The organism is Bradyrhizobium sp. AUGA SZCCT0176 (assembly GCF_018130145.1).
Classification (GTDB): Bacteria; Pseudomonadota; Alphaproteobacteria; order Rhizobiales; family Xanthobacteraceae; genus Bradyrhizobium.
On the sequence record NZ_JAFCMB010000009.1, the window covers coordinates 1 to 57,306 of the forward strand.

The 57,306-nt window shown below is 63.3% G+C and carries 54 protein-coding genes and 1 pseudogene (1 of these 55 only partly in view); 28 read left to right on the plus strand and 27 right to left on the minus strand.

Annotated features, from left to right (window positions below):
* Positions 1-354: 354 nt before the first annotated feature.
* Positions 355-1,719, minus strand: a complete 1,365-nt coding sequence (locus tag JQ600_RS21310; RefSeq protein WP_212385982.1) for a hypothetical protein — start codon at positions 1,717-1,719, stop codon at positions 355-357.
* Between the two features lie 253 nt (positions 1,720-1,972).
* Entirely contained in the window at positions 1,973-3,244 is a 1,272-nt protein-coding gene (locus JQ600_RS21315; RefSeq protein WP_212385981.1) for an allantoate amidohydrolase, read from the minus strand.
* Between the two features lie 419 nt (positions 3,245-3,663).
* On the opposite strand from JQ600_RS21315, the gene JQ600_RS21320 reads away from it, so the two are divergent.
* The 10 genes from JQ600_RS21320 (at position 3,664) to JQ600_RS21365 (ending at position 14,349) form a co-directional block, all read left to right on the plus strand.
* Positions 3,664-4,773 carry a BMP family ABC transporter substrate-binding protein gene (locus JQ600_RS21320; protein ID WP_212385980.1) on the plus strand — a complete coding sequence of 370 codons (1,110 nt, stop codon included), beginning with the start codon at positions 3,664-3,666 and terminating at the stop codon, positions 4,771-4,773.
* A complete protein-coding gene (locus JQ600_RS21325) occupies positions 4,770-5,879 on the plus strand; it encodes an ABC transporter permease (protein WP_212268062.1) in 1,110 nt (369 codons plus the stop codon). The genes JQ600_RS21320 and JQ600_RS21325 overlap by 4 nt, the downstream gene beginning before the upstream one ends.
* On the plus strand, positions 5,879-6,805 hold the full coding sequence (locus JQ600_RS21330) for an ABC transporter permease (RefSeq protein ID WP_212385979.1): 927 nt from the start codon (positions 5,879-5,881) through the stop codon (positions 6,803-6,805). The genes JQ600_RS21325 and JQ600_RS21330 overlap by 1 nt, the downstream gene beginning before the upstream one ends.
* Positions 6,806-6,818: 13 nt before the next feature.
* On the plus strand, positions 6,819-7,502 hold the full coding sequence (locus JQ600_RS21335) for a cysteine hydrolase family protein (RefSeq protein WP_212385978.1): 684 nt from the start codon (positions 6,819-6,821) through the stop codon (positions 7,500-7,502).
* Positions 7,499-9,031, plus strand: a complete 1,533-nt coding sequence (locus JQ600_RS21340) for an ABC transporter ATP-binding protein (protein ID WP_212490085.1) — start codon at positions 7,499-7,501, stop codon at positions 9,029-9,031. Before JQ600_RS21335 ends, JQ600_RS21340 begins: the two co-directional genes overlap by 4 nt.
* Positions 9,032-9,040: 9 nt before the next feature.
* A complete protein-coding gene (locus JQ600_RS21345) occupies positions 9,041-9,541 on the plus strand; it encodes a nucleoside deaminase (RefSeq protein WP_212385976.1) in 501 nt (166 codons plus the stop codon).
* Positions 9,542-9,642: 101 nt separating this feature from the next.
* A complete protein-coding gene (locus JQ600_RS21350) occupies positions 9,643-11,214 on the plus strand; it encodes an ABC transporter ATP-binding protein (RefSeq protein ID WP_212385975.1) in 1,572 nt (523 codons plus the stop codon).
* Complete coding sequence (locus tag JQ600_RS21355) at positions 11,198-12,289, plus strand: ABC transporter permease (protein WP_212385974.1); 1,092 nt, start codon at positions 11,198-11,200, stop codon at positions 12,287-12,289. The genes JQ600_RS21350 and JQ600_RS21355 overlap by 17 nt, the downstream gene beginning before the upstream one ends.
* A complete protein-coding gene (locus tag JQ600_RS21360; RefSeq protein WP_212385973.1) occupies positions 12,276-13,193 on the plus strand; it encodes an ABC transporter permease in 918 nt (305 codons plus the stop codon). Before JQ600_RS21355 ends, JQ600_RS21360 begins: the two co-directional genes overlap by 14 nt.
* A gap of 76 nt (positions 13,194-13,269) precedes the next feature.
* Positions 13,270-14,349 carry a BMP family ABC transporter substrate-binding protein gene (locus JQ600_RS21365; RefSeq protein ID WP_212385972.1) on the plus strand — a complete coding sequence of 360 codons (1,080 nt, stop codon included), beginning with the start codon at positions 13,270-13,272 and terminating at the stop codon, positions 14,347-14,349.
* A 247-nt stretch (positions 14,350-14,596) separates the two neighbouring features.
* Here JQ600_RS21365 and JQ600_RS21370 read toward each other — a convergent pair whose 3' ends face one another.
* Positions 14,597-15,946: an 8-oxoguanine deaminase gene (locus tag JQ600_RS21370; RefSeq protein ID WP_212385971.1), complete on the minus strand. Its 1,350-nt coding sequence runs from the start codon at positions 15,944-15,946 to the stop codon at positions 14,597-14,599.
* Positions 15,947-16,090: 144 nt separating this feature from the next.
* On the opposite strand from JQ600_RS21370, the gene JQ600_RS21375 reads away from it, so the two are divergent.
* From JQ600_RS21375 to JQ600_RS21385, 3 genes are all read left to right on the plus strand, one after another.
* Positions 16,091-16,924, plus strand: a complete 834-nt coding sequence (locus JQ600_RS21375; RefSeq protein WP_212385970.1) for an FAD binding domain-containing protein — start codon at positions 16,091-16,093, stop codon at positions 16,922-16,924.
* Positions 16,921-19,647, plus strand: a complete 2,727-nt coding sequence (locus JQ600_RS21380) for a molybdopterin-dependent oxidoreductase (RefSeq protein ID WP_212385969.1) — start codon at positions 16,921-16,923, stop codon at positions 19,645-19,647. Before JQ600_RS21375 ends, JQ600_RS21380 begins: the two co-directional genes overlap by 4 nt.
* A 222-nt stretch (positions 19,648-19,869) precedes the next feature.
* Positions 19,870-20,142, plus strand: coding sequence for a hypothetical protein (locus JQ600_RS21385; RefSeq protein WP_212385968.1), 273 nt, complete (start codon positions 19,870-19,872; stop codon positions 20,140-20,142).
* A gap of 17 nt (positions 20,143-20,159) precedes the next feature.
* Here the strand turns inward: JQ600_RS21385 and JQ600_RS21390 are convergent, their stop codons facing one another.
* The 3 genes from JQ600_RS21390 to pucL form a co-directional block, all read right to left on the minus strand.
* Positions 20,160-20,426: a DUF3551 domain-containing protein gene (locus JQ600_RS21390; protein ID WP_212268088.1), complete on the minus strand. Its 267-nt coding sequence runs from the start codon at positions 20,424-20,426 to the stop codon at positions 20,160-20,162.
* Positions 20,427-20,619: 193 nt separating this feature from the next.
* Entirely contained in the window at positions 20,620-20,949 is a 330-nt protein-coding gene (locus tag JQ600_RS21395; RefSeq protein WP_249133014.1) for a cupin domain-containing protein, read from the minus strand.
* A 217-nt stretch (positions 20,950-21,166) separates the two neighbouring features.
* Positions 21,167-22,009: a factor-independent urate hydroxylase gene (gene pucL / locus JQ600_RS21400; RefSeq protein ID WP_212385967.1), complete on the minus strand. Its 843-nt coding sequence runs from the start codon at positions 22,007-22,009 to the stop codon at positions 21,167-21,169.
* A gap of 179 nt (positions 22,010-22,188) precedes the next feature.
* On the opposite strand from pucL, the gene JQ600_RS21405 reads away from it, so the two are divergent.
* The gene (locus JQ600_RS21405) at positions 22,189-23,592 is read left to right on the plus strand and encodes a nucleobase:cation symporter-2 family protein (protein ID WP_212385966.1); all 1,404 of its coding nucleotides are present in this window, start codon (positions 22,189-22,191) and stop codon (positions 23,590-23,592) included.
* A gap of 3 nt (positions 23,593-23,595) precedes the next feature.
* Here JQ600_RS21405 and uraD read toward each other — a convergent pair whose 3' ends face one another.
* The 4 genes from uraD to JQ600_RS21425 form a co-directional block, all read right to left on the minus strand.
* The gene (gene uraD / locus JQ600_RS21410) at positions 23,596-24,480 is read right to left on the minus strand and encodes a 2-oxo-4-hydroxy-4-carboxy-5-ureidoimidazoline decarboxylase (protein WP_212385965.1); all 885 of its coding nucleotides are present in this window, start codon (positions 24,478-24,480) and stop codon (positions 23,596-23,598) included.
* 8 nt (positions 24,481-24,488) lie between these two features.
* Positions 24,489-25,427, minus strand: a complete 939-nt coding sequence (puuE, locus tag JQ600_RS21415; protein WP_212385964.1) for an allantoinase PuuE — start codon at positions 25,425-25,427, stop codon at positions 24,489-24,491.
* Positions 25,428-25,841 carry a DUF3830 family protein gene (locus JQ600_RS21420; protein WP_212385963.1) on the minus strand — a complete coding sequence of 138 codons (414 nt, stop codon included), beginning with the start codon at positions 25,839-25,841 and terminating at the stop codon, positions 25,428-25,430.
* A gap of 152 nt (positions 25,842-25,993) precedes the next feature.
* Positions 25,994-26,863 carry an aldose 1-epimerase family protein gene (locus JQ600_RS21425; protein WP_212385962.1) on the minus strand — a complete coding sequence of 290 codons (870 nt, stop codon included), beginning with the start codon at positions 26,861-26,863 and terminating at the stop codon, positions 25,994-25,996.
* 195 nt (positions 26,864-27,058) lie between these two features.
* On the opposite strand from JQ600_RS21425, the gene JQ600_RS21430 reads away from it, so the two are divergent.
* From JQ600_RS21430 to JQ600_RS21445, 4 genes are all read left to right on the plus strand, one after another.
* The gene (locus JQ600_RS21430; protein WP_212385961.1) at positions 27,059-28,132 is read left to right on the plus strand and encodes an LLM class flavin-dependent oxidoreductase; all 1,074 of its coding nucleotides are present in this window, start codon (positions 27,059-27,061) and stop codon (positions 28,130-28,132) included.
* Between the two features lie 79 nt (positions 28,133-28,211).
* Positions 28,212-29,189, plus strand: coding sequence for an NADPH:quinone oxidoreductase family protein (locus tag JQ600_RS21435; protein ID WP_212385960.1), 978 nt, complete (start codon positions 28,212-28,214; stop codon positions 29,187-29,189).
* A 10-nt stretch (positions 29,190-29,199) separates the two neighbouring features.
* Complete coding sequence (locus tag JQ600_RS21440) at positions 29,200-29,787, plus strand: DUF2889 domain-containing protein (protein WP_212385959.1); 588 nt, start codon at positions 29,200-29,202, stop codon at positions 29,785-29,787.
* 161 nt (positions 29,788-29,948) lie between these two features.
* Positions 29,949-32,324: a hypothetical protein gene (locus tag JQ600_RS21445; protein ID WP_212385958.1), complete on the plus strand. Its 2,376-nt coding sequence runs from the start codon at positions 29,949-29,951 to the stop codon at positions 32,322-32,324.
* On the opposite strand, the gene JQ600_RS21450 is transcribed toward JQ600_RS21445, so the two are convergent.
* From JQ600_RS21450 to JQ600_RS21470, 5 genes and pseudogenes are all read right to left on the minus strand, one after another.
* Positions 32,325-32,951 carry a pyridoxamine 5'-phosphate oxidase family protein gene (locus tag JQ600_RS21450; protein ID WP_212385957.1) on the minus strand — a complete coding sequence of 209 codons (627 nt, stop codon included), beginning with the start codon at positions 32,949-32,951 and terminating at the stop codon, positions 32,325-32,327.
* Between the two features lie 111 nt (positions 32,952-33,062).
* Positions 33,063-34,304: pseudogene (locus tag JQ600_RS21455) on the minus strand (SulP family inorganic anion transporter); the annotation flags it as partial.
* 111 nt (positions 34,305-34,415) lie between these two features.
* Positions 34,416-35,318 (minus strand): CHAD domain-containing protein, encoded by a 903-nt coding sequence (locus JQ600_RS21460; protein ID WP_212385955.1) that lies wholly within the window; start codon positions 35,316-35,318, stop codon positions 34,416-34,418.
* 245 nt (positions 35,319-35,563) lie between these two features.
* Positions 35,564-36,739 (minus strand): NnrS family protein, encoded by a 1,176-nt coding sequence (locus JQ600_RS21465; protein ID WP_249136010.1) that lies wholly within the window; start codon positions 36,737-36,739, stop codon positions 35,564-35,566.
* A 382-nt stretch (positions 36,740-37,121) separates the two neighbouring features.
* The gene (locus tag JQ600_RS21470) at positions 37,122-37,577 is read right to left on the minus strand and encodes a pseudoazurin (protein ID WP_212490086.1); all 456 of its coding nucleotides are present in this window, start codon (positions 37,575-37,577) and stop codon (positions 37,122-37,124) included.
* Positions 37,578-37,785: 208 nt separating this feature from the next.
* On the opposite strand from JQ600_RS21470, the gene JQ600_RS21475 reads away from it, so the two are divergent.
* The gene (locus tag JQ600_RS21475; RefSeq protein WP_212385953.1) at positions 37,786-38,484 is read left to right on the plus strand and encodes a Crp/Fnr family transcriptional regulator; all 699 of its coding nucleotides are present in this window, start codon (positions 37,786-37,788) and stop codon (positions 38,482-38,484) included.
* Positions 38,485-38,517: 33 nt separating this feature from the next.
* Here JQ600_RS21475 and JQ600_RS21480 read toward each other — a convergent pair whose 3' ends face one another.
* Positions 38,518-38,712 (minus strand): DUF1858 domain-containing protein, encoded by a 195-nt coding sequence (locus JQ600_RS21480; protein ID WP_212037499.1) that lies wholly within the window; start codon positions 38,710-38,712, stop codon positions 38,518-38,520.
* Between the two features lie 176 nt (positions 38,713-38,888).
* Here JQ600_RS21480 and nirK point away from each other — a divergent pair, with 176 nt between their 5' ends.
* Both nirK and JQ600_RS21490 read left to right on the plus strand, forming a co-directional pair.
* Entirely contained in the window at positions 38,889-40,010 is a 1,122-nt protein-coding gene (gene nirK / locus JQ600_RS21485) for a copper-containing nitrite reductase (RefSeq protein ID WP_212268121.1), read from the plus strand.
* Positions 40,011-40,065: 55 nt separating this feature from the next.
* Positions 40,066-40,923 carry an SUMF1/EgtB/PvdO family nonheme iron enzyme gene (locus JQ600_RS21490; RefSeq protein ID WP_212385952.1) on the plus strand — a complete coding sequence of 286 codons (858 nt, stop codon included), beginning with the start codon at positions 40,066-40,068 and terminating at the stop codon, positions 40,921-40,923.
* Positions 40,924-40,960: 37 nt separating this feature from the next.
* Here the strand turns inward: JQ600_RS21490 and uxuA are convergent, their stop codons facing one another.
* The 6 genes from uxuA to JQ600_RS21520 form a co-directional block, all read right to left on the minus strand.
* Complete coding sequence (gene uxuA / locus JQ600_RS21495; protein ID WP_212385951.1) at positions 40,961-42,154, minus strand: mannonate dehydratase; 1,194 nt, start codon at positions 42,152-42,154, stop codon at positions 40,961-40,963.
* Between the two features lie 25 nt (positions 42,155-42,179).
* Positions 42,180-43,220, minus strand: a complete 1,041-nt coding sequence (locus JQ600_RS21500; protein ID WP_212385950.1) for an L-idonate 5-dehydrogenase — start codon at positions 43,218-43,220, stop codon at positions 42,180-42,182.
* Positions 43,217-44,623: a TRAP transporter large permease gene (locus JQ600_RS21505; RefSeq protein ID WP_212268129.1), complete on the minus strand. Its 1,407-nt coding sequence runs from the start codon at positions 44,621-44,623 to the stop codon at positions 43,217-43,219. Before JQ600_RS21505 ends, JQ600_RS21500 begins: the two co-directional genes overlap by 4 nt.
* Before the next feature lie 4 nt (positions 44,624-44,627).
* Entirely contained in the window at positions 44,628-45,206 is a 579-nt protein-coding gene (locus JQ600_RS21510) for a TRAP transporter small permease (RefSeq protein WP_212268131.1), read from the minus strand.
* A gap of 129 nt (positions 45,207-45,335) precedes the next feature.
* Positions 45,336-46,313: a sialic acid TRAP transporter substrate-binding protein SiaP gene (locus JQ600_RS21515; RefSeq protein ID WP_212268133.1), complete on the minus strand. Its 978-nt coding sequence runs from the start codon at positions 46,311-46,313 to the stop codon at positions 45,336-45,338.
* 77 nt (positions 46,314-46,390) lie between these two features.
* Entirely contained in the window at positions 46,391-47,125 is a 735-nt protein-coding gene (locus JQ600_RS21520; RefSeq protein ID WP_212385949.1) for a FadR/GntR family transcriptional regulator, read from the minus strand.
* A 187-nt stretch (positions 47,126-47,312) separates the two neighbouring features.
* Here JQ600_RS21520 and JQ600_RS21525 point away from each other — a divergent pair, with 187 nt between their 5' ends.
* The 7 genes from JQ600_RS21525 to JQ600_RS21555 all read left to right on the plus strand — a co-directional run bounded on the left by JQ600_RS21525 (position 47,313) and on the right by JQ600_RS21555 (position 53,036).
* Positions 47,313-48,782 (plus strand): mannitol dehydrogenase family protein, encoded by a 1,470-nt coding sequence (locus tag JQ600_RS21525; RefSeq protein ID WP_212385948.1) that lies wholly within the window; start codon positions 47,313-47,315, stop codon positions 48,780-48,782.
* Between the two features lie 149 nt (positions 48,783-48,931).
* Positions 48,932-49,264 (plus strand): hypothetical protein, encoded by a 333-nt coding sequence (locus JQ600_RS21530; protein WP_212385947.1) that lies wholly within the window; start codon positions 48,932-48,934, stop codon positions 49,262-49,264.
* A gap of 83 nt (positions 49,265-49,347) precedes the next feature.
* The gene (locus JQ600_RS21535) at positions 49,348-49,542 is read left to right on the plus strand and encodes a hypothetical protein (RefSeq protein WP_212385946.1); all 195 of its coding nucleotides are present in this window, start codon (positions 49,348-49,350) and stop codon (positions 49,540-49,542) included.
* A 312-nt stretch (positions 49,543-49,854) separates the two neighbouring features.
* A complete protein-coding gene (locus JQ600_RS21540) occupies positions 49,855-50,304 on the plus strand; it encodes a nuclear transport factor 2 family protein (RefSeq protein ID WP_212385945.1) in 450 nt (149 codons plus the stop codon).
* A gap of 106 nt (positions 50,305-50,410) precedes the next feature.
* Complete coding sequence (locus tag JQ600_RS21545) at positions 50,411-51,202, plus strand: alpha/beta fold hydrolase (protein ID WP_212385944.1); 792 nt, start codon at positions 50,411-50,413, stop codon at positions 51,200-51,202.
* A gap of 42 nt (positions 51,203-51,244) precedes the next feature.
* Positions 51,245-52,126 (plus strand): MBL fold metallo-hydrolase, encoded by an 882-nt coding sequence (locus JQ600_RS21550; RefSeq protein WP_212385943.1) that lies wholly within the window; start codon positions 51,245-51,247, stop codon positions 52,124-52,126.
* Between the two features lie 169 nt (positions 52,127-52,295).
* Positions 52,296-53,036, plus strand: coding sequence for a DUF3750 domain-containing protein (locus JQ600_RS21555; RefSeq protein ID WP_212385942.1), 741 nt, complete (start codon positions 52,296-52,298; stop codon positions 53,034-53,036).
* A gap of 560 nt (positions 53,037-53,596) precedes the next feature.
* Here the strand turns inward: JQ600_RS21555 and JQ600_RS21560 are convergent.
* The 5 genes in view from JQ600_RS21560 to JQ600_RS21580 are tightly spaced (at most 44 nt apart) and all read right to left on the minus strand, a layout consistent with a single transcriptional unit that may run on beyond the window.
* Positions 53,597-53,944, minus strand: a complete 348-nt coding sequence (locus JQ600_RS21560; protein WP_192734959.1) for a RidA family protein — start codon at positions 53,942-53,944, stop codon at positions 53,597-53,599.
* Positions 53,945-53,962: 18 nt separating this feature from the next.
* Complete coding sequence (locus JQ600_RS21565; RefSeq protein ID WP_212385941.1) at positions 53,963-55,084, minus strand: FAD-binding oxidoreductase; 1,122 nt, start codon at positions 55,082-55,084, stop codon at positions 53,963-53,965.
* A complete protein-coding gene (locus JQ600_RS21570) occupies positions 55,081-56,499 on the minus strand; it encodes an NAD(P)/FAD-dependent oxidoreductase (protein WP_212385940.1) in 1,419 nt (472 codons plus the stop codon). Before JQ600_RS21570 ends, JQ600_RS21565 begins: the two co-directional genes overlap by 4 nt.
* Positions 56,496-56,792, minus strand: a complete 297-nt coding sequence (locus tag JQ600_RS21575) for a (2Fe-2S)-binding protein (RefSeq protein WP_212385939.1) — start codon at positions 56,790-56,792, stop codon at positions 56,496-56,498. The genes JQ600_RS21570 and JQ600_RS21575 overlap by 4 nt, the downstream gene beginning before the upstream one ends.
* Before the next feature lie 44 nt (positions 56,793-56,836).
* Positions 56,837-57,306, minus strand: partial view of an FAD-binding oxidoreductase gene (locus tag JQ600_RS21580; RefSeq protein ID WP_212490087.1) — the 3' end only. It continues 670 nt past the right edge of the window; only the last 470 of its 1,140 coding nucleotides appear in the window; its start codon lies off the right edge, out of view; it ends in the stop codon at positions 56,837-56,839.

Sequence of the window (57,306 nt, forward strand, 5' to 3'; positions counted from 1 at the left end):
GCAACCCGTCCAACGTCCGTGACGACGGCCGACGCCCTCTGAGTGGGACGGGATGGCCAAAGATATGCACCTGATTTGCCTTCTGTAAAACCGAAATATTTTTTATTTCGGGGCTTGACACGATTTCCGTAAATCGTAAGTGATCTGCCCGTCGGGCTGTTTTGTCGCACTCGGCCGTCATTGCGAGCGGAGCGAAGCAATCCATAGAGCGGCAAACGAAAGATGAATTGCTTCGTCGCTTCGCTCCTCGCAATGACGGAAGAGGTCCGTAGGGTGGGTAGAGCGCAGCGAAACCCACCAAATCCCACCACCCGCAAGGCGATGGGTATCGCTACGCTCCACCCATCCTACGAGTTAGCTCCCCAGCAGCGACGTCCCGAATGCCCGCTGCCAGACCGTCAGGAAGCGTGGAAACCAGGAGTGCGCGACGGCGCTCTGATAGGCCCAGGTGCGATATTTGAGGCCTTTTTCGGAAATCAGTTCCTGATATCCACCGTGGGTTTCGGTCACGGTGCGAATGTCACGCAGGATATCGCGCGCATAGGCCCGATAGGTCTCGGTGCCGGAGCATTCGTCGTGATCCAGCATGCGATCGGCGAATTCGACGTTGAAGGTCGGCCAGGACGAACGGCCCTGATAGGCCGGCGCCGCAATCTTGTGAATGAGCTTGTTCAGCGGATTATCGGCGGACACCAGAAAGTGCGATGTATTCGGGACTCGAAATCGCGGCTCGGCAAGGATGAAGTCGGTAGTGGCCGCGAACAGCGCGCGTTCTTCCGCGACGTTCAAATCCCAAAAGCCCTGATGCACATTCACGAAATCGAGCGCGATGGAATAAACCGGCGACGGCGCGCGGCAGTCCAGGGAATGACTGATATAGCCGTGCCTGCCGAACAGCAGCAGGAGCTCCTTCTTGTACTGCGAAAGCGCGCGTCCGAGCAGCTGCTCCAGCTCAGTCCGCTCGATGATCCCAAGCTTGATACCGCGCAGGAACGTCGCATAGACGCAGGCATTGGTGACGAACCGCCGGCGTTCGGCACGGGTATCGGTCGCCGCAGAACGGGGCGCGCTGACGTCGCACAGCAGCGCTGTCAGACCGTTGTCATCGAAGCGTTCCAGCGCTCCGGCGAGCTTGAATATCTCCCGCTTCAAGTCGGCGCGATACTCCGCGAGCAACAGACGGCCGGCATGCGCACCTTGCGACATCGCCAGATACGAAGCCGGCCTTTGCTCGGCGGAGAGCAGTTGCTCCAGGCCTGCAAGGATGCCGAGCAGCGTATCCGACGGCCTCGAGAAATAGTTGATGCCGATGTAGCGGTTGCGCCCCGCAGGCACGATCGTCGTGGTGACGACGCCGGCGCGCACCGCTTCCAGCATCAGGCGGACGCTTTTCTCCAGCAGCCGAACCCTGCGGACGGCATCCCGGGAATCCATGATGGTCTCGGGATCGAGGACATCGGGATAGAACCAGGCAAAGTCGCGCGGATAATAGGCGGAGGCGTGCGGCGCCCCGGTAACCAGAAAGGCTTCCTTCTCGGCAAACGCGGCATTCATCGAATGCCGGTACAGTTCCTCGATGCCCACCGACAGATGATATTTTCGCAGGAAACGATCACCGAGAAAATTGACGGCCTGGATGCTGTTGGCGACAAGGCTCGCCAACATGCCTTGATGAAATCGGTATCCGCGATGCGATGAAAATGTGATCTGGCTGTTCATGGGCGGGAGAGGAGCTGTCCGGCGTGTCTGATATCACGCGTTGGTACTCCGAACATCACGATTCGTCTCTCCGCAACAGTGCGGGGGGCGAGATGTCATCTAACTGTCATGTAGCCCCACGTCGTCCCGGCGAAGGCCGGGACCCATAACCACCGGCGACAATTGTTTTTGCACGCAGGTCGTTATCTTCCTTTTACAGCAACAAGGGCCGCGGCGTATGGGTCCCGGCTCAAGGCCGGGACGACGACGTCAATTATGCTTCCCTCGGCCTGAAATTCTCCACCAGCCTCAGCAGTACCCTCGCCCCTGCATCCGCATCGGCCGTCTCAACATGCTCCGCCGGGTTGTGGCTGATGCCGCCGCGGCAGCGAACGAACAGCATGGCGACGTCTGATATATCGATCATTGCCATGCCGTCATGCCCGGCGCCGCTCGGCAGGTCGAACACACCAAAACCCTCCGCGGCGACGGCGTCTGCGACCTGCGCTTTGAGCCAGGGCGCGCAGGGCACGGTGCGGTTTTCGTGGGTGACGTCGAGCTGCAGCGCGAGATTGCGGCGTTTGGCTGTCGCTTCGATGCGCCGCACGATGTCGGCGACCGCCATCTTGCGGTGTGGATCTGATGGCGCGCGGATGTCGAGCGTGAATGACACCAGGCCGGGGATCACGTTGGTGGCGCCGGGCATCGCGTCGATATAGCCGACGGTGCCGACGAGCCCGGCCGCGTCGGTCTTGCAGAATTCCTCCACCATGCAGATGCATTCGGCGGCGCCCGCCAGCGCATCGCGCCGGAACGCCATCGGCACCGTGCCGGCATGGCCGGCCATGCCGGTCAGTTTTGCCGCCAGCCGCGTCGCGCCCGCGATCGCGGTGACGACGCCGACCGGCAGATTGTTCTCTTCCAGCACGGGGCCCTGCTCGATGTGCAGTTCGACATAGGCATGGAGTTCGCGGCGGGTCCGCGCGGCCGCGCCGATATGATCGGGGTCGAGGCCGAATGTGACCAGCGCATCGCGCATCGAGATGCCGGCATGGTCGCGCGAATTGAGCGCGCTCTCCACAAAGGTGCCCGCGACCGCGCGGCTGCCGAGCAGCGTCGAAGCAAACCGCACGCCCTCCTCGTCGGCAAATCCGACGACCTCGACCGCGAATGGCAGCCGCCGTCCGCGTTTGTTCAGATCGGCGACGCAGGAGATCGCCGTGATCAGGCCAAGCGGGCCGTCCCATTTGCCGGCATCGCGCACGGTGTCGTAATGCGAGCCCAGCATGAGGCACGGCAGGCCGGGCCGGTCGCCTTCATAGCGGCCGCAGACATTGCCGATGGCGTCGAGATGCGCGGCCATGCCGGCCTCGCGCATCCATGACAGAATGAGATCGGCGGCGGCGCGGTGCTCGGGCGAAAGAAAGATCCGCGCCAGTTGCTCCGGCGTCTCGGAGATCGCCGCGAGCTGGTTGATCCGGCCGACGATTTCATCGCCAAGCGCTGCCGGCTTAGGTCCGCTGCTGGCCACTTCTGTCTTGCTCATGCTTTTCCTGTCCAGCGCCGCGTCGTTTCCAGCGCCGGCCGATCGATACACATTCAATGCCGGCGGTGTCGACGCAAGCCGCGCCCCCTGACTGGTAGCAGCCCCAATTCGCCTGACCAGCCGGCAAGGCAAGAAATCCGCCGCCAATTCGGCCGCCTGACGGAGCTGCGGGATCTAACAATTGCTTAACGACCTTGCATACAATCATGAAATGCCGCCTAAAAATTAGCCATTTCGGCCCTGCACAAATTTTACATGCCGAGCAACGCCCGCCGGATAATTCAATGCACTCATCAGCTTATGCAGGAATGCCCGCCTCACGCGCTCTGGCATGAAGATTGCGACATCGCTCCCCGAGCCCGCCGCATCGGCGCGGCCCACGAAATAGCGGGCGGTCCAACCGCCAGAGGGAGCAGCACATGGAATTTGGCAGGATTTCACGACGGCATCTGTTGCAGGGCGGTGCGGCGCTGACACTCGGCACCGCTTTCGGCGCGGGCGCCGCGCGCGCAGCCGGCACCACCATCGGCTTCGTCTATGTCGGCTCGCGCGACGACTACGGTTACAACCAGGCGCACGCGCAAGGAGCGGCGGCGCTGAAGAAGCTGCCCGGCCTCAAGGTGATCGAGGAAGAAAAGGTCCCCGAGACCGACGCGGTCGAGAAGACCATCGAGTCCATGATCAACCTCGACGGCGCCTCGCTGCTGTTCCCGACCTCGTTCGGCTACTACAACCCGCACGTCATCAAGATGGCGAAGAAGTTTCCAAAACTGCGCTTCGAGCATTGCGGCGGCCTCTGGAGCGACAAAGACCCGACCAACGCCGGCAGCTATTTCGGCTATATCGACGAGGCCCAGTATATTTCCGGCATCGTTGCCGGCTACTCCACCAAGAGCGGCAAGCTCGGCTTCGTCGCGGCGAAACCGATCCCGCAGGTGCTGCGCAACATCAACGCCTTCACGCTCGGCGCAAGGCTAGCCAACCCGAAGGCGACTACGCAGGTGATCTTCACCGGCGACTGGTCGATGCCGGTCAAGGAAGCCGAAGCCACCAACAGCCTGATCGACCAGGGCGTCGACGTGCTCACCTGCCACGTCGACGGTCCCAAGACCATGGTCGAGAACGCCGCGCGCCGCGGCGCGATGGTGTGCGGCTATCACGTCAACCAGTCGCCGCTGGCGCCGAAGGCCTATCTCACCGGCGCGGAGTGGAACTGGGAAGCGCTGTATCCGAAATTCGTCAAGATGATCGCGGCCGGAGAGACCATTCCGAACTTCTATCGCGGCGGCCTCAAGGAAGAGATCGTCAAGTGCTCGCCCTATGGCGAGGCGGTCTCGGCCGAGGCGCGCAAGCATGCCGACGACATCAAGGCCAAGCTCGTCGCCGGCAACTACACCATCTTCAAGGGCCCGATCATGGACAATAAGGGCAACGCGGTCATTACATCAGGCACCGATCGCGGCCAGACGGATCCTGAACTCGAGAAGATGAACTATCTGGTGGAAGGCGTGCTCGGAGCCACTTCGTGACAACAGGTTCGGCGGATCCGGTGGAGGCGGTCGGCGTTGCGCCGGCCGCTGATCCCGGCTTCCTCCAACGCTACGGCGCGACCATCGAATATATCCTGATCCCGGGCGCGGCGCTGGTCGGCGCGCTCGCAACCTTCGGGCTATTCGTGGCGCTGTTCGGCAAGAATCCGCTCGATCTCTATTTCTACATGTACCAGGGCGCGTTCGGGACCTGGTTCTCCTGGCAGAACACGCTGACGCGTGCCGCCCCGCTGATCCTGACCGCGCTGTGCACGGCGCTGCCGGCGCAACTGGGTATGGTCATTATCGGCGGCGAAGGCGCGCTGCTCATTGGCGCGCTGTCGGCGACCTCGGTCGCATTGGCGATGCCGTGGGCGTCGCCGCTGGTGGTGCAAACCGCGATGGTGTGCGCCGGCGTGATCGGCGGCGGGCTCTGGATCACGCTCGCGGGCGCGCTCCGGCAGTATCGCGGCGTCAACGAGACGATCTCGAGCCTGCTGCTGGTCTATATCGGGCTTGCGGTGCTCAACCATCTGGTCGAGGGCGCGATGCGCGACCCCGCCAGCCTCAACAAGCCATCGACCCGCGAAATCGGCGCGGCCAACATGATCGGCAGCATTCCCGGCACCGACGTGCATTGGGGGCTGGCATTCGGCCTGGTCGCGGCGTTCGCGTCGTACATCCTGATCTATCACACCGTCTTCGGCTTCTCGGCGCGGGTGGCCGGCGGCAACATCCGCGCGGCCAAAATCGTCGGCCTCGGCGTCAACAAACTGATCCTGACGATCTGCTTTCTCGCCGGCGGCGCCGCTGGGATCGCCGGCATGGTCGAAGTCGCGGCCGTGCAGGGCCGCACCAACGCCAATCTCGCCGCCGGTTACGGATTTACCGGCATTCTCGTCGCCTTCCTGGCGCGGCACAATCCGCTGGCGATTATTCCCGTGGCGATCCTGCTCGGCGGCATCAGCGCCAGCGGCGGCCTATTACAGCGGCGGCTCGGGTTGCCTGACGCCTCGGTGCTGGTGCTGCAGGGCATCATCTTCGTGTTCGTGCTGGCGAGCGATGCGCTGTACGGCCGGATCGGCTTCCTGAAAGGAAAATCCTGATGGCGGATGGATCGCTCGGACTCTGGACCGTTCCCTTGGCCGTATTCGGCGGCGCCATCCGCGTCTCGACGCCGTTTCTGTTTGTGAGTCTTGGCGAATGCATCACCGAGCGTTCCGGCCGCATCAACCTCGGCCTCGAAGGCACGCTGGTGATGGGCGCGATGAGCGCCTATGGCATCTCCTATCTCAGTGGCTCGCCATGGCTCGGCGTGCTCGCCGCCGGGATCACCGGTGCGATGCTGGGCGCGCTGCATGCCGGCATCTGCTCGCTGCCGCGCGTCAACGACATCGCGGTCGGTATCGCGCTGATGCTGTTCGGCACGGGTCTGGCCTTTTATCTCGGCAAGCCGCTGATCGAACCGACCGCGGCACGATTGCCGGCGATCGATTTCGGCTGGTGGAGCGATGTGCCGCAGGTCCGCGCCGCCTTGCGGATCAACGTGCTGTTCCTGATCGGCATCGCGTTGGCGCCGATATTGTACTGGGCGTTCAAGACCACGCGCTGGGGCCTGCTGATCCGCACCGCCGGCGAAAGTTCGGATGCCGCCCGCGCCATGGGCTATTCGGTGCTGGCGATCCGGCTGCGCGCGACGATGGTCGGCGGCTTTCTGTCCGGGATCGGCGGCTCGTTCCTGTCGTTGTTCTATCCCGGCAGCTGGAACGAGGGCCTGTCCTCCGGCCAGGGCATCACCGCGGTGGCGCTGGTGATCTTCGCGCGCTGGGACCCGATGCTGTGCCTGTGGGCGTCGCTGGCGTTCGGCGGCGCCGCGGCGCTGGGACCGGCGCTGCAATCGGTCGGCGTCACCTCGGGCTATCATCTGTTCAACGCCGCGCCCTACATCCTGACGCTGGCGATCATGATCATCACCTGTTCGCCGAAGCGCACGCTGACCGGCGCGCCGGCCGAATTGTCCATCACCCGATAAGCGAGAACGTGCCATGCCCGAGCGCTATATCACATCCGAACCCTATGCCTGGCCCTACAACGGCGATCTGCGCCCGCAAAACACCGCGCTCGTCATCATCGACATGCAGACCGATTTCTGCGGCGTCGGCGGCTATGTCGACAAGATGGGCTACGATTTGTCGCTGACCCGCGCGCCGATCGAGCCGATCAAGAAACTTCTTTCGGTGATGCGCGCGCAGGGCTTTCACATCATCCACACCCGCGAAGGCCATCGTCCTGACCTCACCGACCTGCCTGCCAACAAGCAGTGGCGCTCGCGGCAGATCGGCGCCGGGATCGGCGACCCCGGCCCGTGCGGCCGCGTGCTGGTGCGCGGCGAGGCCGGCTGGGAGATCATTCCCGACCTCACGCCGCTGCCTGGCGAGCCCATCATCGACAAGCCCGGCAAGGGATCGTTCTGCGCCACCGATCTCGAGCTGATGCTGCGGCTGCGCGGCATCGAGAACCTGGTGCTGACCGGCATCACCACCGACGTCTGCGTCCACACCACGATGCGCGAGGCCAACGACCGCGGCTTCGAATGCGTGTTGATTGAGGATTGCTGCGCCGCCACCGACAAGAGCAATCACGACCACGCGCTGAAGATGATCAAGATGCAGGGCGGCGTGTTCGGCGCGGTCGCAACCTCGGGCGCGTTCATCAAGGCCGTGTCATGATCATCGGCGAGACACCGCTTCCCGAAGGCCCGCTCGGCGTCGACGCGGTCGCGGTGACCATGAAGTTTGGCGACTTCCTTGCGCTCGACAATGTCGCACTGAAGGTGCGGCCGGGTTCGTTCCACGCGCTGCTCGGCGAGAACGGCGCAGGAAAAAGCACGCTCGTCAAATGCATCATGGGTTACTATCACGCGACCGAGGGCGACATTCTGGTCGGCGGGCGCGAGCAGGCGATCGCCAACCCCAAGGATGCGCACGCGCTCGGGCTCGGCATGGTCTACCAGCACTTTACACTCGTGCCGGCGATGACGGTTGCCGAAAATCTGGTGCTGGCGCGCGATGACGTTCCTGCTGTCGTCAACTGGGCCAGGGAAAAACAGGAGCTGGAAGCGTTTCTGGCGCGGATGCCGTTCAAGGTGCCGCTCAACGCCAGGGTTTCCGACATTTCCGCGGGCGAGCGGCAGAAATGCGAAATCCTGAAACAGCTTTATCTGAAGCGGCGTTTTCTGATCCTGGACGAGCCGACCTCGGTACTGACGCCGGGCGAGGCCGACGAGGTGCTCGGCATGCTGCGCGACATGGTCGTGAACGGCGGCCTGACCATCCTGATGATCACGCATAAATTCCGCGAGGTGATGGCGTTCGCCGACGAGGTGACGATCCTGCGCCGCGGCAAGCTCGCCGGCAACGGCAAGGTCGCCGATCTCACGCCCGACAGCATGGCGCGGATGATGATCGGCGCCGAGGAACTGACGGTTCAGCCGCCGCGCGTCGGACAATTGGGCGAGGCGCGGCTGGAACTGAGCAAACTTTGTGCGATCGACGATGCCGGCGCGGTCGCGGTCCACGACGTCTCGCTCACCGTTCGCGGCGGCGAGATCGTCGGCATCGCCGGCGTCTCCGGCAACGGCCAGCGGCAACTGGTCGAGGTACTGGCCGGACAGCGCGAGGCCGAGAGCGGCGAGGTTCGTGTTCGCGGCGATCTCTATTCAGCGAGCCGCGAGGAAATGCGCCGGCACAGGATGTCGCTACTCCCGGAGGAGCCGCTGAAGAACGCCTGCGTCGGCGGCATGAGCGTTGCCGACAATATCGCGTTCCGTGAATTCGACCGCGCGCCGTTTGCCACGCGCGGCTGGTGGCTCAATCGCTCCGCGTTCCGCAAGGATGCCGAGCGCAAGATCGGGCTGTACAAGATCAAGACCCGCTCGCCGGACACGCCGATCTCGGCGCTGTCGGGCGGCAATGTGCAGCGCGCGGTGCTGGCGCGCGAACTCGGCGGCGAGGTCGAGGTGCTGATCGCCGCCAATCCCTGCTTCGGGCTCGATTTCGCCGCGGTCGCCCAGATCCATGCCGAGATCATGGCGGCGCGCAACCGCGGCGCCGCGGTGCTTTTGGTCAGCGAGGACCTCGACGAACTCCTCGAATTGTCGGATCGTCTGGTGGTGATGTTCCACGGACAGTTCGTCCATGAAGCCCGCGCCAGCGAGGCCGATCTCACCGAGATCGGGCGGCATATGGCCGGACACTGACAGGCATTGATGGCGGATATCGCTGCGCTAACCCAACCAGAGCTCGACGCGCATTTCCTGCGCCTGAGCTTCGACGTCGCCCGCCGCGCCATGACCCACGGCAATCATCCGTTCGGTGCCCTGCTCGTCGATGCGAACCGAAAAGTGCTGCTCGAGGCCGAGAACGGCTACATGCCGTCCCATGACGGCACGGCGCATGCGGAACGGTTGCTGGCGACCCAGGCCTGTACCACGATTGATGCCAACATCCTGCGCGGCGCCACGCTCTATTCATCGGCCGAGCCCTGCGCGATGTGCGCTGGTGCGATCTACTGGGCCGGCATCGGCCGACTGGTTTACGGCCTGAGCGAACATCGCTTGCGGGAATTGACCGGCAACCATCCGGAAAATCCGACCCTCGACCTGCCGTGCCGGGAAGTGTTCGGCAGCGGCCAGCGATCGACCGAAGTGGTCGGCCCGCTGCTCGAGGACGAGGCCGCGGTGGTTCATGCCGGGGTGTGGAAAAAGTAGCCATTCAAGGTTGCTCAAAGAAAATCGCGCCTGCTACTTACGCGCGGGTTTAAACTAGCCCAGTATTGAGGCATCCATTCCCCGGGGACGCGTGAGTACGAATGCCGGATTCGACGCCTGCCGTGCAGCACACGGGCGCCACACCGCTGCTCCAGACGGTGGGCCTGACCAAGCGCTATGGCACGCTCCTCGCCAATGAGGCTGTCGACATCGATATCTGGCCGCAGCAGATCCACGCGCTGCTCGGCGAAAACGGCGCGGGCAAATCGACGCTGGTCAAAACCGTCTATGGATTGATCCAGCCGAGCGAAGGCGAAATGCGCTGGCAAGGCGAGCAGATGGTTCTGTCCGGACCATCGGACGCCCGCGCGCGCGGCATCGGCATGGTGTTCCAGCATTTCTCGCTGTTCGACAATCTCACCGTTGCGGAAAACGTCGCCCTCGGGCTCGACGGCAAGGAATCCTTCAAGGACATGTCGGCGCGCCTTGAGGAAGTATCCCGTGTCTACGGGCTTCCGCTCAATCCCAAACGCGAGGTCTGGCAATTGTCGGTCGGCGAACGCCAGCGCATCGAGATCGTGCGCGCGCTGATGCAGAACCCGAAATTCCTGATCCTCGACGAGCCGACCGCGGTGCTGACGCCGCAGGAGGCCGATCAGCTCTTCATCGTGCTCGACCGTCTCAAGGCGGAGGGGTGCGCGATCCTCTATATCAGCCACAAGCTCGCAGAGGTGAAACGGCTCTGCGACACCGCGACCATCCTGCGCGACGGCAAGAAGGTATCGACCTGCAATCCCAAAGCGGAGACCGCGGCTTCGCTCGCGCGCATGATGGTCGGCGGCGAGATCGGGCGAGTGAAGGCTGCCGCCAACCGGCAAACGAACGTGCCGAGGCTGGTCGTCAACGACCTCACCCTCGCGCCGGACGATCTCCACGGCGTACGGCTGCAGCACGTCTCGTTCGAACTCAGGGGTGGTGAAATCCTCGGCATCGCCGGCGTGGCCGGTAACGGCCAGGACGAGCTTTTTGCCGCGCTGTCGGGGGAACGTCTGGCGCAGGACCCCGACACGGTGGTGATTGACGGGCGTGCCGCCGGGCACCTGTCGATCACGCAACGCCGCAAGCTCGGCGCGGCCTTCGTTCCCGAGGAAAGGCTCGGACACGCCGCCGCGCCGCGCATGAAGTTGTCAGAGAATGCGCTGCTGACCGGCCATGCGGCCTCCGGCATGGTACAGCACGGCTTCGTCAACACCGCAGCAATGCTGAAAACCGTCGACCGCGCCACTGAGGCGTTCGACGTGCGCAAGGCCAGGCGCGATCCGGAAGCCGCCAGCCTCTCCGGCGGCAATCTGCAGAAATTCATCGTCGGCCGCGAAATCCTGCGTAGTCCTGCCGTGCTGGTTGTGAGCCAGCCCACCTGGGGCGTCGACGCCGGCGCTGCCGCCGTGATCCGCCAGGCCCTGCTCGATCTCGCTGCCTCCGGAGCTGCGGTGCTGGTCACGAGCCAGGATCTCGACGAGCTCACCGAGATCACCGACCGCATCGCCGTGATGTTCCACGGCCATCTGTCGGAGCCGATGGCAACAGTGGATGCGAGCCGCGAGAAGCTCGGCCTGTTGATGGGTGGAAGCACATTGGAGCAAAAGGAAGCGGCGCATGCAGCTGGTGCTTGAAAAGCGCGCCGAGCGGTCGAACGCGATCGCGCTGATCTCGCCGCTGATCGCGATCGGCCTGACGCTGGTGACCATGAGCATCCTGTTTGCGATGCTCGGCAAGAATCCGATATCTGCGCTCGGCGTCTACTTCATCGATCCCCTCGTCGACGGCTATTCGCTGCAGGAGATCGCGGTGAAGGCGACTCCCCTGGTGATGATCGCGATCGGCCTGTCGCTGTGCTATCTCGCCAATGCCTGGAACATCGGCGCCGAAGGGCAATTCCTGATCGGCGCCGTCGCCGGCAGCTGGCTCGCTGTAAAGACCCAGGGCACCGACGCCGGCCCCTGGGTATTGCCGGCGATGCTGCTGCTGGGGGCTGTCGGCGGCGCGCTCTATGGCCTGATCCCGGCGATCTGCAAGGTCCGGTTCGGCGCCAGCGAAATCCTCACCAGCCTGATGCTGGTCTATGTCGCCGACCTGCTGCTCGATTACCTGGTGCGCGGTCCGTGGCGCGATCCCAAGGGCTTCAACTTCCCGACCACCGCCGAGTTCGATCCGGTCGCGACCGTGCCTGTCCTGATCGAGGGCGGACGGCTGCACCTTGGCGGCGTCATTGCGCTTGTCGTGGTCGCGGCGGGTGCGGTGCTGCTCGCCAAGACCATCAAGGGTTTTGAGATCCGCGTTGTCGGCGCCGCGCCCCGCGCCGCACGTTTCGGCGGCTTCAATTCCAACCAGCTGATCCTGCTGGCCTTCGCGATTTCAGGCGCGCTAGCGGGCATGGCCGGGATCATCGAGGTCGCAGGGCCCGTCGGACATCTGCAACCCGGCATCTCGCCCGGCTACGGTTTCACCGCGATCATCGTCGCGTTCCTGGGACGGCTGAACCCGATTGGAATATTAATTGCAGGACTTTTCCTCGCACTCACCTTCATCGGCGGCGAGCAGGCGCAGATCGCAATGAAAATCCCGTTGGACGTCACCAAGGTGTTCCAGGGCATTCTGCTGTTCTTCGTGCTCGCCTGCGACTCCCTCATTCTCTACCGGTTCAAACTCGTCTTCGCGTCACCAAAGGTGTCCCGTGGGGCTCATTGAGGCCATCATCCTTGCGGTGCTGGCGGCCTCCACGCCGCTGCTGCTGGCTGCGACCGGCGAACTCGTGACCGAACGCGCCGGCGTACTCAACCTCGGCGTCGAAGGCATGATGATCGTGGGCGCGGCCTGCGGCTTCGGCGGCGCCTGGCTGTCCGGTTCGGTCATCATCGGCGCGCTGTGCGGCATCGGCGCCGGCGTGCTGATGTCGCTGATCTTCGCGTTGATGACGCTGGGCCTTGCGGTCAACCAGGTCGCAACCGGCCTCGCGCTGACCATCCTCGGCGTCGGCCTTTCCGGCCTGATCGGCTCCCGCTTCGTCGGCGAAAAGATTTCGCTGGCGCCGCATCTGTATATTCCCGGCCTCACCGACATCCCGCTGGTCGGGCGCATCCTGTTCGGCGAGGACGCCTTCGTGTACCTCTCGCTCGCGCTCGTGATTGGCGTCTGGTTCTTCCTGTACAAGACGCGGACCGGGCTGATCCTGCGCGCCGCCGGCGACAACCACACGTCAGCGCGTGCGCTTGGCTATCCCGTGCTCAGGATTCGGATGTTCGCGGTGATGTTCGGTGGCGCCTGTGCTGGTTTGGCCGGCGCCTATCTGCCGCTCGCCTACACACCGTTCTTCATTCCGGGCATGACTGCCGGGCGCGGATGGATCGCGCTGGCGCTGGTCGTGTTTGCGTCGTGGCTGCCGGGGCGCCTCGTCATCGGCGCTTATCTGTTCGGCGCGGTGACGATCCTGCAGCTTCATGCGCAGGGCTGGGGCGTCGGCGTGCCCTCCCAATTGATGTCGGCATTGCCGTATCTTGCGACCATCATCGTCCTTGTGCTGATTTCACGTGCACGAACCGGGGGCTCGACCGCGCCTGCGGCGCTCGGGACCGTGTTCGTGCCCGACCGGTAACATGCCCGAAGCGCGCGCGACGGGGCGCTGCGCATCGGGAAGAGCGCGTCCACCCGTCAGTGAAACGGAGAGATCCATGAAAAAGATTCTCATCGCGGCAACCGCAGCGGTGCTCGTCACCGGCGCAGGCCTCCTCAGTGCTTCCGCCGCCGACAAACTCAAGATCGGATTCATCTATCTCGGCCCGGTCGGCGATCTCGGCTGGACCTATCAGCATGACCTCGGCCGCCTCGAGATGGTCAAGGAATTCGGCGACAAGGTCGAAACCACGTTCCTGGAGAACGTCAGCGAAGGCCCGGACTCCGAACGCTCGATCGAGCAACTGGCGCGCGCCGGCAACAAGCTGATCTTCACCACCTCGTTCGGCTACATGGAGCCGACGCTGAAGGTCGCAAAAAAGTATCCGAACGTGCATTTCGAGCACGCCACCGGCTACAAGCGCGACAAGAACCTGGCGACCTATTCAGGACGGTTCTACGAGGGCCGCTACATCCAGGGCATCATCGCCGCCAAGATGTCGAAATCGGGCGTGCTTGGCTATATCGCCTCGTTCCCGATTCCCGAAGTGATCTCCGGCATCAACGCCACCATGCTCGGCGCGCAGACCATCAATCCCAACATCAAGGTCAAGATCATCTGGGCCAACACCTGGTTCGATCCCGGCAAGGAAGCCGACGCCGCCAAGGCGCTAATCGACCAGGGCGCCGACATCATCATGCAGCACACGGATAGCCCCGCCGCGATGCAGGTCGCCGCCGAGCGCGGCAAGCTGGCGTTCGGCCAGGATTCCGAAATGATCAAGTTCGGCCCGAAGGCGCAGCTCACCTCGACCATGAACAATTGGGGCCCCTACTACATCCAGCGCGTCAAGGCCGAGCTCGACGGCACCTGGAAGTCGGAAGATTTCTGGGGCGGCCTGAAGAGCAAGCTCGTCGTGATGGCGCCCTACACCAACATGCCCGACGACGTGAAGAAACTGGCAATGGACACCGAAGCCGCCATCATCGAAGGCAGACTGCAGCCGTTCAAGTGCCCGATCGTCGGCCAGGACGGCAAGGAAGTCGAATGCAAGGGCGGGACGCATCTCGACGACGGTCAGGTGCTCGGCATGAACTTTTACGTGAAGGGCATCGACGAGAAGATTCCGGGGAAGTGAGGGGTGGCCTTTCACCTCTCCCCGCTCTTCGCGGGGAGAGGTCGGATCGCCTCGGCGATGCGAAGCATCGTCCGGTGCGATCCGGGTGAGGGGCGAGGCACATTGTCTCCACGTTGACGCTTTCGGAAGACTGCGCTCGCAAGACAATTCGCATCCGACTTGGGGAGAGAGCCCCTCACCCCAACCCTCTAAGAGCGAGCTTCGCTCGTCTCGACCCCGCAAGCGCGGGGCGAGGGAGCGCACCGCCTCACCCCGCATGCATCGCGCGGGCGGCGGCGCTGTGGCGGCGGATCAGGTCCGGCACGTCGAGGCCGGGGATCGCACCGTCAGTCACTACCCACTTGCTCGCGACCATCACGCGATCGGCGCGGTGCGCGCCGCATAGCACCAGCGCGGCCAGGGGATCGCCGTGGCCGGAGAAACGCAGTTCGTCGAGCTTGAACAGTGCGAGATCGGCCGCCTTTCCGACTGCGATCTCGCCGAGCTCGGGACGGCCGACGCAGGCCGCCGAGCCCCTGGTGGCCCAGCGCAGCGCGTCCCTGTGGCTGACGCGAGCGACGCCGTAGCGCGCGCGTTGCAAGAGAAACGCGGCGCGTACTTCCTGCATCAGGTTGGACCCGTCGTTCGAGGCCGAGCCGTCGACGCCGAGGCCGATCGAAACCCCCGCCTCTTCCATCTCGCAGACCGGGCAGCAGCCGGAGGCAAGAGTCTGGTTACTGCAGGCGCAATGCGTAATCGCGGTCCTGGCCTTGCCCAGCCGCTTCATTTCCGAGGCGTTGAAGTGGATGCCGTGCGCCAGCCAGGTCCGCGCATTGAGCCAGCCGCATTGTTCGAGATAATCGAGCGGCCGGCAGCCATGCATCTGCTCGCAGAACTTGTTCTCGTCCTCGGTCTCGGCCAGATGGGTGTGCAGGCGAACGTCGAGTTTATCCGCTAGCGTGGCGGTCGCCCGCATCAGCGAGCTCGTCACCGAAAACGGCGAGCAAGGCGCCAGCGCGATCTGCACCATCGCATCCTCGCCGCGCTGGTGGTGTTTTGCCACCACGCGCGCGCTGTCGGCCAAGATCGTGTCCTCGTCCTGCACCACGCTGTCGGGTGGCAGGCCGCCATCCTTTTGCGAGCGGTCCATTGAGCCGCGCGTCAGCAGCACGCGAATGCCAAGGCGCTGCGCGGCGGCGACCTCGATATCGATGGCATCCTCGAGGCCGGCGGGAAACACGTAATGATGATCGGTGGTGGTGGTGCAGCCCGACAGCAGCAGTTCTGACATCGCCACGGTCACGCCGAGATGCAGCGATTCCGGCGTCAGCCGCGCCCACACCGGATAGAGGGCCTGCAACCACGGAAACAGCTCGCGATCGAGCGCGGCCGGCAGCGCCCGGGTCAGGGTCTGGTAGAAGTGATGATGGGTGTTGATCAGCCCCGGCAGCACGACATGGGCGCCGGCATCATAGACGGCGGTATCTGATGTCGCGGGTTCCCGGCCGCGCGGCACCAGTTCGACGATCTTGCCGCCGCGGACCACAACGCCGCGCTCGGCGCCGTCGGCGAAAATAGAGAGCGGATCCTTGATCCATATCGCCTGCGTTTGGTCCATGATCCCACCTGATTTGCGGAAGGCGCCGTTGCGAACTTCCACCTTCACCAATGCAAAGACCATCCCAACGGCATTGGCAATTGGCGCTGGTCTTGCAACACTTCATAATCGGAGATGCATCACCTTGAAAGCGTTAGCGTATCCATGGACCTGAACACCATCCGCGCCGTTGCACGACCGACCACGCGGGACGAATTGCCTGTTTGGACGGCAGACGCCGCCTGGCTTGCCGGCGGGACCTGGTTGTTCTCGGAACCGCAAACCCATCTGACCCGGCTGATCGACCTCACCGGTCTGAAATGGCCGGCGCTGACCGTCAGCGAAACCGGCTTGTCGATTGCCGCCACCTGCACGGTGGCGCAACTCGATGCACTTGCCTGCCCGCCGGAATGGACCGCCTCGCCGCTGATCAACCAATGCTGCCGTGCGTTCCTGGCCTCCTTCAAGATCTGGAAGACCGCGACCGTAGGCGGCAACATCTGCATGTCGCTGCCGGCGGGGCCGATGATCTCGCTGACCGCGGCGCTCGACGGCGTCTGTACGATCTGGCAGGCCGGCGGCGGCGAACGGCAAATTCCGGTGGCGGATTTCGTCACCGGTGACCAGCGTAACGTGCTGGCTCCCGGTGATCTCCTGCGGCAGATCGATATTCCCCTTGCGGCGTTGAAGCGACGCTCCGCGTTCCGTCAGATCTCGCTGACGCCGGTCGGCCGTTCGGCAGCGCTCTTGATCGGCGGCCTGGACAGTGACGGCGGACTGGCGCTGACCGTGACGGCGTCTACCGCGCGGCCCGTTCAGTTTTCCTTTGCGGGTGTTCCAGCAGCAAAGGACCTGCGCGATGCGATCCTGCAGCGTATCCCCGACGGCCTTTATCACACCGACGTCCACGGCAAGCCGATGTGGCGCAAGGCGATGACGCTGCGGCTGGCCGAAGAAATCCGCGGCGAATTGCAGGCGGTGCCAAGAGTGACGCCATGAGCATCGAGATCAATGGCAAATCATTCCCGGAATCCCCGCAGCCCGGACAATGCCTGCGCACTTTCCTGCGCGAGCTCGGGCATTTCGGCGTCAAGAAGGGTTGCGATGCCGGCGACTGCGGCGCCTGCACCGTTCTGCTCGATGGCGAGCCGGTGCATAGCTGCCTGATCCCGGCGTTCCGCGCCGCCGGTCACGCCGTCACCACGATCGAAGGCCTTGCGCCTGACGACGGCATTCACCCGATGCAACAGGCGTTTCTCGATGCGCAGGGGTTTCAATGCGGCTTCTGCACGTCGGGCATGATCCTGACCTGCGCATCGCTGAACCAGGCGCAGCGGCAAGACCTCAGCGCCGCGCTGAAAGGCAACATCTGCCGCTGCACCGGCTACCGCTCGATCGAGGACGCCCTTAACGGCAAAAGCAACATTGAGGATGCCGACGCCGGCACCGCGTTCGGCCGCAGCCTGCCCGCGCCCGCCGGCCCGCATGTGGTGCGCGGCACGGAACGCTATACGTTCGATGTCGCACTGGGCGGATTGCTGCACGTCAAGATGCTGCGCTCGCCGCATCCGCACGCGAGAATCATTTCGATCGACAAGACTGCGGCGCTCGGCGTCCCCGGCGTGCATACCGTCTTGACGTCAGAAGACGCGCCGGATCGCCTGTTCTCGACGGCGCGCCACGAATGGGACTGGATGGACCCTGATGACACCAAGGTGCTCGACACCGTTGTTCGCTTCATCGGCCAGAAGGTCGCCGCCGTGATCGCCGACACCGAAGCCGCCGCCGAGGAAGGCTGCCGGCGGCTCAAGGTCGAATATGAAATCCTGCCTGACGTAATCGATCCCGCCGCCGCGATTGCCGCTGATGCGCCCGTGCTGCACGGCGACAAGACGAAAGAAAACCGTGTCGCCAACGCTGCCCGCAATATCGTGGCCGAAATCCATGGCGAATTTGGCGATGTCGCAGCCGCGCTGGCGCAGGCCGCCGTCACCTATCAAGGCACGTTCACAACGCAGCGGGTCCAGCACGCCGCGCTGGAAACCCATGGCGGCCTCGCCTGGGTCGACGCCGACGGAATCTTGAACGTCCGCTCCAGCACGCAGGTGCCGTTCCTGACCCGGCGCACGCTCGCCGACCTGTTTGATTTGCCGCCGGACAAGGTGCGGGTGTTCTGTGAGCGCGTCGGCGGCGGTTTCGGCGGCAAGCAGGAAATGTTCGTCGAGGACATCCTGGCGCTGGCGGCGCTGAAGACCGGCCGCGCCGTCAAATTCGAACTGACGCGGGAGGAGCAGTTCGTCGCGACCTCGACGCGGCATCCGATGCTGGTCACCGTCAAAGCGGGCGCCGACAGCGACGGCAAGCTCACGGCGCTGCAGCTCGACGTGCTCTCCAACACCGGGGCCTATGGCAACCACGCCGGGCCGGTGCTGTTTCATTCGGTCGGCGAATCCCTCGGCGTCTATCATTGTCCGAACAAGAAGGTCGACGGCATCGCCGCCTATACCAACACCGTGCCTTCAGGCGCGTTTCGCGGCTATGGCCTGCCGCAAACCCTGATCGCGGTCGAAGCCGCGATCGACGAGCTGGCGAAGCAGCTCGGCATCAGCCCGTTCGAGATGCGCCGCCGCAATGTGGTGAAGTCAGGCGATCCCATGCGTTCGCCGCCGGAATCCAAGTATCACGACGTGCTCTACGGCAGTTACGGCCTCGACCAGTGCCTCGATCTGGTCGAGCGCGCGATGGCGGCGGATACGCCGACGCCCGATCTGTCAGCGGACTGGCTGACCGGCGACGGCATCGCGCTGACCATGATCGACACCGTGCCGCCGGCCGGGCATTTCGCCGATTGCAGCATCTCGTTGCGCGGCGATGGCGGCTTCGACCTCACGGTCGGCACCGCGGAATTCGGCAACGGCACCAGCACCGTGCATCGCCAGATCGCCGCATCCGCGCTCGCAACCACCGTCGATCGCATTTCCTTGCGCCAGTCCGACACCGCGCATGGCGGCCACGACACCGGCGCCTATGGCAGCGCCGGCATCTTTGTCGCGGGCAATGCAACGCTGGCGGCAGCGGACGCGCTGGCGGATCAGTTGAAACAATTCGCGGCGTCGATGCTGGGCGAAAACCCTGATGCCTGCGCGCTGGACAACCACGCCGCGGTCTGCGCCAGACGCCGCACGCCCTACGCCATGCTCGCCGCTTCAGCGCAATCGCTCGGCAAGGTGCTGAGCGCCAGTGGGAATTCATCAGGCACGCCGCGCTCGATCGCTTTCAACGTGCAGGGCTTTCGCGTCGCGGTGAACAAATTCACCGGCGAACTCAAGATCCTGAAAAGCGTGCAGGCCGCCGACGCCGGCCGCGTCGCCAATCCCTTGCAGTGCCGCGGCCAGATCGAAGGCGGTGTCGCGCAATCGCTGGGCGCTGCGCTCTATGAGGAGATGGTGATCGACGAACGCGGCCGCGTCATCAATCCCAGGTTCCGCGACTATCATCTGCCGTCGTTCGCCGACGTCCCCCGCACCGAAGTGCTGTTCGCCGACACGTCGGACACGCTGGGGCCGATGGGCGCCAAATCGATGAGCGAGAGCCCCTACAACCCGGTCGCCGCCGCGCTCGGCAACGCCATCGCCAATGCCACCGGCATCCGCTTCACGGCGACGCCGTTCAAGCCGGACCGGCTGTGGCCGGCGTTGCATGAGAAGTTTGGGTCCGGGTGAAGGGGCGCCTGTCAGCCCTGCGCGAATGACGTAAACTTGGCTGGGCGCCCGCGGATGGGCATATCTGCCCTACGCGCATTCGCGGAATAGTGATCCGCCGGCAGCACGCTTTTTCGAGCGGCAATGCCTAGATGGCCCCTTAGAACAATCCGGAGACAGCGCCCGAAGGCAGCACGCGCCGCCGCAAACTATTGCGCAAAAAAGCGATAATGGAGAATGACCATGACTGGACCCAGGACGCTGGTCGCGGCAGCGCTGATGTCGATCGTTCTGGCGACATCTACGCTGGCGCAGGAGCCGGCAGCCTATGCGGCACAGAATCCGGATCGGGATGTGCTGAATGGCGGCGTGCTCACGCCTGCAGGCAGACTGGCGCGGGAGCAACCTGGTGATGCCGCTGCCGCGCTCTATGCGCTGAACAAAGCCAACGCGGGATTGGGCAGCGCTGCGCCATCAACCGGGGTCCAACGCCATCGACGTCGTTCGTTGCAGTGAAACGATGGCATGATAAATCAGTACGCGGGAGGATACGGCCGACGAGACGACCCGCGGGGCATTTGCGCGTTCGCAAAATAGGGATTGGCGAGGCACTGGGCGGAGAGACCCGACGCCGTCGCGGCGCACTGCTCCATCGAGGTAAAGCGGCAATCGATGTCGCTTCCTCCCCAGCGGTAGTTCTGGATGCAGATCGGATAATTGCCGCCATACGTCTGGGCCGGAGCCGGCGCAGACGTCAGAACAGTGACGGCCGTCAATATCATCAAAGCCGGAATGCGCATCGGGACCTCCATCGGGATTGACGTCACAGCATCAACCCACCAACCAGACAAGCCATACTGCCGGCAGTCAATTCACATTCACGCGCGGGTCCGCGAAAGCGCCCTGCGTCGAATTCAGACAATGCCCACTGTTCAGGGTTATTGAGATAGTTGCTCGGCACGGCGCAAGCGCGCCTTTAGCTATCTTTCGCAACTATGTCGCTGATGGCGGTGGCGCCGGAATAAGCCCATAGCGGAGCATCGTTGCCTTCATTTTTGCCGGATCGGGCGCGCCACCAACCAGCAGCGCGGACATCTCCTTGAAGTAAGACGGCCCCAGCACACCGGGGGTAAGCGTGCAGAGACAAACTGCCGGCCCGGCGGTGTTATTTGTAAAACCGTGGACGACGCCGCGCTTGATGAAGACACTTTCGCCGGGCGCTACATCGATGTCTTGGCCATCGATGCGCCAGGTTGTCGTTCCCGTCAGGCCATAGATGATTTCGTCCCAGTTCTCGTGAATGCGGCACCGGCATGCGGGCATTCGGCTGCAGCGTCATCTCGAACATATCAAGACTGCCTCCGGTGTCATCCTTGGTGTGCAAGAACCTGAGCTGCAGCGTGCCCATATTGATCAATTCCGGCATTTATTCCTCTTTTCGTGAGAACCTTGGGTAAGTCTCGTGCTCTGCGGAGCAACGTACTGGACGATGCTTCGCATCGCCAGGAACACGTTACACCGCGTCCGGGACACGACAGAATTATCCCCGACCCACCGTGCACTCGATCTGGCCGTGCGGCTCGTCGGTCGGCAGGAATACGTCGTTGTTGTTATCGAACCCGAATGCCGACAGGTTCATCGGGATGAAGTGCATGTTCGGGCAGGCCATGCTGATCTCGGAAATCTCCGGCACCGTTGCCAGCGCCGCCTCGCCCATCCGGTAGAGGCTGTCCTGCACGCTCTTGCTGTAGGTCATCGAGAACACTTCGAGCACGGTGTCGAGGACCTTCCTGTTGGTCGCGGGATAGCTCAGAGGCTTGCCCGACCATTTCCACGACGCCACCATGCTGGTCGCGCACAGCCGGTCGGCGGTCGGGGGGATCGTGGTGTAGGCGTCCTTGACGTAATTCTCCCAGCCCGACTGCGTCGACTTCAGGAAGGCAAAGCCGTCGATGCCTGATGACATCGTGGTGACACCGCCACGGACGGAAGATAGTTCAACGGTGGGCTGGCCGTTGCTGTCGAGCACGAAACTATGCGGATGCGGCTTGCCGTCGAAACTGAGCCGGCTCCATTTGGTCTCGTGCACGGTCAGCGCGACGGAGGCGATCTGCGGATAGGTGTCGAGATATTTCGTCGCCAGCACCTGGCAAAATTCCTCGGTGCACAGGCCGGTGTTTTCGCGCGCGATGACGTTGACGACGTTCTTGATGGTGTCGGTCGAAACCGAAGTCGAATTGTCGCCATGGGTATAGGCAGGCGCAAAGTCGCCCTCGACCATCGCTTTGACGTTGAGCTGGCTGACCTCGTGACGGTCGCCGTCGCGGTGGAGGCGCATCACGCGGACGCGGCCCTTCCCGTATCTGTTCCTGATCAGCGGCACGTGGAAGCCTCCAGTTCAGCCAGCAATCTTGCGGGACTATGGTCGCCCGATATGATCCAATATTGAGCAACGTTCGTGCCATTGAGCAAGTGCCGGGACTGGCTTCCGGGGGCAAGCTTTGGCACGGGCCTTGTAACGGTTCGCATGGGCCGGCGTGCCCGCGCCAGGGGGAGCCATTCATGACCACGACCACTGAAATCCATCCGGTCGACCAGACGCTGCCGGCGCCGCGGTTGCTGGCGCTTGGCCTGCAGCACGTGCTTGTCATGTATGCCGGCGCTGTCGCGGTACCCTTGATCATCGGCCGGGCGTTGAAACTGCCGCCGGAAGACGTCGCCTTCCTGATCTCGGCCGATCTGTTCGCCTGCGGGCTGGCGACCCTGGTGCAATGTATCGGCTTCCCCGGGGTCGGTATCCGGCTGCCCGTGATGATGGGGGTCACGTTCGCCTCCGTTGGCCCGATGCTGTCAATGGCCGCGGCGCCCGATATCGGCCTGCTCGGCATCTACGGCTCGGTGATCGCTGCCGGAATCTTCGGCATCATTGCCGCGCCCTTCATCAGCCGGCTGCTGCCGCTGTTTCCGCCGGTGGTCACCGGAACCATCATCCTGGTGATCGGCATCTCGCTTATGCGCGTCGGGATCAATTGGGCCGGCGGCGGCCTGCCGACCCTGACCAAGGTGATCGACGGCGTCCCCGGCGCTTTCCCCAATCCTAATTATGGCCAGCTTCAAGGGCTTGGCATCGCGCTGTTCGTGCTGCTGGTCATTCTCGCCTTGATCAAATGGGGCACCGGCTTCGTCGCCAACGTGGCCGTGCTGCTCGGCATCGTCGCGGGTGCGGCGCTCGCCAGCGTGCTCGGCGTCATGCATTTCGATAAAGTCACGGCGGCGCAATGGGGCGCGCTGGTGATCCCGTTCCGCTTCGGCATGCCGACATTCCATTTGGTGCCTGTTATCACCATGTGCATCGTGATGATCGTGGTGATGATCGAATCGCTCGGCATGTTCCTGGCGCTCGGCGAGATCACCGGCAAGAAGGTCGATCGCGACGCGCTGACCCGCGGCCTGCGCGCCGACGGTGTCGGCACCTTCCTCGGCGGCATCTTCAACACGTTCCCCTACACATCCTTCTCGCAGAATGTCGGCCTCGTCAGCGTCACCGGCGTGCGCTCCCGCTGGGTCACGATAACAGGCGGCGCCATCATGCTGCTGCTCGGGCTGCTGCCGAAGATGGCCGCATTGGTCGAAGCGGTGCCGCTAGTCGTGCTCGGCGGCGCCGGGCTCGTGATGTTCGGCATGGTGGCCGCGACCGGCGCGCGGATTCTTGCGACCGTCGACTTCAAGAACAACCAGTTCAACCTGTTCGTGGTCGCGATCTCCGTCGGCTTCGGCATGATCCCGCTGGTGGCGCCGAATTTCTTCAAGAACCTGCCGCACGGCCTGCATCCGCTAATGGAGTCCGGCATCCTGCTCTGCGCATTGGTTGCCGTGGCGCTGAACGCGTTCTTCAACGGCCTTGGCGGCAAGGCGGCGGCGGAAGCGGATGCCGCGGCGGCGGCGTCATCGGCGCAGCATGTGTAGGGATCAGCTGCCCCGATACGTCGCATAACTCCACGGCGTGACCAGCAGCGGCACGTGGAGGTGGCCCTCGGGATCGCTGACCGAGAAACGTAATGGGATCTGGTCGAGAAAAGGCGGATCCGACATCGGCACGCTGCGCGCGGAAAAATATTCGCCGACGCGAAACATCAGCTCATAGCGCCCGATCGGGACCGGGCGGCCGCCGATCAGGGGGTGATCGGTGCGCCCGTCGCTGTTGGTGATCGCGCGCGCCACCACGCGGGCTTCGCCGAGATCGGACAGTTCGGTCAGTACCACCGAAATTCCCGCCGCAGGCTTGCCGCTGTGGGTATCCAGCACGTGGGTCGACAGCCGTCCCTGCACGGCTAGCTTGTCGTCCGCCGTCACCAGCTGGTCGAGACGCAGCGCCGCGATCCGATAAATTTCCGCGATCGAGACCTGCGTTTCGGTTTTGGTATCGTTCGGCAGCCGGCGCTCGAAATCACGCAGGATGGAATCCCGGGTCTGCCGGCGCGCACAGACGATGTAGGGGAAACCGAATTTTGCGCGGTAGGCATTGTTGACGCGCTCGAACGCCTCAAATTCGGCATCCGACAACCGATCAAGCCCGACACTGTTTTGTTCGGCGTTGGATTCGGCCGTGAGCCCCGCGGCGCGCTGGGTTTTGTTGGCGAGATCCGGATGCGCCTGGATCAGCGCCAGGCGAATGTCGGCTGGTGCGCGAGCGACCACGGCCTGCATCGCCTCGAACAGCGTTTTCAGGCTGACAAACGGCCGCGCTGCGGCCGCCTGTTCGGCGATCCAGGGTGAATATTCGAAGATATTGCCGAGCGCTTTGACGAACTCGTCCTTGCCAGCGAGATTGAGATCGGAAAGCTTCATCGGCATTCCCCGGCCTATCCAATCTCAGCGGCGCTCTCGGCGAGATGGCTGAGATTGGCGTGAAAATGCTGCGCGATCTGCAACCGCGTCGGCACCCAGACGCCGTCATGCTTCATGACGTAATCGAGGAAGCGCAACAGGGACGCTGCGCGGCCGGGGCGGCCGACGACGCGGCAATGCAGGCCGACCGACATCATCTTCGGCGCGGTCGCGCCCTCGGCATAGAGCAGGTCGAAACTGTCCTTCAGATAGGTGAAGAACTCATCGCCGCCGCCAAAGCCTTGCGGGTTCACAAAGCGCATGTCGTTGGCGTCGAGCGTGTAGGGAATGACCAGATGCGGCTGCAATCCGCCCGCCTTGATCCAGTATGGCAGATCGTCGGCATAGGAATCGCTGAGGTAGAGCAGGCCGCCGGCTTCCATCAAAAGCCGCAGCGTATTGATCGAGGAACGTCCGGTGTACCAGCCGAGCGGACGCTCGCCGGTCGCCTCGGTATGAACGCGGATCGCCTCGGCGATTTCCGCCCGCTCTTCGGCCTCCGACATGTCCTTGTGTTCGATCCATTTCAGGCTGTGGCTGGCGATATCCCAGCCGGCCTCCTTCATGGCCGCGACCACTTCGGGATTGCGCTTCAGCGCGGTCGCGACGCCGAACACCGTGGCCGGCATCTTGCGCTCGGTGAACATCCGCCACAGCCGCCAGAAGCCGGCGCGCGAGCCGTATTCGAACATCGATTCGATATTGGCGTGACGTTTGCCGGGCCAGGGCTGCGCGCCCAGCACATCCGACAGGAACGCCTCGGAGGCGCGATCGCCGTGCAGGATGTTGTTCTCGCCGCCCTCTTCGAAATTCACCACGAACTGCACGGCGACCCGCGCATTATCAGGCCAGCGCGGATCGGGCGGATTGCGGCCGTAGCCGCGGAGGTCGCGGGGGTAGCCGGGCTCCGTCACCTAGATTTCCTCGAAGCGGATCTTCTGTGCACCCTTCCACAGCACGGTCTTGCCGAATGCGGTGAGGTTCTCAAGCCCCGAGGTCAGGGTGATGAAGTGGTTGCCGGCGAGCTGGCCCATCTTGCTGGCGAAATGCACGCCGCCATAGGCGAGCAGGATTTCGGTCTCGCTGATGCCGCCGGGATAGAGAATGATCTGACCCGGCGCGGGATAGCTGGTGTGGTTCTCGTAGGAAACGCCGAAATCGAGATCGCCGAGCGGCATCCAGACCGCCTCGCCGCTCCAGCGGACATGGATCGCCTGGCTCTCGAACGGCATCGCCTTGCGAAAGGCGGCTACCGTCTTTGGCGCCAGTTGCTCTTCGAAACGGGCCTCAAAGGTGAAGTCGCCGGCGCGGACAATTAGTTGGCTCATCGATCTCTTCTCTTGGGTGGGGATAGGGTTCAGCCATATCCATTGCAGCCGCCAAAAGCGGAAGCAAGGACCATTCAACCCGGAAAATGCGGTTTGTTTGGCGCCCTGCCCGTAAAATCAGCCGAAAATGCCGTCGGTTGGCGTTCGCAACCTCAACCCGCGCGGATCCGATAGCACAGGCTCCGCTTCTCGCCCGGCGCAATCTGCATCAATCCGGGCTTGCCGGTGAATTCGCCGTCGAACTCCGACGGGCTGGCGAATCCATGCCAGGGCTCGATGCAGAGAAACGCCGCGCCATCAGGTTTCGACCAGACGCCGAGCTCGCAAAATCCTTCCCAGGACATCTCGATCGAGGGCCCACGATCGGCCTCATAGCGAACCGAACCGCTCGCGAGCTGATCGATAATGACGGCGTCGTCTTCGAATAGCCGCTCGGTGAGCGCGAGGCTGTTGCCGCGAACCGGCGACGGTTCGGCCTTGGCGCGCATCAGGCCGCCCGCCAGCCTGCGGATCGGCGCGGGCTCTTCGTCCGAGAAGGTAAGCGCGTAGGCTTCCTTTTCCAACCCCGGCAGCAATGGCCAGTTGAACGCGGGATGGGCGCCGATCGAAGCCGGCAAAGTCTCGTTGCCGGTGTTGGTGATGTCGAACGCCAGTTTCAGGCCGGCATTTTCAACGCTGTAGGTAACCTCGAGCCGGAACGCGAAGGGATAGCGGGCGCGCGTCGCCTCGCTGTCGACAAGCACCAGCTTGCAGGACGTCGCTCCCTGCTCCACCCACTCGAACCGGTGATCCCTGGCAAAGCCATGCTGGGTCATCGGATAGGTTTTGCCACGGTGGCGCAGTTGATCATTGTTGAGGCGGCCGACGATCGGAAACAACAACGGCGAGTGGCGCGGCCATGCCGGCCCCGCCTGCCAAAGCAGCTCTATCCCTTCATTTCTCAGCGAGCACAGTTCGGCGCCATCGGCCTTGATGGTCGCCTCAGTCGCGCCGCTGCGAAGCGTATGCTTGTCCATGCTCATACTTCACCACGCGAGGTGCCCCTGCCCCTCTCATAAGTCATGGCATTGCCCCCAGCAACGGCGATGCCCTGGCGGCGTCATTTCCTGATGGCATGGTTGCAAGGCTGACACAGCTTCCGGCCCCTGAAGCGCTTGATTTCCCCTGTTGTTGCGCGTTTCATTCGGACAACGAACAAATACCCCGGGGAAACAGCCATGCCAGCGAAAATCATCGGTATGATCGGCACCCAGCAGGAGGGCGTCGCGGTTCACCTGATCAAGGGCCAGATATCGCGCGAATGGGTGATCGATTTCACCCGCCTGCATGAGCAGTGGAACTATGATTCCGTGCTGGTCGGATATTACGCCTCGGCCGCCGAAGGTTTTGCGATCGCGCTGTATGCCGCTGATCATACCGAGCGAATAAAATTCCTGATCGCGCATCGCCCGGGCTCGGTGGCACCGGCGCTGGCGGCACGGCAGATCGCGACCTTCGACCAGCTGACGCAGGGACGGATGTGGCTGCACGTCATCGCCGGCACCAGCGACCAGGACCAGGCCAGCGAAGGCGACTTCCTGCCCAAGAACGATCGCTACCGACGCGCCGGCGAGTATCTCGACGTCATGCGCCGGATCTGGACCAGCGACAGCCCGTTCAACCACCAGGGTGAATTCTATCGCATCGAGGGCGCGTACAGCGATATCAAACCGTTTCAGCAGCCCTATCCCCGTCTGTTCTTCGGCGGCTCCTCGGAAGGCGCGCTGGAAATGGGCGCCGCGCATTGCGATGTGTTCGCTATCTTCGGCGAGCCGCTCGCCGAGACGCGCGCCCGCGTCGATGATTTCCGCCGTCGCGCCGCCGCGTTCGGACGGCGCGCCGATTTCAACATGTCGCTGCGCCCGATCATGGCGGAAACCGAGGGCGCAGCCTGGGACAAGGCGCATGCGCTGCTGGCGGATGTCGAACGCAAAACGGGCGAAGCGCCGAAGCCGAGCAACCATTCCAGCGAACGCCTGCTGGGCTATGCCGCGCGCGCCGACGTGCATGATGAGCGTTTATGGATGGGGATCGCGCGCGCCACCGGCGCGCCCGGCAATACGTCCTGCCTGGTGGGAACGCCCGAGCAGATCGCGGCTGCGGTGCTCAGGTATTACCGGCTCGGCATCCATTCGTTCCTGCTGCGCGGATTTGAGAATCCGCATGACACGATGGCGATCGGCCGCGACCTCATTCCCCTGATCAAGGCCGGTGCCGAGCAGATCGACCGGCAGGCCGAGGCGGCCGAGTAGCGTTGGCCCTCAGAATCTGCAAACACATCAAGATGCCGGGTCACAGCACGGCGCCAGGGAAGACTTTGGGACCAATTGCATGAAAGCCGTGGTGGTCGAGAATTACGATTCGATTGACGGTATCTCCATCAAGGAGATGCCGATGCCCGATATCCCGCCCGGCGGTGTCCGCGTCAGGATCGGCGCCGCTGCCATCGGCTTCGTCGACGGTTTGAAGGTGCAAGGGCTGTATCAGACCAAGGACCCGCTGCCGTTCGTGCCGGGCACGGAATTCGCCGGCGTGGTCGACGCTGCCGCAGGCGACATCGCCGCGTTCAAGCCGGGCATGCCCGTGGTTGGCATGGTCAGGTCCGGCGCGCTCGCCGAATACATCTGCGTGCCGTCAGCGGCGCTGAAGCACTTGCCGCCAAAGACTACCTTTGAGGCGGGAGCGTCTTTTCAGGCGAACTATCTGACCGGACTTTACGCGCTGGATGCGCGCGCCGAACTGCGCAAGGGCGAAACGTTGCTGGTGCTGGGAGCCGCGGGCGGCGTCGGCATCGCGGCGGTGCAACTTGGCAAGCTGATGGGCGCCAAGGTCATCGCCGCGGCTTCGACGCAAGAGAAACGCGAATTCGCCGCAGGTTACGGCGCCGATGAAACCATCGACTACACCAAGGCGGACTGGCGCGACACCCTGAAGACGCTGACCGGCGGCAACGGCCCGGATGTCATTTTCGACCCTGTTGGCGGCGAGGTGGCGCTGCAGGCGTTTCGCTCGATCGCCTGGCGCGGACGGCACCTGGTGGTCGGATTTGCCTCCGGCACCATTCCGGCCCTGGCCTTCAATCTGCCGCTGCTCAAGGGCGGCGCCCTGCTCGGCGTCGATCTGGCGCAAATCCAGAAGCGCGAGCCGGAAACCCATACCCGCCTGATCGCACAATTGTTCGAATGGCTCGCCTCGGGCCAGTTGAGTCCCGTGGTCGGCAAGGTCGTTCCGTTCGAGAATTTTCGCGAGGCGTTCAAGACCATGCAGTCGCGATCCGCGCTCGGTAAAATGATCGTCAAATTCACCTGAGGACAGCAACATGCCCCAAGACAAGGCCGCCGACGGAACCGGGCGTCGCCTGATGCATACGCGAACGGTCGAATGCAACGGCTACATCAGGGACGACGGGCTCTGGGAAGTCGAGGCGCGGCTGGTCGATACAAAGCCGTTCACGCAGGCCGCCGACCACTATCGCGAGGAACTGAAGCCCGGCGATCCCGTGCACGATATCCGCCTGCGGCTGGCGATCGACGACACCATGAGGATCCACGAGGCCGAAGCCACCATGGCGGAGACGCCTTATCCCACCTGCATCGACGTCGAGCCGATCCTGCAGCGGTTGGTCGGCGAGAGCATCGGCAAGGGATGGCGCGAGGTGGTCCGCCGCAAGATCGGCCGGCTCGAGGGCTGCACCCATCTGTCGGAGCTATTGGGCCCGGCGGTGACCACGCTGTTTCAGACCATGTCACACGGCGACGCTCCGGAAGGACGCGGCTCGCTGGAAACCCAACAAAACTCCGGCAAGCGGCCGTTCTTCATCGGCGGCTGCTATTCCTGGCGCACCGACGGCCCCATCGTCGCCGACAAGTTTCCGCGATTTGCGACCAAGCCGGCCGCGCGGGATTAACGATCCGGCGCGGGCCTGATCACGAAATTGCAACCGCCGGGCTGCGCTGCCTTGTGAAGCCACGCGCTTGACAATGCCCTAACCTATGGTTGTCTCCCCTCCACCGATATACGTCTCTTATTCTGCGAAGTCGCGAACGGCGTTCTGAACGGACATCGCGCTTGAAGCAAAACGCCCGTCCGGCCGTTTCGCGCTCCTGGCGCGCGGGGAATCTCATGTCGAAGCGTTTTGTGTCGAAGCGTTTTGGAATTGGACTGTTGTTCGCCTGCGTTACGGCACTTCTGCTTCCGGTGCTGGTCGTAGTCGTTGACATGATTTTCCTTCACCAGACGATGATCAACTCAATCTACAAGAACGTCGAAGACATCTCCGACGCTACCGAGATGCCAACGACGGTTACTTCCTTTCAATCCGGTCCTGACGTCGTCAGCACCATTGGCGGCAGCGGCGACGGACTGAACTGCAGCCTCCCTGGCCTGGCCAATATGTTTTTCCATGGCATGAAAAATCGGCACGGCCAAAGCGCTCTGGTGCTGCAACGCTTCCGGCAGGCATGCGTCTTTCACGATCTGTGCTATCGCCATGGCCTTGCCACCTACGGGTATAACCAGAACGATTGCGATCGCGTTCTGCAGAACGCCGCGCTTCGGCTCTGCTACGTCTGGAATCCATTGGAGGGAAAGGCACGCTGCCAAACCGAATCAAAAATGGTTCTGGCGGGCGTGAGCTTCGGCGGCTCCGACGCCTATCGCGCCTGGGACCGGTCGACCTATTTCGAGTTCGAGTCGGATCCTTGGCGCTCCAACGGATTTTCCGTCAGCCGGGTGGTCGACCATCCCTTCAAATCCGTAGATCGGGAGAAATACCGGGATGAGCCGGATCAAGTCATACTGAATTTCGACAATGTTCGATCCAATCTTACCGTTACCTGTGTCACCTGCAAGCAAGTGCCGGTCCTTCGAGAGAAGACCAGTGATCGTGACAACACCACCGAGGAGCTTCGATCGGTCGGGATCACACAGCTCCCGGACGCCTTGCTGCATCACACCGGACAACAGCTGTCCGACACCAGTCCGGTTTGGCTGCCACCTCGCCGCCGTCATGCCGCGCCACATCTGCTGGTCGATAGCACCGGAAAAAATCACTTGATCTGGGTGACCCGGAACAATCCGGGCGACACCATCTCCTGCATTGTCCTTGCAGATACCGCAAGGCTCCTGACCTACACGCTGCCAAAGCGGGACAACTGCTCGAGTGACGCGGCCTCTCAGCTCACCATGGTCGAAGTCGACATGTTCGCAACCTCCCCACTTGTCATGGAGCTTCCGGGTTCGAAGGAAAGCATTTTCGCAACCTCGCTTAGCGTGAGCCGGGAAGACGATGGCAGCCTGAGCTTCTGTTCACGGTCTGCGTCCAGGAACGTCGATCGACCACCAATGAAGAAGGACGACGACAAGGCCGATTGCATTCCAATCGGCAAATCGGTGGTTCGCAACGGCGCCGGCCTCGGCGCCTTTCAGAACTTTGCAATCATACGACCAGGTCAGCAGATTCTGTTCGCGCGTGATATTGTGACGTCGCCGGCTTCGCTGTGGACCAGAATTTTTCGCAGCATGCGGGGTATAAAGTACTCGCCCGACGGGGTGATGCTGGTGATCGATGTTACCGCTGCCTCCGCGGAAAAAGGATCTGTGGAGCCAAGACTCAAGAAAGCGGTGAGCTTCAAAATCGAAGACCGCCTTGATCCGATGATGCCGATCAGCCGAAGAGCAAACGATCTACGTTTCCTCAGCCTGGAGAATACGGAGAATCAGGTCAGCGTCCGCATGATCGACTTTGCGAAGGAGAATCCTGCCGCCGGCGATGTGAAGCTCGAGATGAACAAGACCGAAGTCAACTTGCATCCGTCCTGGGCGTCGCGGCCTGTGCTCGTGCTTGAAACGCGGGAGCCGAACCCGAAAACCAGGCTCGTGTTCTCCCGCGGAGAAATTGCGACCGATCCACACAAGTCGGCCGCCTCTGAAACAGCAATCGACGAAAATCCAGGCCACGACTTTGAGAGCACGAAGCCGGAGACTGAATCATTGGGTCTGGAGACGCTGATATTTGAACGCGATGCGGCGCCCTCCTCGAATGCAGCATTCGTGAAGATGAGCGGCGTGGCCTGCACGATAAAGTATACGTTCAGACGTCACGAAGAATTTCCCTGCTATCGCTCGTTCGACCCTGAGCGCGCCATGCGGGCGTCACCGGCAGCCAAAATGCAGGCATCCCAGCTGCTGGTCGGACACTTCGCCGAGCGCGGTGGATACGGTATCGCTTTCCCCGATTTCTGCCAGAAGTCGGTCCCCATTGTCCTGAGGCAGAAGGGCGACACCTTCGTGCCGGAGATGAGTTCGGTTGGCAAAGCGGGAAATTTCATACGTCAGGTCACGTGCGATCCGATAGACTCGAACAAATATGTCAGCGGACCAATCGAACCCAAGCTGGACGTGGCGATATCCGCTGCCGACTGGCCGTACCCTAACAATAAATGATCAGCTCTCGCGCGGCCCCGTCTTGACGACCTCCGCATGCGGATCGCCGGCGGGCAGGATGTCCCGGATGTAATCGCGGCCCTTCCATTCCGGCGGCGGCGGAGGCCCCGCGCCTTCGCGGGGAACGTAGGGCGACGGATTGGCGCCGGCGAGGTCCGGCACATAGCGCGGGCAGTTCGGATAGATTTCGCACTCGATCCGCACCACGAGTTGCGCGCCGTAATGCCGGCTGATCGCCGCCGCGTCGTCGAGGATAACAGCACGGCCGTTGATGCGCATACGCCGGCTCTTGCCGTCGAAGCGCACGAACAACAACCCGACATTCGGATTTCGCGACAAATTGCCGAGCGTCCGGTACATCGAATTGCCGTCATACTCCGGATATTCGATTGTGTTGGGGCCAACGATTTTCACGAAACCGGGATCGCCCGACTTGATGTTACAGTCGACATAATCCGCAAAGGAAGTACCGATGAAGAAGAACGGCGAACTCTCGATCAATGCCTTCTCGTCATCCCAGAACTCATAATGCTTGCGGTGCCGTTCGATCGCCTCGGCCACACGCCGCCCGTCGAACCGGTCCTGCAGTTCGCTCATTCCCTCGTGATAGAACGCCCGCTGCCACATCGATGTCGCTCCCTCTGTTGCCTGGGAAGTGTAACGCCGATCGCCGCTGGCGGCCAGCCGCGCTGGTGTTCAGGAGTTGCCGCGCGATCGCATGACGCGATCATAGACCGCGAACGCCGCCGCCAGCGCACAGCCGGCGATGATGCCGACCGTAAGATCCTCGATCAGCGTGAGGCCGAAAGTGGCGAGCAGCACGCCGGCGCCGCGCCAATCGTGCAGCAGATCCAGGAATTCTTCCTTCTCCGCCATGTTCCAGCACACCACGACCAGCACGCCCGCCAGCGCCGACAGCGGGATGAAGCTTGCCAGCGGCGCTGCGACCACCATGAACACAAGCACGAACAGCGCATGCATCATGCCGGAGACCGGGCTGACGGCACCGGCGCGAATATTGGTGGCCGTACGCGCGATCGTTCCGGTAACGCAGATGCCGCCGAACAGTGCGGAGGCGACGTTGGCGACACCCTGCGCCACGACTTCCATGTTGTAGCGGTGCTTGCGCCCCGTCATGCCATCGGCGACCTTGGCCGAGAGCAGGCTCTCGACCGCACCCAGCAGCGTGAAGGAGAGCGCGGCCGGCAACACTTCGAGTACGGACGCATACGAGATCGATGGCAACCGCGGTCCCGGCAATCCGTCCGGCAGCTGGCCAAAGCGGCTGCCGATGGTCTCGACCGGCAAACCGAACAGCCATGCCGCCACCGACGCGAGCGTCACCGCGATCAGCATGCCCGGCCAGTTCGGCGCCAGCCGCCGCAGCAGGAAGATCAAGGCGACCGTGCCGATGCCGACCGCAAGTGCGGCCGCGCTGATGGTCGGCAGCGCCTGACCGAGTGCCGCAAGCTTGGGCAGCAACGGTCCGGGTTCGGCACCGCCTAATTTCAGGCCGCCGAGATCGCGCAGCTGGCTGGCAAAGATCGTGACCGCGATGCCGCAGGTGAAGCCGACGGTCACGGCGTGCGGAATGTAGCGAATGAGCGCGCCAAGCCGCAGCAGGCCGATCAGGGCCAGCATGAACCCGGAGAGGAAGACGGTCAGCAACAGGCCTTCCAGGCCGAATTTGGTGACGGTGGCCGCGACCAGCACGATGAAAGCGCCGGCCGGGCCGCCGATCTGATAGCGGCTGCCGCCGAGCGCCGAGACTAAAAAGCCGCCGATGACGGCGGCATATAATCCCCGCTCGGGCGAAACCCCCGAGGCGACGGCGATCGCCATCGACAGCGGCAGCGCCACGATCGCAACCGTCAGCGCCGCCAGCATATCGCGGCGGAGGTGGCCAAGATTGTATCCCTCGGCCAGCACGGTAGCGAGTTTCGGACGATAGGTATGGGCCGTAGCGGAGCCGTCAGGCATTGCGGGTAAGCCGATTTAGACTTGGGCATCATAGCCGAGGACCGGATACGGGGCCATGCGCGGAAAATGCGTTTCCTCCGCAACTTTCGTTTGATCCGGATCAGGCGCCGGTCAGCATGCCCCTGCGTCCTTGAGACCGCGATAGGCTGATATCGCGGCGCTCCGCAACCTTTGCCGTTGCCGGCGATAGCCCGGTGGCCGGCGTTGGCCTGGATTATCGCCTTGAGCCGACAGTCCGGGCCTTGCGAAGCGCTTGAGATCGCGAAGATCGCCGAGCGTGCGTTGCAGCTGCTTCGCTGGCTTGTGGACGTGACGGAATTCGCTATCGCCGAACACCGGGACGATGCCCGTCAGCGCCTCCAGCATGTAGCGAAATCGCTTCGCCCTGATCCGCAGCCGGTGACGATCTGATGCGCCGAGGGCTTTGAGCCGCCGGCCTTTGCGGATCAGCCGCCGGCGCCAGCGATTGAGCTCGCGCTTGCAATAGGCCTTCAGCGGCCTTGCGGACTTGCGGCGCAGCATCCGCTCCCAACGCGGGAGCCATGATCCGCCCCCGATCCAGCCGGACATCGCCTCGATCAGGTCATGAAATCGCGGGGAACGCAGGCAGCGAACCATCCGGCGATGATCGCGCGTCTGATGCGCATCGAGATCCTCGCCGATCATGCGTTGCGCCCAGTCCCGGTACCGTTCGCGGCGTGCATATTCCACGACCACGTCGCTGTCGCGCGCGGCGCCGAGCGAGCCGTTCAGCCATGCAAGCTCCTTCTTCAGGCGTCGCCATTCCGCATCAACCACGATCGAAGCGAAGAAGAATACGGCGGACCGCAGCCGGGTAATGGCGACACGAATCTGATGCACGGCTTCGGCATCGCCGGCGCAGGCGCTGCTGTGATGCAGCCTGACCTTGCCGACGCAGTCGAGCGCGATTTTCTGGAACGCGGTCGCGCAATCGAACTGAATCGCCGAAGCGGCCTTGCGCGGGCCCATTTTGGTTTTGCCAGCGCCCTTCATCTGACACGCCCGATGGCGGGCCGAGCATATAGGCTGCCGCACCGCAAAGGTTTCATCCCCGTCACGCGCTCCGGTCGAACTCGCCTAACATGGCCTGACCCGTCGCACGGCGCCAGCCCGTACGGCCGGCCAAAAGCAGGCCGCGGCTTGCGGAAATGATCACCGCAACCGTCAAGCCGGGATAGAGAGTTTTGTGTCAGGCCAATCAGCAGTTGAGATGCCTTACGTCGTTCGGCCTATCGCTCTTAGAGCCGGCGTGGCGACCAGAACGCCACCGAGTAGATTGCGGCAAATCCGAGAAACGCCGCAGCCCAGGCAATACCGGCAGCCACCAGCAGCGGACCCGTGTGGTCCGTTTCCAGCACGGCGCAGACCCGCGCGAGGGCGGCGATAATCACCGCAGCGTAAATCAGCTGTGTCGCCGGAGACGCTTGGAGCCGCTGTCCGGTATGACCGAGCGTTGCCCGGCTCATCACCGCCAGTGTCATGGTGCCGATCGCTCCTCCCGTCCACGCATGGATTCCAGCGCTCGGCGCCACGAGGTCGAAGGCGCTGAGCGCGGTGAGGATGAATCCCGCCGGGACGAACGCATAGGCAACGTGCAGGATCAGCACCAGCCGGTCGGCGAATGTCCGATATCCGGTCCAGCGCACAAGCCGGATCAGGTGCATGCCGCCGCAGACCAGCAACAATCCGCCGGTGGTCCGGTCCAGCGGTCGCACAACCCAGAACAGGAGGACGAGCACGCTCAAGGCGATGGTCGCGACATCGAAGCGGCCGAACGGCGCGGGCATCTGGCCGGGAGTTCGTTTTGCCAGCCAGTTGCGGGTGAAGCTTGGAATGATCCTCCCGCCGATCAGCGCAATGAGGCTGATCACCACGGCGATGCCGCCACGGGTGGTGTATTCGGCCAAGCCTTCGAAATGCGCCTCCAGATGAAACGCCAGATTGCCGGCGGCGAGCAGGCTGATGATGGCGACGATCATGAGATTGCCCCACTTCTTGCCCGCAATGATCTCGCGCGCGGCGGAAGCCGCCAGCAGGATGAGAAACACCGAATCGATCGCCGCGGCCGGCGCCCAGCCAATCCAGGCCGAAATGCTGACGGCAATTCGGCCTGCAACCCAGGTCGAGAACAGCAGGATCAGCGGCCTGCCCTGCAGCGGCAATCTGCCCGTCCAGTTCGGCACCGCTGTGAGCAGAAAACCGGCGACAACGGCCGCGATATATCCGAACAGCATCTCATGGACATGCCAGTCCCTGGGCGCGAACGCCGTGCTGAGCTGCAGCCGACCGTAAAACACCGGCAGCCACATCAGAATGATGGCACCAGCATAGACGGATCCGAAAAAGAAGAACGGCCGGAAGCCATACGAAAACAAGGCGGGGCCTCGATAATCTCTCAAGCGCGATACTGACATGATCTGGACCCTGCTCTGGCTGTTGCTGGCCGCACCCTAGCCGGCGCGAAGCGCGCCCTCTTTGTCGAGGCGCAAAGACGACGGCCCCGCCCAGGCGTATTCGCAAGAAGGTTCAGCAAAATGGAGATAGACGATGCGAATCTTTGCGCGACTACGGACGGGCTTGGGACTGTTGCCGATCCAGCCTCAGGACGACTCGAAAACCACTCGCGACGGGACAGAAATGGCTGCGACGGCACCATCCAGTTCCCCTACAGCCGAAAGCATGTGCTGCGGCCATTGTTCAGGCAACGCCGAAGGGCACATTTCGGAACTGCCTGGCGCGCGATAAAACAAGGAAAGCGGCCGACAAGGCCGCTTTCCGTTCTTTCATGCCATCAATTTATTTCGCTGCCGTCTTTGTCGCGGCAAGCTTTGCGAACAGCCCGGCAAATACCTGTTTGGCTTTGCCGACCTGAGGCACGGCCTTGGCCTGCTCCTCATTGGCGGGCGTCCCCACCACGATCATCGCCACCATGCCCATGCCGTAATGTGGCGCGCATTTGACGCCATAGATTCCGGCCTGATCGAATTTGGCGGCGACATCCTCACCCATCTTTCCGATGAAGGTGGCCCCGCCGTCCGGCAGCATGCCTTCGATGGTCTCCGCGTTATGCCCCTTGTCGGTCGACACGAACTTGACGGTATCGCCCGGCGCAACCTTTACCAGGGCCGGCTCGAAAACCATCAATCCTTCGGTTCCCTTGTTGAGCATCTTGACTTCGACTTCGGCCGCCGTTGCGCCACCGGCCACCGCCATGGCTGCGGCCACCACGACCATTACCAAATATCTGCGCATCCTGATCTCCTGTCGATCGGTCGGGTCTCCATTCGGACCCCATGCGCGCCTTCTAGTCCCCAATCGCCGGGCGGAACTTGTTTTAGCGCAAGCTCCCAGCCGATTGTCGCGGTATGATGAGGCTGCAGCGGCGGTCACGCCAAATGACGGCGGCCGATTGCCACCCCTAGTTCTACGTCCGATTTCAGAACGGCATCCGGAACCTCCCATGGCCCCCCTCGACCGTTCAATTGTCGCAAATGTCCCGATCTTCGCCTCCTTGAGCGCCGACGATCTCGACGCCATGCTGTGCGACGCCCGATCGGTCAGATATCCGAAAGACAGCAGCGTATTCGACCAGGGCGGCGAAGCTCATTCGTTCTTCGTTTTGCTGCACGGCCATCTACGGGTTGAAAAGACCACGCCGCAGGGCCAGCAAATCGTGGTTCGCTACGTCTCGGCGGGTGAATTGTTTGGCGTCGCGCGGGCGCTGGCGCTCAAAAATTATCCGGCAACTGCGATTGCGGTCGTCGACAGCGTGGCCTTGTCGTGGCCATCGGCGCTATGGCCGCAGCTGACCGCGAAGTTCCCGGCGCTGGCGGCAGGCGCGTTGCAGACCGTCGGCAGCAGATTGCAGGATACGCAGGACCGCGTCCTCGAAATGTCCAGCGAACAGGTCGAGCAGCGCGTCGCGCATGCGCTGCTGCGCCTGGCCAAGCAGGCAGGCCGCAAGGTCGAGCATGGCGTCGAGATCGATTTTCCGATCAGCCGGCAGGATGTCGCCGAGATGACCGGCACCACCCTGCACACTGTGAGCCGCATTCTCAGCGCATGGGAGCAACAGGGCCTGGTCGAGGGCGGACGACAGCGCATCGTGCTGCGCGATCCCCACCGACTGTTCGAAATCGCGGAAGGCCAAGGCAAATAAGATCGACCGGTAAGATCGGCAACTAGGACCCGTTCAGGCTTGAACGACGGCGCGCAGTGCCGTCAGGAACGCACCGCCGTCTACCTCGTGCTCGCGGCTGGCTTCGTCAATCGAGTGGAATGTCGCGATCGGGCAGCCGACGCAACCCATCCTGAAATCCATGAACACCCGTATCGAAGCAGGCCAGCGGTTCATCACCTGGTCGACCGTCATGTCAGGCGTAGGCATGCTCTTTTTCATGCTGCCAGCCTAGGCACCCGACGACTTCTTTCTTTGTTCGGGAGCAAACAGCGGCGCGATTGGTCTTCTTTCCGGAAAGCTTGCGCTGGCGCAAAGAGCGCTTCCGATCCTTGGGGCACAAGGGTGACACGAAATTCAAATGCAGACACCAACAGGAGAGTGTCATGATCACCCGCCGTATCGCATTGCTCGGCGTCGCAGTCGCCGCGCTTGTCGTTGCTGTCCCCGCGCTGGCCGCCGACGATCTCAACCTGCCGCGTCAGGCGGTTGCGCTGGTGGCGCCGCCGTTCGTGCATCCGCACGAACAGGCCACCAAGGAAGGCCCGAAGATCATCGAGTTCAAACTTGTCATCACGGAGAAGGAAGTCGTCATCGACGAGGCCGGCACCAAGTTCCAGGCGATGACCTTCAACGGCTCGATGCCCGGTCCGCTGATGGTCGTCCATGAAGGCGATTACGTCGAGGTGACGCTGGTCAACCCCGAAACCAATGCGATGCCTCATAACATCGACTTCCATGCCGCGACGGGCGCATTGGGCGGCGGCGCTCTGACCCATGTAAACCCCGGCGAACAGGTGGTTCTGCGCTGGAAAGCAACGCGCACCGGAACGTTCATCTATCACTGTGCCCCGGAAGGCATGATTCCCTGGCACGTCGTGTCGGGCATGCACGGCACCGTGATGGTGCTGCCGCGCGACGGCCTGAAAAACCGCGAGGGCAAGGCGCTGCGCTACGACCGCCTCTATTACGTTGGCGAGAACGACCTCTACGTGCCCAAGGACGAGAAGGGAAAATACAAGAGCTACGAAACGGTCGGAGAATCGTTCGCCGACACCACCGAGGTCATGCGCAAGCTGATCCCGACCCACGTCGTCTTCAACGGCAAGGTCGGCGCCCTCACCGGCAAGAATGCGATGACGTCGAAGGTCGGCGAGACCGTCATGATCGTTCATTCGCAGGCCAATCGCGACAGCCGTCCGCATCTGATCGGCGGTCACGGCGATTACGTCTGGGAGACCGGCAAGTTCGTCAACCCGCCGGAGAAGGATCTCGAGACCTGGTTCATTCGTGGCGGCTCAGCAGGAGCTGCGCTCTACACGTTCAGGCAGCCCGGCATCTACGCCTACGTCAACCACAACCTGATCGAGGCCGTCGAACTCGGCGCCACTGCCCACTTCAAGGTCGAGGGCAAATGGAACAACGACCTCATGAAGCAGGTACAGCCTCCCGGCCCGATCCTGCCCGGCAAGTCCAGCGCGGCTGATGCTGTGGTGAAAACCAGATAACGACCTCGCGGCCTGAAGCAATTGCTGCGGGCCGCGGTGACCGGAGGACCGCCCCATGCTGCTCGCCATGAAAATCAAGGCCGCGATAACAGCGGCCGTTCTGGCCAGTCCGATCGCGCTGACGGTCGCCCCTGTTGCCCACCCCGTCGATTCCGCGATCACCGAAATTGCCGCAAAACCGTTTCAGTATCGGCTCGCCGGCGATTTCTCCCGCGACGGCAAACCCGCGCCAGCCCCGCTGCGTGAAGCGCTTCTAGCCGCCAGCATCAAGATCATGAACCGTCAGGTCACCGCGGGCGAATATGCGCGCTGCGCCGATGACGGCCGATGTCCTAAAATCCCGCAAGCCTCCGCGATGGCGGAGCGTCCGATGGTCGGCGTCAGCTGGCGCGATGCAACGGCCTATGCCGAATGGATGACGAACAAGACCGGGGTCCTGCACCGCCTTCCCACCGACGAGGAATGGGTGTTCGCAGCCGGCCAGAAGGTCCGCGACGAAGCGCTGCCGCTGGTCGACCCGGTCGATCCCGCGCAGGCCTGGATTGCGCGTTACGAGGCGGAAGCCAACCGGGCACGGCCCGGCGCGCTCGACCCGCAACCGGTCGGCGCCTTCGGTCGCAACGAAAACGGGCTGCTGGATGTCGGCGGCAATATCTGGGAATGGACCAACAGCTGCTTCCTTCGCATGACGCTGGAGCCGACGGGGGCTGCGCGCGTGACCAACACCAATTGCGGCGTTCGCGTCGTGCAGGGCGCCCACCGGACCTATATGACCGACTTCATCCGCGATCCTCGCACCGGCGGCTGCGCCGCCGGCGCGCCACCCGCCAATCTCGGCTTCCGCCTGGTAGTCGAAGACAAAAACTGGCCAGCGCTGCAAAGAATGATCGTCGCGACCTTCACGCCGGGTTAGAACGGCCCACGTCAGGTCATGAATTGTCGCGCCGCGATCAACCCGCGTGCTCGATGGCGCGGATGGCGCCGCGCAGTTCAGCCAGCCCACGCAGCCGGCCGATCGCGGTGTAGCCGGGATTGGTGCGCTTGGTCTCGGCGAGATCGTCGAGCATGCGATGGCCGTGGTCCGGCCGGAATATGATTTTTTCACCTGCCGAACGTTTCCGGTTTTCGCTCAGCAATGCCTTGAGAACAGCGATCATGTCGACGTCGCCATCGAGATGGTCGGATTCGAAGAACGACAGGCCGTCGGCCTCGCGCTTGGTCGCGCGCAGATGCGCAAAGCCGATCCGCGGCGCGAATTGTCTCGCGATCGCCGGCAGATCGTTCTGCGCACGTACGCCGAGCGAGCCGGTGCAAAAGCAGATGCCGTTCGCCTTGGAAGGAACCGCGTCGAACAGCGCCTGGTAGTCTTCCGCCGATGAAGCGATGCGCGGCAGACCGAACAGCGGCCGCGGCGGATCGTCCGGATGCAGCGTCAGCGTCACGCCAAGCTGCTCAGCAACGGGCGTGACGCGCGCGAGAAACTCGATCAGATGCTGGCGCAGCACCGCGGTGGTGATGCAGCTATATTGCTGCAAGCGGTCGCGGAACTGCGGAATGGTCAGGGGATCGGTGGTCGATCCCGGCAAGGCGCTGGCGATGTTGGTGACGAGGACATCGATATCGGCCTGCGTCATCCCGGCGTGAAGCTGCTTGGCACGGGCGCGCGCGCTTTCCGAATATTCCGCCGCCGCTTCCGGGCGCTGCAGGATGTGCAGATCGAACGCCGCGAACCGTTCCTGGTCGAAACGCATCGCCTTGGCGCCGCTCGGCAGTTCCCATTCCAGATCGGTTCGGCACCAGTCCACGACAGGCATGAAATTGTAGCAGATGATCTTGATCCCGGCGGAGGCCACCGCCTCCAGGCTCGCGATCCAGGCCTCGATCGAGCGCGTCGCCCTACCGCCGAGCCGCTTGACGTCGTCGGGGATCGGAATCGATTCCACCACCGACCAGGTCAGCTGCGAACGACCGGGCTGGCTTTTCTCGATGATGTGCTTGCGCTGCTCGACGCCTGATCGCGTCCAGGCTTCGCCGATCGGCACCTGGTGCAGCGCGGTGACCACGTCGGTGGCACCGGCCTGGCGGATATCGTCGAGCGACACCGGATCGTCCGGCCCGTACCACCGCCATCCCTGCAGCATCATGGGAAATCTCCTGAATATCTTCCGGTCACTGTGCCGTCAGCACGACCTTGACGCTCTGCGAGCGGTCGAGCGCGAGGCGAACCGCATCGGGTGCGACCGACAGCGGACGCTCGGCGGTCACCAGCGACAGCACATCGACGCTGCCGTCGGAAATCAGTTCCACCGCGGTCATGAATTCCGGCCCGAAGCGGAACGAGCCGCGCAGATCGATCTCCTTGGCCATGACAGCGTTCGCCGGCGTTGGAATTTGCCCGCCTGGCAGATTGCCGATCTGGACGACGACGCCGCCGCGCCTGACCGCGCCGATCGCGCTCGCGAGACCCGCCGCCGTGCCGGAAACTTCAAATGCGACATCGTAGGGCGCGACAGCCTTCAGGGCTTCATCGCCTTTGGAGATGTCGATGACATGGTTGGCGCCGAGCCGCGTGGCGAACGCCAACGGCGCGGCGGCGATATCGACGACGGTCACTTCGGCAATGCCGGCGCGGCGCGCGGCCAACATCGTCAGCAGGCCAATGGGACCCGAGCCGAACAGCACCGCACGTTTTCCGCTGACATCGCCGGCGCGGGCGACCGCGTGCAGGCAGACTGCCAGCGGCTCGGCCAGTGCCGCCGCCTGGTACGTCACATGGTCCGGAATCCTGACGCATTGCGCGGGAATGGCATCGAACAGGCTGGAAAACCCGCCCTGCATGTGCGGCGTCTTGGAAGCCGAGCCCATGAAGAAGATGTTCTCGCACAGGTTCAACCGGCCCTCGCGGCACGGCGTGCAGTGGCCGCACCAGCGCGACGGATTGACGGCGACGCGATCGCCGGTCTTCAAGCCGGGCGCGCTGCCCGAGATCTCGACGACTTCGCCTGCGATCTCATGGCCGAGCACCAGCGGCGAGGTGACGACGAAATCGCCGGTGCGGGCATGGCGGTAGTAATGCATGTCCGAGCCGCAAATGCCGCCGGCGCCGAAGCGAATCCGCACCATGCCTGACGCCAACGGATCGAGCGGCCGCTCGACCATGCGCAGGTCCTCGGGGCCAAACAGTGTTGCAGCCAAAGCCATCGATGTCATTTTGCAAGTCCCATATATTTTGGCAGCCAGAGCGTCAGCTCCGGGATGTAGGTGATCGCGACGAGCGCCAGCAACAGCGGCACCAGCCAGGGGAGGATCGCCATCGTCGTGCGCTCGACCGAGAGCTTTGCGACGCGGGCGAGAACGAACAGCACCATGCCGAGCGGCGGGTGCAACAGGCCGATCATCAGGTTCAGCGTCATGATCAGCCCGAAATGAATGGGATCGATGCCCAATTTCAGCACGATCGGCAGCAGGATCGGCACCAGAATGGTAATCGCGGCGATGGTGTCGATGAAGCAGCCGACGAACAGGATCAGGATGTTCGCCAGCAGCAGGAACACCCATTTGTTCTGGGTGATCCCGAGCATCGTGTCGGTCAGGATTTGAGCAGCCTGCGACACCGTCAGCAACCAGGCGAAGATCGAGGCCGCCGTGACGATGAACAGCACGGACGCGGTGGTCTCGATGGTGTCGAACGTCGCCTTCGCCACGGTCTGCATCGTCATCGAGCGATAGCGCACCAGCCCCAGGAACAGCGACCAGATCACGGCGGCAACCGCGGCCTCCGTCGGCGTGAACCAGCCCAGCGTCATGCCGCCGATCAGGATGACCGGTGCCATCAGCGCCATCACGGCGGAGAAATCGAAATACCAGTCAATCGCCAGCAACGCCGCAAGGCCGATCCCGACCGCCATGTTGGTCGAGAGCCCGGCGAGCACCAGCAACCACACCCCAAGCGGAAAACACAGGACGACGACGATCTCGAGCCCGGCCGATCCAACCTGCCGCCAGGAGAACGGCGTATCGGCGCCCCAGCCGTTCTTGTGGGCGAAATAGGCCACCGTCGCCATCATCATCAAGGTCATGACGAGGCCGGGAATGAGGCCTGCGAGAAACAGCGCGCCGATCGAGACGTTAGCCATCATGCCGTAGATCACGAACGGCAGCGACGGCGGGATGATCGGCCCGAGAGTAGCCGAGGCCGCGGTCACGCCGACCGAAAATTCCGTCGAATAGCCGTGGTCCTTCATCGCCTTGATTTCGATGGTGCCGAGGCCCGCGGCATCCGCGATCGCGGTGCCGGACATGCCGGAAAAGATCACCGAGCCGACGATGTTGACGTGGCCGAGGCCGCCGCGCATCCAGCCTACCAGCGCGACCGCAAAGCTGTAGATGCGCCCGGTGACGCCGGCGATGTTCATCAGATTGCCGGCGAGAATGAAGAAGGGAACCGCGAGCAGCGGAAAGCTCTCGACACCAGCGATCATGCGCTGCGCCAGCGTCACGTCGGGCGTGATGCCGGTGACGAGAATATACAACAGCGACGACACCGCCATCGCCAGCGCGACGGGAAGGCCGACCAGCATCAACAGCAGAAATGCCCCAAGCAACAGCAGCATGGCGTCAGCCTTCCGTTCCGTCGAACGCGCCGGGGCGCTCCAGTATCGAATAGCCCCGCCGCCAGTTTTCGATCGCGATCTGGATCGAGCGGCCGAACATCAGCACGAAGCCGAGCAACACGGCGTAGTAGACAAAACCTTTTTCAATCTTGATCGTCGTCATCCGCTCTTCGCCGATGATCTGGATGTAGACCCAGACCAGCTTGATCGCATATCCGAAGAACGCGATCCGGATCAGGTCGATCACGGTCGAGAGCGCACGCGCCGCCGCATGCGGCAGATACCGGAACACCAGGTCGACCTGGATGTGCCGCGACAGCCGCACGCACATCGACGAGCCGATAAACACCACGCCGATCAGGCAATAGGTCGCGATCTCCTCGGTCCAGGCATAGCTGTCGTTGAGGACATAGCGGGTGAAGAACTGCAGGAATACGCACAGCGCCATGATCCAGAAGATCGCGAGCGCCAGCCAGTCTTCGAACGCATACCCACTGAGGTCGGCGCCCTTCGGCGCCTCGTCCTCGAACGTATGCGCGATCTCCTCCGCCGTGATCTGCTTGTGCACTTCAGCCGTAGACATGCGTTTAATCCCCAAGTCGCGTCGCGTGATTGACTCACGTCATTCCGGGGCGGCTCGGAGAGCCGAACCCGGAATCTGGAGATCCCGGGTTCGACGCTGACGCGTCGCCCCGGGATGACGACTTCGTCGTCACTTCACCGCCTGGATGCGATCCCAGTCGGCCTTGCGGTAGTCGAAGCTTTCAAAGCTCGTGGTCTTGATCACGGTGTCACGGAACGCGGCCTTGTCGACCTCGGTGACGGTGAGACCCTTCTGCTTGAAGAAATCGACCAGCTTGGCTTCGTTGACCTTGATCTCGCCGGTTGCCTTGGCAGCGGCTTCCTGGGTCACTTCGGTGAAGATCTTGCGATCCTCTTCGCTGAGCTTCTTCCAGAGCCCACCGGAAATGATCGTGTTGAGGTGGTCGACGATGTGACCGGTCAGCACGATGTGCTTCTGCACCTCGTAGAACTTCTTCGCCTCGATGGTGGTGAGCGGATTTTCCTGGGCTTCCACGGTGCCGTTCTGCAACGCCAGGTAAACCTCGGCGAAGGCGATGGGCGCGGTGTTGGCGCCGCAGGCGCGCGGCATCGCCAGATACGCCGGCACGTCGGGCACGCGTATCTTGAGGCCCTTCATGTCCGCGCAGGCCTTGATCGGCCGGTTCGACGAAGTGTGACGCACGCCGTAATAGGTCACCGCCACGATGCGGTGGCCGGTCTTGTCTTCATAGCCCTTGGTGAGGTCCTTGAAGACATCGCTCTTGGTGTAGGCCAGGAGATGATCGGCATCGCGGAAGGTGTAGGGATAATAGGTCACGCCGATCGGCGGGAAGCTCTTGGCGGCGAAGCTGGAGCCGGAGATGATGATGTCGACCGAACCCAGCGAAAGGCCCTGGTTGATGTCGGCTTCCTTGCCGAGCTGCGAGGCCGGATAGACGTCGACCGCATAGCGGCCGTTGGTGCGCTTGCCGATCTCCTGCGCGGCCCACACCGAAGCGGTGTGGAACGGCTCTGACGTCTCATAGACGTGCGCCCATTTGAGTTTGGTCTGCGCCATACCGGCGCTGGTGGCGGCAACAAGCGCGGCAGCGGAAGCCGCCACTACAATCGTCAATTTCTTCAACATGAAATCTCCTCCGTTGTTACATTTGCTTTTCTTACTCAACCGTCTCAGCCATTTGGCCGAACCGTTCGAATACCTGATCAGCCGCTCCTGGCCTGCGCGCGAGGGGATGGGGCTTCGGTTCCAAAATTTTGTGCAAAGCGTTCCTGCGAACGCGCCAGATGCTCGCGCATGGTAAGGCGCGCGGCGTCGGGATCGCGCGCGGCGATGGCGTCGCGGATCGCCTGATGCTCACTGAGCGCGGCGCCCCAGGATTCCGGGTTCTCGAAATAATGCGCCAGCTTGGCGAAATAGGGATTGAGCCGCTGGTCGAACAGTTCGCCGACGACGCGAACCAGCACGGCGTTATCGAGACTTCCCGCCACCGCGACATGGAACGCGCGGTCATGGATCATCGAGGCGTCGCCGGGATGCTGGGTGTTTGCCATCGCCAGCAGCGAGGCGTCGATGCGCGCGATATCTTCCGGCTTCGCCACCCTCGCCGCCTGCTCGGCGATGGCGCCTTCGATGAATTCGCGGGCGCGCAGCAATTCAAACGGCCCTTCGATCATTGCGGAGGCCGGCAAAGGCGTGGCAAGCGCGGCCGGGTCGCTGACATAGATTCCGGAGCCGACACGAATGCGAACACGTCCTTCGACTTCGAGCGCGATCAGCGCTTCGCGCACGGTGGGACGGGAGACCTTCAATTGTTCGGCGATATCGCGTTCGGTCGGGAGCCTGGAGCCGACGGCGTATTCGCCGCTGTCGATCAAGGCGCGCAGCTGATCGGCAACCTGGCGGTATAGGCGTCGCGCTTCCACTGCCTCTAACGGCACGCTGGTTTCCTCCGAACGACCTCGTGGATCGATTCTTTTCTAGTTGGCTCTGGCCAATCGGCTGGTCCAAGCCAAACCGACTAATCGGTAAATTGGCCTTACCAATTGACCAAACATTGACCTTACGGCCGCGCTATGTCAAGGCGAATGGCGAAAATTCCGCCATTCCAACCGCAAGGAGGCCGATTTGCGCCTCTCGAACGCCAGCCTCGCCCGGCTCCCCGGCCATATCCGCCGCCCCGGTTACGACCGGGCACGGGTCACATCAGGCATCGTCCATCTCGGAATCGGCGCCTTCCACCGTGCGCACCAGGCGGTCGTGATCGACGACCTGCTCGCAAACGGCGCGACGGACTGGGGAATCATCGGCGCCAGCCTTCGAAGTTCGGACACCTACGACGCCCTCGCCCCGCAGGATTGTCTCTATGCGGTTGCCGTTCGCTCCGGCGCGGGCACTGAACACCGGATCATCGGCTCGGTGCTGCAGACGGAAGTCGCCAAGAGCAACCCCGCGCAATTGATCGCGCGCATGGCTGATCCCGCCACGCGCATCGTCTCGCTGACGATCACCGAGAAAGGCTATTGCCACACGCCGCAGACCGGCGAACTCAACGCTGACCATCCCGATATCGTCCACGACCTCGCAAACCCGGATGCACCGCGATCGGCTCCGGGATTCATCGTGGCCGCGTTGGCGCGCCGCCGCGCGGCTGATATCGCGCCCTTCACCGTCCTCTCCTGCGACAATCTTTCGGGCAACGGCCATACCGTGAAACGGATCCTGACGCAGTTCGCTCACCTGCGCTCGCCCGAGCTTGGAAAGTGGATCGCCGATCACGTCGCCTGCCCGTCGACGATGGTCGATCGCATCGTGCCCGAAACCACTGACGCCGATCGCGCGGCGGTCTCGTCCGAACTCGGCATGACCGACGCATGGCCCGTGATATCAGAGCCGTTCACGCAATGGATCGTCGAAGACAATTTTCCGGCCGGCCGCCCCGATTTCGCACGCGCCGGCGTGCAGCTCGTCACTGATGTGACACCGTTCGAACACATGAAGCTGCGGCTGCTCAATGCCAGCCATTCGGCGCTGGCCTATCTCGGCTATCTCGCGGGCCATGAGACCATTGCCGCTGCGATGACTGACGATCGCTTTGCGGCGTTCGCCCATGGCGTGATGCAAGAATCCGCCGTGACGCTTTCGATGCCCGAGGGGACTGACCTGGCGGGATACAGCGCCTCGCTTCTCGAGCGCTTTGCCAACCCCGCCCTGCGTCACCGCACCTGGCAGATCGCGATGGACGGATCGCAGAAACTGCCGCAGCGGCTGCTCGGCACGATGCAGGACCGGCTGCGGCAGGGCTTGCCGATCGATACGCATGCGCTCGCCGTCGCAGGCTGGATGCGCTACGTCACGGCCAGCGATGAAAAGGAACAGGCGATCGATGTCCGCGATCCCCTCGCGGCGCACCTGGCCGCGATCGCCAAAAAAGCCGGCCCCGTCGCAGATCGGCTGGCGCCGGCGTTGCTCGACGTTAGTTCGATCTTCGGCGAATTTGGAAACGACCCCCGCCTGCGCGACGCGGTGACGCGCGCGCTGGCGCAGCTCTACGAATTGGGCGCCCGTCGGGCGGTGCAGGCCTGGCGGCCAGCATAAGCGACGGCGCTGGTCGCGGCGCATTGCTTCGCAGGGTTCCGATTTCCGCGGCGCCAAATGCCAAATATTGAGTAGCCGGGAACATTCCGAATCCGGGAACATTCGGTAAGCGGTGGGGTTGGTGTTCATCGACCTGAAGGAGTTCAGTCATGAAGAAATTAATCGTAGTGCTCGCGATTGGCGCCGGCACGCTGCTCGCTACCGGCGCAACGGCCGCACCGCTCTCGAATGGCATTACCGTGATGCCGGATAACGGCATCGAACATGTCAGAATGGTGTGCGACGAATATGGCCAATGCTACCGTACCCGTGGCGGCCGCCGCGTCGTCGTTGAGCGGGAATACGGCGACAGCTACAATTATTACGCTCCGCGCGAGCGATACATTGAACGCCGCGGCTATTACAATGACGGCCCGAGCGTCGGTATCGGCGTGGGACCGGGCGGAGTCGGTGTTGGATTTGGCGCCGGACCGCGCTGGTAGGATTTCAATTTCGCAAGTCGAGGCCGCAGAGAAATCTGCGGCCTTCGGCGCGCCCGGCTTCCGGTACCGCTTGAGGATTTGAGATGGACGAAAACAAGTTCGCCGCGCTGCTCGGTCACGCCGCGCTGAAGATGTGGCCGGAGCTGTCGCGCGACGCCCAGGAAATGTTGTTTGCGGCTGCCGTCGATGACGGCGTCATTGCAAATACGCTCGCAACCTACCTGCACGATCATCATCCCCGGACTGCCCATCCGCCAAAACCGACGGCGCTCGTCTGATTCTGATCTGCATGGCGGCAGAATTTTACAACCGCCGTAGAACTATTCGAAAACCTCTGCTCGCCTGACGCTGACGCTCGCCAGATTGCAAGCACCAAGATTGCAAATCTGGCGCGGACTACGGGAGCGACTTCGCTTCCTCTCGCAGCGCACACCGCTGATAATACTTTCAGAAGACACAACCCTGTGTTTCAATCGGCCCTGCGGAAACCGCAACCGCGTGCGTCCGCAGGCCGGCTCCTGCCCCGATCGCGAATCCCGGCCAGCAGAAAAACAACGCACGGTCTCAAACCATAACAACGGAGGAAATCCATGGACATCGATCGTCGTCAGCTTGCGTTACCGGTACTCGCCATCGGACTTCTCGGCGTGATGCCAGCCTTCGCCGGCGCCGATGAAGATGCGGTCGCCAAGAACCTCGAGGCCTTCCGCACGGCGCAGGCCGCCGCCAACGCTGAGGGGCTCGCCGCGCTTTGCGCAGCCGAACTCAGCTACAGCCACTCGGATGGCCGGGTCGAGGACAAGGCGGCCTTCATCGCCGGCGCGACCAGCGGAAAATCGAAGTGGCTGTCGCTGACCTATAAGGACCCCGCGATCCGCGTCGTCGGCCCGGCCGCGATCGTCCGGTTCCACTGGCTCGGCGAGCAGGAAGCCGTCGCCGACGGCAAGAAGAGCTCCACCAACCTCCACATTCTGATGAACTGGCAGAAGCAGGGATCGGACTGGAAACTGCTGTCGCGCTCGGCGACCAAGCTCGGATAGCAGCCCCGCTTCGTAACGGCCTTCGCCGCCAATCGACCACCAACAGCGCACATCGTGCGCTGTTGGTGCGTTGGCAGGCGTCAATAAAAGAAGCCGGGAATCTGGAATGGACTTCATCGAACTGAACGGCGGGGCGCTACGCTACGAACTCAGCGGCAAGGGTGACCGCACCCTGGTGCTGGTGCACGAAATGGCCGGCTCGCTCGAAAGTTTTGACGACGTCGTGCCACGGTTCGCGGAATCACGCCGGGTCTTGCGCTACGACACCAGAGGCGCGGGAATGTCCGGGAAGGTGCGCGGCGAGCTTGGCATCGATACGATGGCCGACGACATCGCAGGCCTGCTCGATGCGCTCGGCATCGCCGGCAAGGTCACACTGGCGGGCGTCGCCCTCGGCGGCGCGATCGCACTTCATTTCGCGGCCCGATACCCCGAGCGCACGAGTGCGGTCGCGGTCAGCAGTCCGGCCACCTGCGTCGCCCCTGAACGACGCACGGCAGCGCTTGAACGGCTCCTCAAGATCGAAGCCGCCGGCATGGCTTTCGCTGTAGGCGATTCGATGCAGAATGGTTATGCGCCGGAGCTTCGCGGCAACATCACGCGCTTTGAACGATACCGGGCGCGGTGGCTCGGCAACGATCCCGCGAGCTACGCCACGATCTGGCGCATGCTGGCCGGCCTCGACATGCAGGACGAACTGGCTAGGCTCCGCTGTCCCGTGCTCGTGATCGGCGGCAGTTTTGACCGCGTGCGGCCGCCAGCGCTCGCGGAAGCCACGGCCAAGACGATCCCCGGTGCCCGCTACGTCGAAATTCCCTCCGGCCACTACATGGCCGTGCAAACGCCCGATCTGTTGTCCGATTGCATCGCCGATTTCCTCAGAACGGTCGATGCCTGATCGCACCCGGCCACCCCCCTCCATCGCACAGGGTCTTCCAACATGCCTTCGCAGCCCGCACAGCAGATTCCCGGCGTCTATCATCGCAAGATCGGGGACATCGTCGTCACCACGATCAGCGACGGCTATCTCGACGGTAACCTCGAGGTGATGCGCAACGTCGATGTCGAGAAGGCACGTCGGATCCTCCAGGACGCGTTCCGGCCGGCGCGGCGAACCAGCGTCAACACGTTCCTGATCCACTCAAAGGGCCGCATCGCTATCGTCGACACCGGATCGGGCAATTATCTGCAGCCGACCGCAGGCCACGTTCAGCGCAATCTCGCGGCGGCCGGCATCGATCCGAAATCGATCGACACCGTGTTGCTCACGCACATGCACCCGGATCACTCCGCCGGCCTGACCGACATGTCGAACGGTCAACGCTACTTTCCGAACGCGGAACTGGTCATGCACGAAAACGAACAGGCGTACTGGTTTGACGATGGCGAGATGAGCAAGGTCGACGAGCGAGCGAGGCAGCTCTATTTTGGCGCCGGCCGGGAGCAGGTCGCGCCTTACAAGGAACGCACGCGTTTGTTTCGAGACGGCGAGGTTTTTCCTGGCGTGACCGCCGTACCCAGCCTCGGGCATACGCCCGGCCATACCGCGTATCTGGTTGCATCCGATAATGATCAGTTGATGATCTGGGGCGACACAGTACATGTGCCGGAAGTGCAGACCGCGTTTCCCGAAGCCGGCATGGCCTTCGACACCGATCTCGCCGCGGCAGCGGCCTCACGAAAACGCATGTTCGATCGCGTCAGCGCAGACGGCATCCTGATCGCCGGGATGCACCTGCATTTCCCCGCATTCTCGCGCCTTGCACGCCGTGGCGACGCGTATGCGCTTTATCCGGAGGCATGGGTTCACAATCTGGCCTAGCGGGACGCAGCGCAGCCCGGGTGGCGTGACCAGGAGCCCGTTCTACTTTGCATGGGGTTGTTACGCGATTTTTTGTCCGGGCCCAGTCCGGGTACCAAACTGGCGCAAACAAAGAAGCGGACTATATGAGGGATCGTAGTCCGCCATATCAATCACTCCCGACGCCCCCTTGATCAAACCAGTCATCATCTTTCTGTCGTTGGTTTTTTTCCCGATCGGTGTATCGGCGGCCCGCTATTGGTCCGATGACCCGCGTGGAAGCTGGCAGACGGCGGACCGCTCCAGCGCCGGGCTTTTGCCTGAGGCATCCCGCCATCCCGATGCGGTCATTCGCATTTATGGCGCGCGCACGCTGCGATGGAAGGCGATCTTCGCGATCCACACCTGGATCGTTATCAAGGAGCAGAACGCCGCGACCTATACCCGCTATGACTACACCGCCTGGGGCGAGCCGATCCGCACCAACGGCTTCGCGGCCGATGCGCGCTGGTTCGGCGCCACCCCTGAAACCATCGTCGCGGTCGATGGCGAGGAAGCAAGTCGCCTCATTCCCAAGATTCGTCACGTCGTCGAAAATTATCGATTCCGGGCCTATGGCGACTACAGCCCGTGGCCGGGTCCGAACTCCAACACCTTCGTGCAGGCCGTCCTCAATGCGGTCCCCGAACTGATGGCTGTGCTGCCGCCCACCGCGATCGGAAAAGACTATCCCTACGAGGGCAAGTCATTCGGACTGACGGCTTCCGGTACCGGCGTTTTTGCGTCGCTCGGAGGTTATCTCGGCCTCACCATCGGATGGGTCGAGGGTTTCGAAATCAACTTCCTCGGCGCGGTGCTGGGATTCGATGTTCGCCGGCCGGCGCTGAAATTTCCGGGCATCGGCCGATTGGGAATGACGGCCGGAATTTAACCCGCCGTTAACCTTGTGCCGAATTGTCGCTCACCCGATGATGCGGCAAAAATTGATGCCTGATGCGCGCTTTTTGACCTCGCATTTGTGCGCTGCAATATCTATGTAGGAATCAGGAAGGAAATTCGCCCCAAGGACAACTCCGAAAAGGAGCCATCTAATGGCGAATGTTCTAACCACTGGGGCCTGGCTTTCTGCCCCGACCAAAAAACCTTCATTTCTTGCAAGATTGTTGCGCGTCCGTATCGAATCCAATGAGCGGCGGGCTGCCCACATTGTAGAGACATACGTTGCCGCCCACGGGCTGCAAAACCTGTCCGATAATGCCGAGCGCCAGATTGATCGCTTGTTCTCCAGAGCGGGCCGATAGCCATGGTCACACTCATCATCATGCAGGTCGCAGCCAGGCTCGCTCGTTTTGGCAAACAGGCTCATGAGACGTGGCGCGAAACCCAGCGCCTCCGTCGCAGCCTTGCCGGCCCCGCGGAAGAATAACCGCACCGCGCACGGTCCCCTTCGTTTCACCGGTCAGCCGGTGAAACGAGAGGGAAATGCGCGCCTCAGCCCTTGAGCGCGGTGACCACGACCTCGATCAAGGCGCCGCCACCGAGATCGGCCACGCCGACGGTGGCGCGCGCCGGCAAATTGTCGCCGAAGAATTCGGTCCAGGCCGCGTCCATCTCCTTCTTCTTCGAGAGATCCGTCACAAAGATCGAGGCGCTGACGACGCGCGATCGATCCGTGCCCGCCTCTTTCAGATAGCCCGCGATCTTGCCGAGGATGTTGCGGGTCTGCTCGCCCATCGCAACGCTGGTGTCATCGGCGATCGTGCCGCCGACAAAGACAAAACCGTTGGCTTCAACGGCGCGGTGCATGATCGGGGTGCGGATGTTGCGGATGATATTCATGATGTCCTCATCTTGGTTCTAGGGTGGGGAAGAATGAAAGCGCTCGATGCCGAGATCGCCGATCCGGGTCTGGGTGCCGCCGCTCGCGATCAGCTCCGTCATCACGGCGCCGGCGCCGGGGCCGAGCTGGAAGCCATGCAGCGAGAAGCCGAACTGGTGATAGAGCCCTGAATGGCGGGCGCTCGGGCCGAAGACGGGCAGTTCGTCGCGCGTCCGCGCCTCGATGCCGGCCCACGCGCGCACGATGGTGGCGCTGCGCATCACGGGAAATAATTCGAACACGGTGCGGGCGCTGATGGCGAGACTGCGCCAGTCCAGCACCGTCTCGTTGCGGTCCTGGTCCGGCGTCGCCAGATGCCCGCCGCCGATCAGCACCGTGCCATTGGCGAACTGTTTGAAGGACAGCTTGCGGCCGCGCAGGATCACCACGGGATCGATGAAATGCGGCACGCGGGAGGTGATCATCAGCATCGGCGCCACGGTCTCGACCGGCACCGGCTCGCCAAGATCAGCGGCGATGCGGCCGGCCCACGCACCGGCGGCATTGACGAGCACCGGCGCCGCATAGCTATCGGCACCGACATCGACCCGCCACAGCCCATCCTGCTTTCGAATGTTGGTCGCGGCGACGCCCTCAACGACGGTGGCGCCGAGCGCTTCGGCCTTGCGGCGGATCGCGGTGGTGGTTCGGGCCGGTTCGGCCGCGCCGTCGCGCCGCGACACCACGCCGCCGGGACAGCTCTCCGCCACCGCCGGCACCAGCCGCCGCAGCTCCGGCCCGTCGATCAGCTCCTCGTGGGTGAAGCCGAGCGCGTTCAGCTCGGCGACGCGCGCGCGACAGGCATCGAATTCGGAATCGTTCTCGGCAACCAGTACCTGGCCGTGGCTTTCGAAGCCGCAGCTATCGTCGACCAGTTCTTCGATCCGCTCCCAAATTCCCATCGAGCGGATCGAGAGCGGGATCTCGGCGACATGCCGTGCAAGCTGGCGGACGCCGCCGGCATTCACGCCCGAGGCGTGGCGGCCGGCATAGTCCTTCTCGATCAGCACCGGCTTCATGCCGGCGAGGCACAGGTGAAGCGCGGTCGAGCATCCGTGGATGCCGCCACCGACGATGATGGCATCCGCAAGCTTCGTCATCCGCGCACCACTGCATTGACGTCGGCTTCTGTCTTCGGCACCGCCGCCAGCTCCGCCAGCGTGATCGGCTTCACCGGTGCGCGCAGCCGGTAGTAGCCGATCTCCTGAGGACTCTTGCCGCGGGCTTGCGCCATCAGCTCGGTGACCGTCAGACCGCAGAGCCGGCCCTGGCAGGGACCCATTCCGGTGCGGCGATAGGCTTTGAGCTGGTTCGGACCGGTCGCGCCGATCGCGACGGCGTCGAGAATGTCCTTGGCCGATACCTCCTCGCAGCGGCAGACGATGGTGTCATCAGAGGGGATGCGAAACTGTGGGGCCGGACGGAACAGCGTGTCGAGGAAAATGCGGCCGCGCTCGGCCCTTACCAGCGCTGCGTTGAAAGATGCCATCGGTGCTAGCCTGGCAGCAGCAGCCGGCGCCAGCGCCTCGACCGCGGCGCGTGCAGCGATGCGGCCGCGGACAATGGCGGCCTCCGCGCCGCCGATCCCGGCACCGTCGCCGGCGATCGCGATGCCCTCGACTGATGTGTTGCCGTCACGATCGAGCACCGGCGACCAGCACAGTTGCAAATCATCCCAGCGATGCTCGATCCCTGTTGCCATCGCGAGGTTGACGTTGGGCACTACGCCCTGGTGCAGCAGCAGCAACTCGGCGGGGATCGTCTCGCGCCGGCCGGCGGACAGATAGGTTACGGTTGCGAGCTGGCCGTCGCCGACGGCGGCAAGTTCGCTGACGCCAGTCACGACAGGCACTTTGGCGCGCACCTGCTTCATCAACGCCAAACCCTTCGCGAAATAGGGCGACGTCATGAAGGCAAAGGCGTGAGGCAGCGCGGCAAGATAGTTGCGACGCTCGGTCGTATCGAGGATGCGGTCGATACGGCCGCCGAGGCGCAGGATCTGCGCGGCGAGCAGCCAAAGCAGCGGTCCCTGGCCCGCGATCACCGTCGGCCGGTCCGGCACGAGGCCCGACGACTTCAGCATCGTCTGCGCGGCGCCTGCGGTCATCACGCCCGGGAGGGTCCAGCCGGGAATCGGAAACGGCCGCTCCAGCGCGCCCGTCGCCAGAATCACCCGACGCGCCTTGACGAAGCACGACGCGCCGCCGAGCGATATGCCGATTTCGAGATTGCGGTCGAGGCTCCAGACCGTCGCGCGCTGGATGATTTCCGCGCCGCTCGATCGCACCGCCTCGACAAGTTCGGTGCCGGCCCAATAGTCGGCGCCGAGATGGCCGCGTTCCGTGACCGGGGTCGAGGCGATGGCGCGCCAGACCTGGCCGCCGGGGCCGGCATTCTCGTCGAGCAGCAGCGCCGAGAGGCCCGCCTCGGCCGCGGTCGCGGCGGCGGCGAGCCCGGCAGGCCCTGCTCCGATCACCACGACATCATAGCTGTCGCGCCTGGGTGTCGTATTCATCGGCCGATCTCCCGCTTGCCCTTCTGGATTTCGATCTGCATGCCCTCGGCAACGGGCACCAGGCAGCCTTGCCGATTGCCGACGCCATCGATGGTGACGAGGCAGTCGAAGCACACGCCCATCATGCAATAGGGCAATCGCGGCGCGCCGCTCACTGCGGTCGCGCGGCGCACATCACGGCCGGAGGCAAGCAATGCTGCGGAAACCGTATCGCCCTCGCGCGCCGCGACGGCGGCCCCGTCCACGACGATGTGCACGGATGGTCTGCTGTCCTGATCGGATCGTTTGAACATTGGCTGCCTCTTCGCCCTTCTGTCGCGTTCGGGTCGTATCGATGTCAGTAATAGCCGCTGCCTGCCGCAGCATGGTTCGCGTCGAAGCGGCGGGCCGAGAACGCGCCGACCAATTCCGGTTCGAGCGCGCCCGCCGCCACCATCCGCGCAATCTCGAAGGCGTGGTTGGAAGCCAGCGTCACGCCGGAATGACAGCAGGTGACGAAAGCGCCCGGCGCGCTCTCCGACTGATCGTAAATCGGGAAACCATCCTGCGGCATCACGCGGATGCCGGACCAGGTGCGCACGACGTTGAGGCGCGCCAGATGCGGAAACGTGCGCTGCGCCCGATCCGCCATCACGGCGCTGACCGCATGGTTCAGCGTGCGATCGTCGAGCTGATCTTCCTTGCTGTCGCCGATCATCACCGTGCCCTCGTCGGTCTGGCGAATGGTGGTCAAAGGATGCGGCAGGAACGGCATGGTGCGCTCGGTCACCACGATCTGGCCGCGGGTCGGGCCCATCGGCGCCGACA

Coding starts and splice junctions, on each gene's coding strand:
- JQ600_RS21440 (WP_212385959.1), top strand. CDS start 29,200: ATGCCCCAAGACAAGGCCGCCGACGGAACCGGGCGTCGCCTGATGCAT.
- JQ600_RS21345 (WP_212385976.1), top strand. CDS start 9,041: ATGGCGGATATCGCTGCGCTAACCCAACCAGAGCTCGACGCGCATTTC.
- JQ600_RS21515 (WP_212268133.1), bottom strand. CDS start 46,313: ATGTTGAAGAAATTGACGATTGTAGTGGCGGCTTCCGCTGCCGCGCTT.
- JQ600_RS21575 (WP_212385939.1), bottom strand. CDS start 56,792: ATGTTCAAACGATCCGATCAGGACAGCAGACCATCCGTGCACATCGTC.
- JQ600_RS21490 (WP_212385952.1), top strand. CDS start 40,066: ATGCTGCTCGCCATGAAAATCAAGGCCGCGATAACAGCGGCCGTTCTG.
- JQ600_RS21565 (WP_212385941.1), bottom strand. CDS start 55,084: ATGACGAAGCTTGCGGATGCCATCATCGTCGGTGGCGGCATCCACGGA.
- JQ600_RS21550 (WP_212385943.1), top strand. CDS start 51,245: ATGCCTTCGCAGCCCGCACAGCAGATTCCCGGCGTCTATCATCGCAAG.
- JQ600_RS21470 (WP_212490086.1), bottom strand. CDS start 37,577: ATGCGCAGATATTTGGTAATGGTCGTGGTGGCCGCAGCCATGGCGGTG.
- JQ600_RS21510 (WP_212268131.1), bottom strand. CDS start 45,206: ATGTCTACGGCTGAAGTGCACAAGCAGATCACGGCGGAGGAGATCGCG.
- JQ600_RS21355 (WP_212385974.1), top strand. CDS start 11,198: ATGCAGCTGGTGCTTGAAAAGCGCGCCGAGCGGTCGAACGCGATCGCG.
- JQ600_RS21330 (WP_212385979.1), top strand. CDS start 5,879: ATGGCGGATGGATCGCTCGGACTCTGGACCGTTCCCTTGGCCGTATTC.
- JQ600_RS21390 (WP_212268088.1), bottom strand. CDS start 20,426: ATGCGCATTCCGGCTTTGATGATATTGACGGCCGTCACTGTTCTGACG.
- JQ600_RS21350 (WP_212385975.1), top strand. CDS start 9,643: ATGCCGGATTCGACGCCTGCCGTGCAGCACACGGGCGCCACACCGCTG.
- JQ600_RS21435 (WP_212385960.1), top strand. CDS start 28,212: ATGAAAGCCGTGGTGGTCGAGAATTACGATTCGATTGACGGTATCTCC.
- JQ600_RS21465 (WP_249136010.1), bottom strand. CDS start 36,739: ATGTCAGTATCGCGCTTGAGAGATTATCGAGGCCCCGCCTTGTTTTCG.
- JQ600_RS21545 (WP_212385944.1), top strand. CDS start 50,411: ATGGACTTCATCGAACTGAACGGCGGGGCGCTACGCTACGAACTCAGC.
- JQ600_RS21370 (WP_212385971.1), bottom strand. CDS start 15,946: ATGGACCAAACGCAGGCGATATGGATCAAGGATCCGCTCTCTATTTTC.
- JQ600_RS21425 (WP_212385962.1), bottom strand. CDS start 26,863: ATGAGCATGGACAAGCATACGCTTCGCAGCGGCGCGACTGAGGCGACC.
- JQ600_RS21310 (WP_212385982.1), bottom strand. CDS start 1,719: ATGAACAGCCAGATCACATTTTCATCGCATCGCGGATACCGATTTCAT.
- JQ600_RS21380 (WP_212385969.1), top strand. CDS start 16,921: ATGAGCATCGAGATCAATGGCAAATCATTCCCGGAATCCCCGCAGCCC.
- nirK (WP_212268121.1), top strand. CDS start 38,889: ATGATCACCCGCCGTATCGCATTGCTCGGCGTCGCAGTCGCCGCGCTT.
- JQ600_RS21375 (WP_212385970.1), top strand. CDS start 16,091: ATGGACCTGAACACCATCCGCGCCGTTGCACGACCGACCACGCGGGAC.
- JQ600_RS21530 (WP_212385947.1), top strand. CDS start 48,932: ATGAAGAAATTAATCGTAGTGCTCGCGATTGGCGCCGGCACGCTGCTC.
- JQ600_RS21475 (WP_212385953.1), top strand. CDS start 37,786: ATGGCCCCCCTCGACCGTTCAATTGTCGCAAATGTCCCGATCTTCGCC.
- JQ600_RS21395 (WP_249133014.1), bottom strand. CDS start 20,949: ATGCCCGCATGCCGGTGCCGCATTCACGAGAACTGGGACGAAATCATC.
- JQ600_RS21480 (WP_212037499.1), bottom strand. CDS start 38,712: ATGCCTACGCCTGACATGACGGTCGACCAGGTGATGAACCGCTGGCCT.
- uraD (WP_212385965.1), bottom strand. CDS start 24,480: ATGCCGATGAAGCTTTCCGATCTCAATCTCGCTGGCAAGGACGAGTTC.
- JQ600_RS21405 (WP_212385966.1), top strand. CDS start 22,189: ATGACCACGACCACTGAAATCCATCCGGTCGACCAGACGCTGCCGGCG.
- JQ600_RS21430 (WP_212385961.1), top strand. CDS start 27,059: ATGCCAGCGAAAATCATCGGTATGATCGGCACCCAGCAGGAGGGCGTC.
- JQ600_RS21450 (WP_212385957.1), bottom strand. CDS start 32,951: ATGTGGCAGCGGGCGTTCTATCACGAGGGAATGAGCGAACTGCAGGAC.
- JQ600_RS21570 (WP_212385940.1), bottom strand. CDS start 56,499: ATGAATACGACACCCAGGCGCGACAGCTATGATGTCGTGGTGATCGGA.
- JQ600_RS21500 (WP_212385950.1), bottom strand. CDS start 43,220: ATGACATCGATGGCTTTGGCTGCAACACTGTTTGGCCCCGAGGACCTG.
- JQ600_RS21535 (WP_212385946.1), top strand. CDS start 49,348: ATGGACGAAAACAAGTTCGCCGCGCTGCTCGGTCACGCCGCGCTGAAG.
- JQ600_RS21320 (WP_212385980.1), top strand. CDS start 3,664: ATGGAATTTGGCAGGATTTCACGACGGCATCTGTTGCAGGGCGGTGCG.
- JQ600_RS21385 (WP_212385968.1), top strand. CDS start 19,870: ATGACTGGACCCAGGACGCTGGTCGCGGCAGCGCTGATGTCGATCGTT.
- JQ600_RS21365 (WP_212385972.1), top strand. CDS start 13,270: ATGAAAAAGATTCTCATCGCGGCAACCGCAGCGGTGCTCGTCACCGGC.
- JQ600_RS21460 (WP_212385955.1), bottom strand. CDS start 35,318: ATGAAGGGCGCTGGCAAAACCAAAATGGGCCCGCGCAAGGCCGCTTCG.
- JQ600_RS21315 (WP_212385981.1), bottom strand. CDS start 3,244: ATGAGCAAGACAGAAGTGGCCAGCAGCGGACCTAAGCCGGCAGCGCTT.
- JQ600_RS21335 (WP_212385978.1), top strand. CDS start 6,819: ATGCCCGAGCGCTATATCACATCCGAACCCTATGCCTGGCCCTACAAC.
- uxuA (WP_212385951.1), bottom strand. CDS start 42,154: ATGATGCTGCAGGGATGGCGGTGGTACGGGCCGGACGATCCGGTGTCG.
- JQ600_RS21505 (WP_212268129.1), bottom strand. CDS start 44,623: ATGCTGCTGTTGCTTGGGGCATTTCTGCTGTTGATGCTGGTCGGCCTT.
- JQ600_RS21560 (WP_192734959.1), bottom strand. CDS start 53,944: ATGAATATCATCCGCAACATCCGCACCCCGATCATGCACCGCGCCGTT.
- JQ600_RS21420 (WP_212385963.1), bottom strand. CDS start 25,841: ATGAGCCAACTAATTGTCCGCGCCGGCGACTTCACCTTTGAGGCCCGT.
- JQ600_RS21340 (WP_212490085.1), top strand. CDS start 7,499: ATGATCATCGGCGAGACACCGCTTCCCGAAGGCCCGCTCGGCGTCGAC.
- JQ600_RS21540 (WP_212385945.1), top strand. CDS start 49,855: ATGGACATCGATCGTCGTCAGCTTGCGTTACCGGTACTCGCCATCGGA.